At 44.4% G+C, this 57,671-nt stretch carries 49 protein-coding genes, 3 tRNA genes and 1 pseudogene (1 of these 53 only partly in view); 9 read left to right on the forward strand and 44 right to left on the reverse strand.

Annotated features, from left to right (window positions below; all coding sequences use genetic code 11):
- The 3 genes from BLA28_RS09575 to BLA28_RS09585 form a co-directional block, all read right to left on the reverse strand.
- A protein-coding gene (locus tag BLA28_RS09575) for a PEP/pyruvate-binding domain-containing protein (RefSeq protein ID WP_071699080.1) crosses the window boundary here: on the reverse strand, positions 1–1,883 show its 5' portion. 697 nt of this gene lie to the left of the window's left edge; the window shows 1,883 of its 2,580 coding nt (coding positions 1–1,883); the start codon lies at positions 1,881–1,883; the stop codon falls past the left edge of the window.
- Between the two features lie 135 nt (positions 1,884–2,018).
- Positions 2,019–3,197: an iron-containing alcohol dehydrogenase gene (locus BLA28_RS09580; RefSeq protein ID WP_044967353.1), complete on the reverse strand. Its 1,179-nt coding sequence runs from the start codon at positions 3,195–3,197 to the stop codon at positions 2,019–2,021.
- A 20-nt stretch (positions 3,198–3,217) separates the two neighbouring features.
- Entirely contained in the window at positions 3,218–4,069 is an 852-nt protein-coding gene (locus tag BLA28_RS09585; RefSeq protein ID WP_069156847.1) for an aldo/keto reductase, read from the reverse strand.
- 126 nt (positions 4,070–4,195) lie between these two features.
- Between BLA28_RS09585 and BLA28_RS09590 the strand changes: the two genes are divergently transcribed.
- Positions 4,196–4,606 (forward strand): MerR family transcriptional regulator, encoded by a 411-nt coding sequence (locus tag BLA28_RS09590; RefSeq protein ID WP_071699081.1) that lies wholly within the window; start codon positions 4,196–4,198, stop codon positions 4,604–4,606.
- Between the two features lie 68 nt (positions 4,607–4,674).
- Here the strand turns inward: BLA28_RS09590 and BLA28_RS09595 are convergent, their stop codons facing one another.
- The 12 genes from BLA28_RS09595 to BLA28_RS09650 all read right to left on the reverse strand — a co-directional run bounded on the left by BLA28_RS09595 (position 4,675) and on the right by BLA28_RS09650 (position 21,529).
- A complete protein-coding gene (locus tag BLA28_RS09595; RefSeq protein ID WP_069156845.1) occupies positions 4,675–6,093 on the reverse strand; it encodes a sulfatase in 1,419 nt (472 codons plus the stop codon).
- Complete coding sequence (locus tag BLA28_RS33695; protein ID WP_165868640.1) at positions 6,056–6,202, reverse strand: hypothetical protein; 147 nt, start codon at positions 6,200–6,202, stop codon at positions 6,056–6,058. Before BLA28_RS33695 ends, BLA28_RS09595 begins: the two co-directional genes overlap by 38 nt.
- Before the next feature lie 169 nt (positions 6,203–6,371).
- The gene (locus tag BLA28_RS09600; RefSeq protein WP_069156843.1) at positions 6,372–8,396 is read right to left on the reverse strand and encodes a beta-galactosidase; all 2,025 of its coding nucleotides are present in this window, start codon (positions 8,394–8,396) and stop codon (positions 6,372–6,374) included.
- 61 nt (positions 8,397–8,457) lie between these two features.
- On the reverse strand, positions 8,458–9,351 hold the full coding sequence (locus BLA28_RS09605) for a carbohydrate ABC transporter permease (protein ID WP_044969596.1): 894 nt from the start codon (positions 9,349–9,351) through the stop codon (positions 8,458–8,460).
- A 56-nt stretch (positions 9,352–9,407) separates the two neighbouring features.
- The gene (locus BLA28_RS09610) at positions 9,408–10,322 is read right to left on the reverse strand and encodes an ABC transporter permease (RefSeq protein WP_009255541.1); all 915 of its coding nucleotides are present in this window, start codon (positions 10,320–10,322) and stop codon (positions 9,408–9,410) included.
- A gap of 15 nt (positions 10,323–10,337) precedes the next feature.
- Entirely contained in the window at positions 10,338–11,891 is a 1,554-nt protein-coding gene (locus BLA28_RS09615) for an ABC transporter substrate-binding protein (protein ID WP_071699082.1), read from the reverse strand.
- A 155-nt stretch (positions 11,892–12,046) separates the two neighbouring features.
- Positions 12,047–13,330, reverse strand: a complete 1,284-nt coding sequence (locus tag BLA28_RS09620) for a response regulator transcription factor (RefSeq protein WP_069156841.1) — start codon at positions 13,328–13,330, stop codon at positions 12,047–12,049.
- A gap of 4 nt (positions 13,331–13,334) precedes the next feature.
- Positions 13,335–15,005: a sensor histidine kinase gene (locus BLA28_RS09625; protein ID WP_069156840.1), complete on the reverse strand. Its 1,671-nt coding sequence runs from the start codon at positions 15,003–15,005 to the stop codon at positions 13,335–13,337.
- A 380-nt stretch (positions 15,006–15,385) separates the two neighbouring features.
- Positions 15,386–16,471 carry an SGNH/GDSL hydrolase family protein gene (locus tag BLA28_RS33350; protein ID WP_069156838.1) on the reverse strand — a complete coding sequence of 362 codons (1,086 nt, stop codon included), beginning with the start codon at positions 16,469–16,471 and terminating at the stop codon, positions 15,386–15,388.
- Positions 16,472–16,490: 19 nt separating this feature from the next.
- Complete coding sequence (locus BLA28_RS09640; RefSeq protein WP_069156837.1) at positions 16,491–17,906, reverse strand: family 43 glycosylhydrolase; 1,416 nt, start codon at positions 17,904–17,906, stop codon at positions 16,491–16,493.
- A gap of 198 nt (positions 17,907–18,104) precedes the next feature.
- On the reverse strand, positions 18,105–20,132 hold the full coding sequence (locus BLA28_RS09645) for a hypothetical protein (RefSeq protein WP_069156836.1): 2,028 nt from the start codon (positions 20,130–20,132) through the stop codon (positions 18,105–18,107).
- Between the two features lie 5 nt (positions 20,133–20,137).
- On the reverse strand, positions 20,138–21,529 hold the full coding sequence (locus BLA28_RS09650; RefSeq protein WP_069156835.1) for an MFS transporter: 1,392 nt from the start codon (positions 21,527–21,529) through the stop codon (positions 20,138–20,140).
- 137 nt (positions 21,530–21,666) lie between these two features.
- On the opposite strand from BLA28_RS09650, the gene BLA28_RS09655 reads away from it, so the two are divergent.
- Entirely contained in the window at positions 21,667–22,833 is a 1,167-nt protein-coding gene (locus BLA28_RS09655; protein WP_069156834.1) for a helix-turn-helix transcriptional regulator, read from the forward strand.
- Positions 22,834–22,878: 45 nt separating this feature from the next.
- Here BLA28_RS09655 and BLA28_RS09660 read toward each other — a convergent pair whose 3' ends face one another.
- Positions 22,879–23,769: an alpha/beta hydrolase gene (locus tag BLA28_RS09660; protein ID WP_169897227.1), complete on the reverse strand. Its 891-nt coding sequence runs from the start codon at positions 23,767–23,769 to the stop codon at positions 22,879–22,881.
- Between the two features lie 329 nt (positions 23,770–24,098).
- Between BLA28_RS09660 and BLA28_RS09665 the strand changes: the two genes are divergently transcribed.
- Positions 24,099–24,923 carry a nitroreductase family protein gene (locus BLA28_RS09665; protein ID WP_069156832.1) on the forward strand — a complete coding sequence of 275 codons (825 nt, stop codon included), beginning with the start codon at positions 24,099–24,101 and terminating at the stop codon, positions 24,921–24,923.
- Positions 24,924–25,007: 84 nt separating this feature from the next.
- Here the strand turns inward: BLA28_RS09665 and BLA28_RS09670 are convergent, their stop codons facing one another.
- The 3 genes from BLA28_RS09670 to BLA28_RS09680 form a co-directional block, all read right to left on the reverse strand.
- Entirely contained in the window at positions 25,008–26,858 is a 1,851-nt protein-coding gene (locus BLA28_RS09670) for a tetratricopeptide repeat protein (protein ID WP_141702902.1), read from the reverse strand.
- Between the two features lie 15 nt (positions 26,859–26,873).
- Positions 26,874–27,209 (reverse strand): hypothetical protein, encoded by a 336-nt coding sequence (locus BLA28_RS09675; protein WP_069157349.1) that lies wholly within the window; start codon positions 27,207–27,209, stop codon positions 26,874–26,876.
- A gap of 204 nt (positions 27,210–27,413) precedes the next feature.
- Positions 27,414–28,316, reverse strand: a complete 903-nt coding sequence (locus BLA28_RS09680; protein ID WP_069156830.1) for a LysR family transcriptional regulator — start codon at positions 28,314–28,316, stop codon at positions 27,414–27,416.
- Positions 28,317–28,449: 133 nt separating this feature from the next.
- Here BLA28_RS09680 and BLA28_RS09685 point away from each other — a divergent pair, with 133 nt between their 5' ends.
- Positions 28,450–28,797, forward strand: a complete 348-nt coding sequence (locus BLA28_RS09685) for a cupin domain-containing protein (protein WP_069156829.1) — start codon at positions 28,450–28,452, stop codon at positions 28,795–28,797.
- A gap of 212 nt (positions 28,798–29,009) precedes the next feature.
- Here BLA28_RS09685 and BLA28_RS09690 read toward each other — a convergent pair whose 3' ends face one another.
- The 14 genes and pseudogenes from BLA28_RS09690 to BLA28_RS09765 all read right to left on the reverse strand — a co-directional run bounded on the left by BLA28_RS09690 (position 29,010) and on the right by BLA28_RS09765 (position 42,596).
- On the reverse strand, positions 29,010–29,984 hold the full coding sequence (locus BLA28_RS09690) for a helix-turn-helix transcriptional regulator (protein ID WP_069156828.1): 975 nt from the start codon (positions 29,982–29,984) through the stop codon (positions 29,010–29,012).
- A 181-nt stretch (positions 29,985–30,165) separates the two neighbouring features.
- The gene (gene pckA / locus BLA28_RS09695; RefSeq protein ID WP_009255570.1) at positions 30,166–31,770 is read right to left on the reverse strand and encodes a phosphoenolpyruvate carboxykinase (ATP); all 1,605 of its coding nucleotides are present in this window, start codon (positions 31,768–31,770) and stop codon (positions 30,166–30,168) included.
- Positions 31,771–32,007: 237 nt separating this feature from the next.
- A pseudogene (locus BLA28_RS34650) lies at positions 32,008–32,653 on the reverse strand (hypothetical protein); the annotation flags it as partial.
- Between the two features lie 547 nt (positions 32,654–33,200).
- A complete protein-coding gene (locus tag BLA28_RS09715; protein ID WP_069156824.1) occupies positions 33,201–34,853 on the reverse strand; it encodes a glycosyltransferase family 4 protein in 1,653 nt (550 codons plus the stop codon).
- The gene (locus BLA28_RS09720; protein WP_069156823.1) at positions 34,850–35,089 is read right to left on the reverse strand and encodes a phosphopantetheine-binding protein; all 240 of its coding nucleotides are present in this window, start codon (positions 35,087–35,089) and stop codon (positions 34,850–34,852) included. Before BLA28_RS09720 ends, BLA28_RS09715 begins: the two co-directional genes overlap by 4 nt.
- A complete protein-coding gene (locus tag BLA28_RS09725; RefSeq protein WP_069156822.1) occupies positions 35,089–36,444 on the reverse strand; it encodes an AMP-binding protein in 1,356 nt (451 codons plus the stop codon). Before BLA28_RS09725 ends, BLA28_RS09720 begins: the two co-directional genes overlap by 1 nt.
- A 3-nt stretch (positions 36,445–36,447) precedes the next feature.
- A complete protein-coding gene (locus BLA28_RS09730) occupies positions 36,448–36,990 on the reverse strand; it encodes a GNAT family N-acetyltransferase (protein ID WP_069156821.1) in 543 nt (180 codons plus the stop codon).
- Positions 36,991–37,415: 425 nt separating this feature from the next.
- Positions 37,416–38,426, reverse strand: a complete 1,011-nt coding sequence (locus tag BLA28_RS09735) for a radical SAM protein (protein WP_071699083.1) — start codon at positions 38,424–38,426, stop codon at positions 37,416–37,418.
- Positions 38,427–38,494: 68 nt separating this feature from the next.
- On the reverse strand, positions 38,495–38,791 hold the full coding sequence (locus BLA28_RS09740; RefSeq protein ID WP_069156819.1) for a hypothetical protein: 297 nt from the start codon (positions 38,789–38,791) through the stop codon (positions 38,495–38,497).
- A 57-nt stretch (positions 38,792–38,848) separates the two neighbouring features.
- On the reverse strand, positions 38,849–39,802 hold the full coding sequence (locus BLA28_RS09745) for a radical SAM protein (protein WP_071699084.1): 954 nt from the start codon (positions 39,800–39,802) through the stop codon (positions 38,849–38,851).
- Positions 39,803–39,804: 2 nt separating this feature from the next.
- Positions 39,805–41,166 (reverse strand): radical SAM/SPASM domain-containing protein, encoded by a 1,362-nt coding sequence (locus BLA28_RS09750; RefSeq protein WP_069156817.1) that lies wholly within the window; start codon positions 41,164–41,166, stop codon positions 39,805–39,807.
- Positions 41,166–41,441 carry a hypothetical protein gene (locus BLA28_RS09755; protein ID WP_069156816.1) on the reverse strand — a complete coding sequence of 92 codons (276 nt, stop codon included), beginning with the start codon at positions 41,439–41,441 and terminating at the stop codon, positions 41,166–41,168. Before BLA28_RS09755 ends, BLA28_RS09750 begins: the two co-directional genes overlap by 1 nt.
- 5 nt (positions 41,442–41,446) lie before the next feature.
- Entirely contained in the window at positions 41,447–42,352 is a 906-nt protein-coding gene (locus tag BLA28_RS09760) for a protein kinase domain-containing protein (RefSeq protein ID WP_069156815.1), read from the reverse strand.
- A gap of 46 nt (positions 42,353–42,398) precedes the next feature.
- Entirely contained in the window at positions 42,399–42,596 is a 198-nt protein-coding gene (locus tag BLA28_RS09765; RefSeq protein WP_069156814.1) for a hypothetical protein, read from the reverse strand.
- Positions 42,597–43,140: 544 nt separating this feature from the next.
- On the opposite strand from BLA28_RS09765, the gene BLA28_RS33355 reads away from it, so the two are divergent.
- Positions 43,141–43,374, forward strand: coding sequence for a hypothetical protein (locus tag BLA28_RS33355; RefSeq protein WP_069156812.1), 234 nt, complete (start codon positions 43,141–43,143; stop codon positions 43,372–43,374).
- A gap of 660 nt (positions 43,375–44,034) precedes the next feature.
- On the opposite strand, the gene rlmD is transcribed toward BLA28_RS33355, so the two are convergent.
- From rlmD to BLA28_RS09805, 6 genes are all read right to left on the reverse strand, one after another.
- Entirely contained in the window at positions 44,035–45,513 is a 1,479-nt protein-coding gene (rlmD, locus tag BLA28_RS09780) for a 23S rRNA (uracil(1939)-C(5))-methyltransferase RlmD (RefSeq protein WP_081329920.1), read from the reverse strand.
- Positions 45,514–45,595: 82 nt separating this feature from the next.
- Complete coding sequence (locus tag BLA28_RS09785; RefSeq protein ID WP_044967199.1) at positions 45,596–45,916, reverse strand: hypothetical protein; 321 nt, start codon at positions 45,914–45,916, stop codon at positions 45,596–45,598.
- A 134-nt stretch (positions 45,917–46,050) separates the two neighbouring features.
- Positions 46,051–48,387: a DNA helicase PcrA gene (pcrA, locus tag BLA28_RS09790; RefSeq protein WP_009255573.1), complete on the reverse strand. Its 2,337-nt coding sequence runs from the start codon at positions 48,385–48,387 to the stop codon at positions 46,051–46,053.
- 89 nt (positions 48,388–48,476) lie between these two features.
- Positions 48,477–49,097 (reverse strand): hypothetical protein, encoded by a 621-nt coding sequence (locus tag BLA28_RS09795; protein ID WP_009255574.1) that lies wholly within the window; start codon positions 49,095–49,097, stop codon positions 48,477–48,479.
- Between the two features lie 364 nt (positions 49,098–49,461).
- Positions 49,462–51,069, reverse strand: a complete 1,608-nt coding sequence (locus tag BLA28_RS09800) for an O-antigen ligase family protein (protein ID WP_069156811.1) — start codon at positions 51,067–51,069, stop codon at positions 49,462–49,464.
- A 43-nt stretch (positions 51,070–51,112) separates the two neighbouring features.
- The gene (locus BLA28_RS09805; protein WP_069156810.1) at positions 51,113–51,961 is read right to left on the reverse strand and encodes an Rpn family recombination-promoting nuclease/putative transposase; all 849 of its coding nucleotides are present in this window, start codon (positions 51,959–51,961) and stop codon (positions 51,113–51,115) included.
- Positions 51,962–52,309: 348 nt separating this feature from the next.
- Here BLA28_RS09805 and BLA28_RS09810 point away from each other — a divergent pair, with 348 nt between their 5' ends.
- The gene (locus BLA28_RS09810) at positions 52,310–53,329 is read left to right on the forward strand and encodes an ABC transporter substrate-binding protein (protein ID WP_009255577.1); all 1,020 of its coding nucleotides are present in this window, start codon (positions 52,310–52,312) and stop codon (positions 53,327–53,329) included.
- Between the two features lie 126 nt (positions 53,330–53,455).
- On the opposite strand, the gene BLA28_RS09815 is transcribed toward BLA28_RS09810, so the two are convergent.
- Together BLA28_RS09815 and BLA28_RS09820 are read right to left on the reverse strand one after the other, a co-directional pair.
- On the reverse strand, positions 53,456–54,175 hold the full coding sequence (locus BLA28_RS09815; RefSeq protein WP_242880590.1) for a hypothetical protein: 720 nt from the start codon (positions 54,173–54,175) through the stop codon (positions 53,456–53,458).
- 91 nt (positions 54,176–54,266) lie between these two features.
- Positions 54,267–54,339 (reverse strand) — tRNA-Ala (locus BLA28_RS09820).
- Positions 54,340–54,569: 230 nt separating this feature from the next.
- On the opposite strand from BLA28_RS09820, the gene BLA28_RS09825 reads away from it, so the two are divergent.
- Entirely contained in the window at positions 54,570–55,637 is a 1,068-nt protein-coding gene (locus tag BLA28_RS09825) for a hypothetical protein (protein ID WP_071699085.1), read from the forward strand.
- Between the two features lie 63 nt (positions 55,638–55,700).
- On the opposite strand, the gene BLA28_RS09830 is transcribed toward BLA28_RS09825, so the two are convergent.
- The 3 genes from BLA28_RS09830 to BLA28_RS09840 all read right to left on the reverse strand — a co-directional run bounded on the left by BLA28_RS09830 (position 55,701) and on the right by BLA28_RS09840 (position 56,604).
- A tRNA-Ala gene (locus BLA28_RS09830) sits at positions 55,701–55,773 on the reverse strand.
- A gap of 20 nt (positions 55,774–55,793) precedes the next feature.
- Positions 55,794–55,866, reverse strand: a tRNA-Val gene (locus BLA28_RS09835).
- Between the two features lie 54 nt (positions 55,867–55,920).
- Positions 55,921–56,604 carry a DUF1836 domain-containing protein gene (locus BLA28_RS09840; RefSeq protein WP_009255581.1) on the reverse strand — a complete coding sequence of 228 codons (684 nt, stop codon included), beginning with the start codon at positions 56,602–56,604 and terminating at the stop codon, positions 55,921–55,923.
- Positions 56,605–56,857: 253 nt separating this feature from the next.
- On the opposite strand from BLA28_RS09840, the gene BLA28_RS09845 reads away from it, so the two are divergent.
- Together BLA28_RS09845 and BLA28_RS09850 are read left to right on the forward strand one after the other, a co-directional pair.
- A complete protein-coding gene (locus BLA28_RS09845) occupies positions 56,858–57,151 on the forward strand; it encodes a YerC/YecD family TrpR-related protein (protein ID WP_016360275.1) in 294 nt (97 codons plus the stop codon).
- Positions 57,152–57,296: 145 nt separating this feature from the next.
- The gene (locus tag BLA28_RS09850) at positions 57,297–57,497 is read left to right on the forward strand and encodes a cold-shock protein (RefSeq protein WP_009255583.1); all 201 of its coding nucleotides are present in this window, start codon (positions 57,297–57,299) and stop codon (positions 57,495–57,497) included.
- The last annotated feature ends 174 nt before the right edge of the window (positions 57,498–57,671 follow it).

A 57,671-nucleotide genomic window follows, 5' to 3' on the forward strand; every position in this document is an offset into this window, starting at 1 on the left:
TATACCTGCTGCAGTTTGCGGAGCAGGGCCTTCATCAGCTCTGTAAATGTCTCCTTTTCCAGCAGCTTCTGGCAGCTGACAAACCATACGTTTCTTGGTCTGCCGCTGTCATACAGTCGCTGTTCCGCTTCATAATCATGCTCAAGGAGCAGTCTTTTCAGCCATTCGGGGATATCCGGCAGCACCTGTTCCAAATCCTTTTCCGCCAGTGTATTTTTCTCCAGATCCAGCACGTCTATCTTATGCTGGGAAAAGCGGTGTTTTTCCGCTGTATTCCGCGCCATGGTTATTGTGGGGCGATCCAGGTTCACGAGGCGGGGGTAATCATTTTCCGTCCGATCCACAGCCTTTGTGCCCAGCCCCATTACCAGCCGGAGCATGCCTTCATCCGGGCGGATATCCTTCTGCAGCTTATAGGTGCTGTAGCTGTATCCCACTCCCGCGGCGCAGGGCATATATAAATTTCCATAATAGGAGCCCGATACTCTCTGGACCAGGACCGCCATCTGTTCGTCCTTTCCCTCCAGCCCGCGCTGTCTCCGGTATTCCAGGGCCGAAATATCCATTGTGCTGGCGTATACCTGCCGTACCGCATTTTCGAACATGGCAAGCCTTTCCTCCGGCATGCCCCTGTTGGCACAGAACACGGATTCATATTTTCCTGCAAAGGCATTGCCGAACCCGTCTTCCAGAAAGCTGGAAGAACGCACAATAATGGGGGTCTGCCCGAAATAGTCCAGCATTGTGCGGAACTGTTCCCGGATATTGGAGGGGAAGCTCCCCTTAAGCAGCCCTTCCCGGAGCCGGCCGGCCTCACTGAAATACCCGTCATCCGTGCGCTGCGCAATCCGCATATCCCAGCACCCGTTTGCCACAATATACGTATAAAAAACGTCCGATCCGATATAAAAGGAATCGTGAGGTTCATAATAACCCTGATATGCAGGCAGCTCCTTCTCCGCAATTTTTCTTGCCAGCAGCATTCCGCAGGCCTTGCCTCCAATGGCCCCGCTGCCGATCATACGATCCCGCAGGGCAAAATAATCCGTACCCGTGAAATATTTTTTAATCAGTTCCTGCATTTTCTCGTCCCGGGTCATCGTGCTCTCTATAATCTGCGCCTCCGTTTCCTCTGAAAAACGGCCTTCCCTATACTGCATCTTCGCCATGGTAAAAAAACGGTCATGGCTGTCCGCATTCAGATCCTGGAGTGTTGTCTCTTTTTCCTGGCGCAGGACGTAATAGCGTCCGATTCCCATTCCGTCCGTCACCGCCTCAAACCGCTGCTTTTCGCTGTTCCATACATGGGGAAGAAACATATTTCCCGAATACCGGTTCCAGACCTTCAGGGGATGCAGGTACAGACTGTCTCTATCTGCGTATACATCCAGAAAAAGCTGCGTCGTATCCCTGATCCGCGCCACCGCATCAAAGGAATGCCTTCCCCGTATCAGAGGGAAGAAGGCCACCGTATCCAGCTGAAACAGATAGGGACAGGTCACACGGAAAAAATTCCCCATCATCAGATCCGTATACCAGACCGACTGCAGCTGGGAAAGGCAGTCAAATACATAAAAGGCCTCTCTTCCTTCCTCCCTTATTCTCTCGTGAATCCCCACCGTAAAGCTTTCAAACCCCTGTTCCGGCTGAAATTCATAGATTCTCAGCCCTTCGCAGGGTTCCAGCACAGCTTCATGCTGCGCAAACCTGATATAAATAAGCTTTTTCCCGTCCTTCAGCGCCTGTGCTGCAAACGAACGTGCGAAAAAAAAGTATTCCTCCAGGTCGGAAACCTGAAACACAACATTATCTCCAAGCCGGATAAAATCCAGCGCTTCATCCATTCCTGCAATTCCGCTCAATATCTTGTCAAATGCCGCCATATCCATACTCCTTTATTTTGCGTATTTCATGTTAAGAAAAAAAGACGCAGAAACCGATATGATATCGACTCCTGCGTCTGTAATTTATCTTAAAGCAATGGCTGTCATTAGTCAAGAACAACGTCCTGCTTCCGCCTATTTCACCAGCTTATAGATTGCCAGTACATCCTGCCAGTACAGCTTCTTAAAGCCGCCGAGAGGGGATTCCTCACCGAAAGCCGCCCCAGTCGCCTTCTTTGCCATTTCCTCCAGCCTGTCCTCTCCGATGCCAAGCTCTGCGAGTGTGCCGGGCAGCCCCATCCTCTTAAAGAATGTCCGCAGCCGGGCAATTCCTTCCTGAACGATGGCATCGGGATCCCGGTAGCTGCCTTCCACACCCATCACATTGACAGCAAACTGGACGAACATATTGATATTATCTTTATATACATACTGCATCCAGCCGGGCGTCAGAACGGCGAGGCCTGCGCCGTGCGCCACATCATAAATGGCGGAAAGCTCATGCTCCATGCCGTGACATGCCCAGTCCTGCTCACGTCCCATGCCTACCAGGCCGTTATGGGCCACGGTCCCTGAGAAGCCGAGCTCTGCCCAGGCATCATAATTCTGCGGATCATCCAGCGCGATCGGCGCATTCTTCATCAATGTTTTCAGAGTAACCTCGCACAGCCCGTCCGTGAGATCCGTATGGGTTGTGTTGGTGAAGTAACGCTCGAACACATGGCTCATCATATCCGCAACACCGTTTGCCAGCTGATTTTTAGGAAGGGTGAAAAATAGTTCCGGATCCATAACGCTGAGCAGCGGCCGGATAAGAGGGCTGCCGTAACCGAACTTAAGCTGCTTTTCTTCATTGGTGATAACGGAATCCCCGCTGGATTCACTTCCCGCCGCAGGAATCGTGAGGACTGTGGCTACGGGCAGAGCCTTTTCAACGGGTTTTCCCTGTTCGTAAACCTCCCAGATATCCCCGTCGTAATAAACGCCCATGGCAATAGCTTTTGCAGAGTCAATGGTACTTCCTCCGCCTACCGCAAGAATGAGATCCACGTTTTCCTTTTTGCACAGTGCGATCCCTTCATGCACAAGGGAAAGCCTGGGATTGGGCTTAACGCCTCCCAGCTCCGCAAAGGAAATACCGCTTTCCTTCAAGGATGCGGTTACCGTATCATACAGGCCGCTCTTCTTTATGCTTCCGCTTCCATAATGAAGCAGAACCTTGGATGCATGGGGCTTCAGAAGTTCCCCGATTCGTTTTTCCTCACCTTTTCCGAACAAAATCCGTGCGGGTGTGTAAAGATCAAAATTCAGCATGTAAATATCCTCCTGATATATTAAAATGTTGTTGTGTCAGGGTCTGATGAATAGCCGACGCAGCCCTTCAGATCCGCGATCAGCTGCACATCGGCCGCTTCCAGTTCAAAATCGAATACCTGCGTATTTTCTTTTATACGGGAAGGCGTCACCGACTTGGGAAGCGGCAGATACCCTCTCTGCAGGCTCCAGCGGATACAGATCTGGGCAATGGACTTACCGTATTTCTCCGCCAGCGCCTTCATTTCCGGTACCTCGAAGATTTTGCCGACACCCAGCGGACTGTATGCCTCCAACTGGATATTATGGGAACGGCAGTAATCCACAACTTCGTCCTGGGTTTCTCCGGGACATAGCCTGATCTGGTTTACCATAGGAGCCACTGTCGCGGTTTTCATCAACTCTTCGATATGATGGGGCCGGAAATTACTGATTCCGATGGCGCGGATGCGGCCGGCCTTATACAATTCTTCAAACGCCTTCCATGTACCGGCATTCGCCTCCTGCCAGTGATCACGGAATGCTATGGGATTGGGCCAGTGGATCAGATAAAGATCAAGATAATCCATATCCAGCTTTTTCATTGTCTCCTCAAAGGCGGCAAGAGTTCTCTCATAGCCATGCTCGCTGTTGGTTAATTTAGATGTAATGAAAAGTTCCTTCCTGTCAATGCCGCTTTTCTTTACGGCAAGCCCCACACTCTCTTCATTGCCGTATCCCTGCGCGGTATCAATGTGACGGTATCCCGCTTCAATCGCGCTGAGAACAGACGATACACAGACATCCCCGTCCGGGGTCTGCCAGGTTCCGAATCCGATGCACGGGATTTCCACCCCATTGGACAGCTTGTAGCAATCGGTCAGTGAATTCATATCTTTCCTCCCTTTCTGTTGCTTGACATATCAGTTAAAAGTCCTGTATGATGATCATAAACCTTAGTGTTAACGCTAAGTCAAGACTTTTTTCATTCACGCGATAAATTACCAGGAGGTATCCCTATGGGTTATACAGTAAAAAAAGTGGCGGAAAAAACAAAACTGAGTCCGAATGCTCTGAGGTATTATGAAAAAGAAGGCCTGCTGCCGAATGTAGGCCGTACAAAAGGCGGAATCCGCCTCTATTCCGATGAGGATCTGGAATGGATCGGATTGATCTGCTGCCTGAAAAATACAGGCATGTCCATAAAACAAATACGGGATTTTGTCACCCTGAGCCTGCAGGGGCCTGAGACGCTCAAGGACAGATGTGAAATGCTCGTGGAACACAAGCGGGAGGTAGAGGAGCATATCGAAGAAATGAACCGCTATCTGGAAAAAGTCACCTGTAAAATTTCATACTTTACACAGCAGTATGAAGATTACCTCACCCAAAATGCGGAGGAAGCGAAAGGTGACTGCGTAAAGGAATGACGGGCATTTTTCAATACCCGTCATTCCTTCGTTCGTACATTTCATTTACCCAGCTTTCCCGCCGGCCTTTACGCCTCGACGGAATTCCACTCTTTCTCATAATCCTCATTTCTTTGCGGCATGACCGCACCCGTACTCTGTCTCCAGTCATGAAGCATTTTCTTCAGCCGGGAAGCGATTTCCGGCTCTTCTTCGGACACATCCCTGCTTTCACTGATATCCTGTTCCAAATTAAAAAGCACGGTTTTCCCATCCTCGTAAAATTCAATTAATTTGTATTTCCCCAGCCGTACGCTTCCTCCCGGAGTTCCCCCCTGGTTTCCATAATGGGGATAATGCCAGAAAACAGGACGTTCCGGTATTTCTTTTCCCTGTAAAAGCGGCAGGATACTGACGCCGTCGCAGGCCTGTCCCTCCTCCGGCGCCAAACCGGCCACGTCCAGCAAGGTAGGATAAAAATCAGGCGTGGTGATCGGTACGGCGCACGAACTTCCCGCCGCAACATGTCCGGGCCACCAAACCCAAGCAGGCACCAGGGTTCCGCCTTCATACATCCAGCCTTTTCCTTCCGCCGCCGGGAAATTGCAGGTAGGGCTTCCCTCGGAGGTACTTAACCCTCCATTATCAGAGGTGAATATAACAATAGTATCTCTTCCATGCCCTTCCTGCTCCAGGGCATTCCTTAAACGTCCTATATTCCAGTCAAGATTCCAAATCATAGCCGCATAATTGGGATCTGACTGGACTATTCTTCTTTTTACACATTGATCCTTTTTATTTATCGTATGAAAATGTTCCCCTTCTATCAGCGCTTCTGTCCGATCCAGGCGCATGCGGGATGCTTTTTCCTGAAATTTAAGGATATCATCGGGCTTGGCCTGTATCGGATTATGCACCGCATAATGGCAGAAGTTCAGAAAAAACGGTTTGTCATCCGGAGCTTTCCTTATCAGATCAATCGCTTCATCGGTCAGCCGATCCGTCAGATACTCTCCCTCCGGCCCATCCTCCAATGTGGGGATATGATAAGGGCTGAAATAACCGTACGAAGGATGTCCCCATTCGCACCCGCCTATATTTACATCAAACCCAAAGTTCTCAGGAAGGTAATTTCCTCCCCCCAAATGCCACTTGCCCACATGCCAGGTCTGATAGCCTGCATTTCTCAATCTTTCCGCCACCGTTATAGTATTTTCCGGCATATGCTTCAAATAGGGAGCGTCAATTAATTTCCCTCTCAGAGGATGAAAGGTGCCGCTTTCATCAATCCAATCCGTAACTCCTATCCTCGCGGGATACTGCCCCGACAAAAAGCTTGCCCTCGACGGTGAGCATACCGGACAGGCCGCATATGCACAATCGAACCGCATCCCTTCCCTGCACATTTGATCAATATTGGGTGTCTCATAGAATGTACTTCCTGAACATCCCAAATCACGCCATCCCATGTCATCCATAAAAATGAAAACTATATTTGGCTGCTGCATAACCGATTTCCTCCTCTGAATCCATATCCTCTGCATCCATAAATATCAGGTTCCTGTAAAACCGTACTGCCGGATAACCTCCAAAAACTCCGGCCCTCATAAAATTCATTGTACCCCCATTCCGGGCCGCCCGTCCAGATAAACTGCATTCCTGTTTCTGAAATAAATAAAAACAGGTACAGAATCAACAAACAGCTGCACCATGCGGCAGATTCATTGATTCCGTACCTGTTTTCTTTCTATGTCCGAAGCATGAACTTCAAGCACATCCATACGTCCTATTTACATACAATCAATTCCCCGTCAAAAGGAGCCAGCACAAGCCTTTCTGTGAAGCTTTCGCCTTTAAGTACCCCCTTCCCCGGCTGTTCCAGCATTACTTCCTTCACCTTTGACGTCGTGTTCACATACAGCGTTTCCTCTTCGGAAATCTTACGCACCACCACTCCCTCTGGCGCGTCAATTCCGGGACTAATCCCTTCTTCTTCCGCTATCTGCCCATACAGCCAGTCCAGAAGCGGTTCGCTGGTTTCCGCCGAAGTATAATAGGCCTTTCCTTTTCCGTACCGGTTCACGGATACTGCACAGGAACCGTCCTCCTCTTCATAACAGGCATAAGCCTGTGCAGCGGACAGCTCCAGCAGCTCCCAGTACGAAACCTCGCAGATAACCTGCTGTGTTCCCCTGCCGTCTTCCGTTCCCTCTGTCACGCATTTTCTGACGCAGAGGTTTTTCATCGGTGTCTTTTCCCCTTTTGCAGGCGGATGCACCATGGTGCGTTCAAAACCGGCGACACGCAGGCCGAATACATCGGATAAAAGGCCCGGCTGGAAGGTATCAAATACCGAATTGTTTTCATTCACCTTCGCCGAATATGCCGTCATTATGGCAATGCCGCCCTCTTTCACAAAATTTCTGACATTCCGGGCCATCTCTTCCGTCATGATCGCGTGGCCGGGAATCACAAGGATTTTATAGTTCCCGGACATATTCCGTAAATCCACAAAGTTACAGTCCAGATTTCTGTAATGGAATACCTTGAAGGCATCCATAATCTGCCTTTTATAGGGGGTCCTGTAATAGTAGGTCCCGTATTCATAGACCGGCAGGTTTTCATAACAATAGGCCAGGGCGATCTCCGGCTGAGGAAGATAAGGGAAGCCATACTCCTCAAGGACATGATAATCCGATGCTATCTGTGCAAATTCATGATATTTTCTGCCGCAGGTTCCGTCGTGATCCACCAGGCCAAAGAAAAACTGCTCTTCTCCGCCCAGCATGCTTCTCCAGGTCCATGCCAGGACCATCTGTGTCCGGTAAGCAAGGCACAGGAGCGCGTACATCCGGAGGATTCCCGCTTTCCCCGCATAGCATCCGAAATTTCCAGTCTGGAACTCGATACACCACATGGGCTTATTCAGTTCCGCCAGTCTGTGTTCATTGATCATCAGTGCATATATAAATGGATCTTCATCCTCCGGATCGAGATCCGGGTAAAATCCCACGCCGGGGTAATCCACAAATTCCCGGCAGCCCTTAAGATAATCGAATCCCAGCGTATCTCCCTCGGACACATGATTGCTGGAATGCATCATTCCGGGAGCTTCCTGCTCCACCACATCCTTCAGCTTTATCATAAATTTCAGGACGCCGTCCCCGAAAAATCTTCTCATCTCCAGATAGGCTTCCGGAGCGCCCTTTGATGTCTCGTTGCAGGGAAGCACCACATCCTCAAAGGAATTCAGGCGTCTGCTCCATCTCTGTGTGTTCCATGCCTTATTCAGGGAATCTATATCCTTATATTTTTCCTTCAGCCAGACCTGGAATCTCTTACAGGCCGCGTCCGAATAAGAGATAAACCCGGCACCCTGCTCGTTGCATAAGCCAAACGCCATCATGGCCGGGTGATCTTTATAGTGCCTCACCATTTCCCTGGCAAAACGAAGTGCATAAAACTGGTAATCCGGATCATCCACATCCTCCATATAGCGCGTTACCGCCGCCTGTCTGTTCCCTCCCGGGGTAAATATATCACAGCCCGGGCACAGCTTATGTACCCATACCGGCGCCGGCCTCACGGAAACATCCAGGAAGACCTTGATCCCGGTCTCATAGAAGCCATCCATTACCTCATCGAACCATTGGAAATTATAAACGCCGTCCTGCGGCTCATAGCTGTCCCAGCAAAGGTGTCCCAGCCGTACTACCTGAAAGCCGGCTTCCTTCATCAGCGCAATATCTTTCTTCCAGCGCTCCGGCGTCCAGTCATGGGGATGGTAATTCGTTCCCACATATAATGCCATTTCTTTTTCCTCCTGTATTATGCTTGTTTTCTGTAATCGGTCCTTTCTTTTCCGGACCCGCCTAGCCTTTCACCGCCCCGATCGCAATCCCTTTCACAAAATATTTCTGGACAAAGGGATAGATAACCAGGATGGGCAGAATCCCCACCAGCGCAATAGCCATTCTAACCGAAGCCTGGGGGACGCTGGCCGCTATATTGGACGTATTTATCTGGGAATTCGGGTTATTGGATAAATATTCAATATTTTTCAGCATATTATTGAGCATCTGCTGTACACTGAACAGTTTGGCATCCGTCACATAATACAGTCCGTTAGTCCAGTCGTTCCAATAGGCCACACCGATGAATAATCCGACCGTCGCCACAATGGGTTTGGCCAGCGGCAGCACCACTTTCCGGAATATTTTGAATTCTCCCGCTCCGTCTATCCTTGCCGCCTCCAGCAGGGAAATGGGAACATTGCTCTGCAAAAAGGTGCGGACCAGAATCACATTAAAGGCATTCATCAGAAGTCCCGGTATTATCAGCGCCCAAAACGTATTTTTAATATGAAGGTAACGGGTATACATGATGTATGTGGGTACCAGCCCTCCGTTAAACAGCATGGTAAAAAAGAGAAAAAAGGCAAAAAAGGTTTTCCCCGGAAACTCGGGCTGTGAAAGGGCATAGGCATAAAGGACGGTCAGGCAAAGGCCCGCTGTGGTGCCTGCTGCCGTAACCAGTATGGTTATCCCGTAGGCCCTGAAAATCTGGGCTCTTTCATTCCAGATATACTGATATGCCTCCAGACTGAATTCCTTCGGGAAAAAGGAATATCCGTACAGGGTGATAACCGTATTGCTTGTAAGGGATGACATAACCAGAAGAATAAACGGAATGACCATAACCAAAGCTACCAGTGCCATTACCACATTTGCCCCTATTTGAAATCTTAATTCATTTTTACTTTTCATTTTCACTCCATTTTCCTTTTAAAGAAGCGGAATAACCGGTATTCCGCCTCTTCCTGTCAGAACAACGCATTCTCCCTGCTATATTTTTTGGTAATATAGTTAGCTGTCATAACCAGAAGGAAACCTACCAGGGACTGATAGACACAGGCCGCTGAAGACATGCTCACATCCCCCATATTAATCAGCCCGCGGTACACATAAGTATCAATGGTATTCGTGGCATCAATCAACGCTCCTGAATTCATCGGCACCTGATAAAACAAACCGAAGTCGGAATAGAAAATTCGTCCGATACTCATCAGCGTAAGAGTAATCATGGTCGGTTTGAGCAGAGGAAGAGTGATATGCCTGATCTCTTTCCATCTGGACGCCCCGTCTATGGAAGCCGCTTCATACAGTTCCTGATCAATTCCCAGGATGGAGGCCAGATAGATAATAGAAGAATATCCGGCCCCTTTCCAGCAGTTGACAAAAATCAGAATGAATGGCCAGTACTTCGGTTCCGAATAAAAGGCTATCGGTTCCATGCCCAGACCTTTCAGAAAGCCGTTAATAAAGCCTGTCTGCCCGCTTAAAAAAGCATAGGATAAATAGCTGACGATTACCATAGATATCAGATAAGGCAGCAGTATCAAAGTCTGGTATACCTTCACACACCTTTTATTCCTGATTTCACTCAGAATAATCGCAATCGCCACTGCTGCAACTAAATTGACCACAATAAATGCACAGTTATATCCCAGCGTATTTCGTGTAATCCGGAATGCATCCGGTGTTTTAAACAAATATTCAAAATTGGACAATCCCACCCAGTCGCTTTTCAATATTCCCTTGGTAAAATTCAGATCCTTAAAAGCAATTATCACGCCGAACATGGGAATATAATTATTGATAAGCAGATACAAAAATCCCGGAAGAAGCATGAGATAGAATGGGATATATTTTCTGAAACGTCTTTTTTTTACTGACACCTTCCGTTCCTTCCTTTACTTTTCTGCTATCCAGGCATCCGCCTGCGCCTGCATCTCATCAACGATTTTCTGAATGCCCGCAGCCTTCAGTTCCTCATTAAATTTAGCCACCGTCGTATCCGGATCATTCAGGCCGGCTTCCGCAATCCCCTGATATTTGTCAATGACATTGGAAATGGCTACGATTTCATTTTTTACTTTGGAGCTGTCAAAGATAAAGCCGTAAAGAGGGGAAATTTCAGCGGTATCATTATATTTCTGATACTCTTCCCACACGTTTTCCGGATCGGTCTCCCACGCATATCCGATTGCCGCGTTTCCGGTAATCCAGGATTCATTGGTCCAGCCTACCGTACTGCTTGTCACGCCTTCCGGATAGCCTGCGATACCATTTTCATTCACCACGTAATCTTTATTTTCAATACCAAAACGGAACAGATTCTGCACCTTGGGATTGGAATAAAGAATATCCAGGAAAGCGAGTGCTTTTTCCGGAGCTTCACAGGCCACCGGCAGAGACCACTGGCTGAAATCCACGCCCTGTGTTGTAAGGATTCTGTCCGTAAGAGGAATCGTAACCATATCCATACCGGTATTCATAGTCTCCTGCGTGGTCGTTCCGGGATGGGAATTTCCGATATATCCAAAGCAGTTCCCCGCTTTGATCAGATCCTGTCTCACATCCGTAATGGTGGTGGAATCCGGGATGAAATATCCTTTTTTATTCCACTCAAATGCCTTTTGGGCCAGCTCCATATACTCATCCGTTTCATAGGTATTGACAATATCAATATGTCCGTCGTTATCATTCATGTAAACGCCCACACCTGACTGAATGATATCGAAAACCCCTTTATTTATATTGGCAAGAGGGCCTCTCTTTGGTTCTGAGCTGACCAGAAGGGACATTTCGGGATGAAGTTCCTTTACCTTTTTAAGAAGCTCCTCCACGTCATCCAGTGTTTTTATCTGTGCGGCGTCCATCCCGGTTTCTTCCAGAATATCCTTTCTGCACACAAGTCCTGCCTGCGCCGCCAAATCGCGGAAGGTAGGAACACCGTACAGCTCATCTCCCACATAACATGCATCGATGTATTTCCCCATCGCATCCTGCATGTCTTTTCCGTAAGTATCCATCATCCCTGTTATGGGAATCAGCTGCCCTTTATTGACATAATCCTTTGTTCCGGAATAGGAAAAGAACAAATCCATTTTCTCACCGCTGGAAAGCATCAGATTGGTCTGATCCGTATAGGTTCCCCATTCCAGTACATTCAGACGGATAACCGCATCCATGGTCTTGCTCACTTCTTCATTAATCGCAGCTTCCACCTCTGCCAGGCTGGCCGGTGCCGAACTTATGCCGGGAAAGGTCACCAGAATTTCTGTCATTTCCCCATCCTTTAATACGGGATCCCCGGCTTCCGCGTTTTCCTGAACTGCCGTGCTCTCTGATGCTTCATTCGTTCCTTCCGCCGGAGCCGTTTCCGTGCCTGCGCTGTTTCCGCATGCCCCTAATACCAAAGCCGCACTGAGCGCCAAAGCTGTAATACTTACTCTCTTTTTCATGATATCCCTCCTGCCCGCTCTCACGAGCCGCAAATCTCAGTTACACCATAAGTTACTTACAAAGGCCTTTGTTTGATTATAGTATAACGGCCGGCCAATTCTGTCACAAGAACAAAACCGACCGGCCGTGTAACGATTCCGACTTCTTCCCTTACTCACGTGCAGCGCCCGCTCTCGCTCAGGCTGCTGCGGTATTCCGCCGGGGTGATCCCCGTACATTTCTTAAAGATCTTGGAAAAATAAGGAGGGGATTCATAACCTACCAGGCCGCCTATTTCACTGATCGATTTCTGCATATCCGCAAGATATTCCTTGGCTTTCAGTATGCGGAAATGCTGTACGTATTCCATGAGCGTATACCCGGTCGCACATTTGAAGCTCCTGTTCAGGTAATCCTGATTCATATGCACCAGTTCCTCCACATCCTTCCGGTTAATGGATTCGTTATAATGCTGCTCCAGATACTCGCGGAGGCTGCGGATGAGTTCATTCCCCGCACCGCTCCTGCCGTTTCCGGACAGTGCCTCTTCCATTATGCTGCCCGTCCACTGATCCCCATAATAAATCCTCTGCCCCTTCCGGAAGTACTGCCGGGACACCTCCTTCAGCATCCGGTACCGCTGCGCCGCTTCCTCCAGCCGCAGCTCCTTCGTATAGTAGGCATACAGCTCATATTTCAGATATCTCGACACCTTTCCCAGAAAAACCCGGGACATTTCCTCAATATCCTCCTTCTGTTTCCCTTTCTTCACCAGCCATATCATATCCCCGTTATACTCCAGCATAACGGTCTCCGGAAACAGCTCCTCCGCAATATTTTCCAATGCGAAATAAAAAACCGATCCTTTATCCGCCTTGCTTTCCTTCCCCGTTAAAGGCAGCAGAACGAGATTGTCCAGTTCCAGATCTTCTTTCTGCATTCCTCTGCGGACAATTTCTTTATCCATATAATCGGCAAAGGGAAGAATCTCTTCCGAAAGCAGGTCACGATAGAAAATTTTCTCCGTTTTTCCGCGGTTTTCCTCATAGTATTCTCCATATCTTCTCTGTTCTTCCCGTTTCTGTTCCTCCCTGATATTCTGCACGGCCTCTTCCACCACCGCTTTCAGTTCTTTGAAAACTATCGGTTTGAGAAGGAATTTGAATACCCCGATGGAAATAGCGTCTTTGGCATAGTTAAAGTCAGGGAAACCCGTCAGTATGATATTCACGATATCCGGATACTCCTCCTGCACCCATGTAAGGAACGAAATCCCGTTCTCCTGGGGCATTTCTATATCACTGATTATTATCTGTATCGATTCCTGCGTTACAATCCGTTTCGCCTCCTGGGCATTGTAGGCTGTAAAGACCTCGTTTATTCCAAGATCCTCCCAGCAGACCGCTTTTTTCAGGATCTGAATCACAGCCACTTCATCATCCACCAGTAAAATATTCACCCTGCTATTCCTCCCTTCTTTCCGGAATCCGGATATATATTGCCGCCCCCTGTTCCCGGTTCCTTATTTTGATTCCGGCCCTTCCATGATATAAAAGCTTCAGCCTGTTTTTGATATTCACAATACCTATATGCTGCCCATTTTCTTCGATATCTTCCCCCGCTTCCAGCTTACGCAGCATTTCCTGCCGGAATCCCACGCCGGTGTCCGAGATTAGAAAAACAAGGCTCCCCGGATATTTTCTGACGGTAATATGAAGGGTAAGCCTGGGAACCAGGGTGATATTATGCTTGATTCCATTTTCTATAAAGGTCTGGAGCAGCAGCGGAGGAACCCACTCCTCTTTTCGGTCCGCATCGCATTCCAAAGAAAAATCTAGGCATTCCGGATAACGCATCTGCTGGATTTTAATATAATCCTCCACACAGCCAATTTCCTGCTCCAGCCTCACAAAATCCTTTTTGGTGCTGAGCAGGTAGCGGAAATATCTGGACATATATACCGCCAGCTCCTGTATTCCTTTATAATCCCGTATTTCAGCCAGTCCATAGATCAGGTTCAGGATATTGGTATATAAATGCGGCTGGATCTGGACACGCAGATAACTGCTCTGGATGCGCTGTTTATCCAGCATGTTCTCGTAGACATCAATTTTCAGCTTCATTATCTGTTCCGCCATATGGTTAAAGGTTTCATACAGCACCTTGATTTCATTATTGCGCGGATATTCTCTCAGGCGAACCTCCGTCCTGCCTTCACTGAAGGCTTCCATGGCGTCTTTCAGGCTGTTCAGAGGATTGAAAACCACCTTTCTCTGAAACTGGATAACCCCCAGGATAATGATGCAGCCGATAAGGATGGCGCATACCGTCAGCATCCACAGATAATCCCGCTCACTGTAAAGCCTGTTCTGGGACACGATGGCTCCCAGGCTGTAATCGGTCTGCACGAGATCGTTCTTGAACAGGATCTCTGAGGAATAATCCATATCCTTCCCCATCCTTGTCACGACATTCCCTTCTCTGTCCAGAACCGCAACAGCCTCGGCGGCCTTACTGCCGCTCATCATATCCTCCAGTATAATATTACACTCCACATAGGCCCCCACATATCCGTTAAACATGCGGTATACCTGTAAAAAGTAATATTTTCCTCCGCTTTCCATAAGACTCCAGCTATTATTGTTGCGGATTCCTCCCGCATCGATATAATCCTTTACGGTCTTTTCATTTTCCAGGTTTTCCACATAATTCCCCGAATGTCCGGTGGCACGGAGAAATATTCCTCTTTCCGGAACATACGAAAAAATACACATCTGATTTCCATGCATACTTACAATATCAATCAGCTTGTCCAGCAATTCTATTTTGCTTGTTTCCACCAGAAGACTGTCGTTTGACTCGCATATATTATAGAAGGCTTCCCCGCCTTCATAGCTTATTATGGAAAGCATGGAATTATTGATGGTTTTCAGCTTATCCGCCCAGAATCCGCTGTACAGTTCCAGGGAATTCTGGTACATTTCTTCCGCCCGCTGCCGGTACTGTTTGAGCACATAAAAATTGGACATCTCCATAAGGAATATAATTACCATTAATGCAATCAGAATAGAAAGAAGCACTTTCGTGTAGATCGACTTTCTGTAATCCAATGTGAGCCTTTTAAAAATACCCATAACTCTCCCTCTTTTCCTTATAAAGCATTATCCATTTCATATGCACCCCGCAATACATCCGAAATATCCCTTTTTAATTTTATTTTATTATAATTGAATAAGACAAGGTTAAAAACGACTTCTTCTGTAACAATCCCGACCAGATTATTCTGCCCATAACCAGTCCTTCTCAGTATCTGATTATACAGGAATGGCATAATAAATTCCCTGAAATAAATAAAAAAAGAGATGACAGCGGTGATATAGCACTCCCGAAACAAATCCGGCAAATAACCAAATCCATTTCAGAGGCGTCATAACGACCGCAAATCATCTCTTTTTCAATATCATTATTTCATTTTTCGGGAACCGCAGCATTTCTGCCGGAACCACACCTGTTATCAGGGCTTTAAGACCGTATCCAGCACCTGGGCCTGAATCCTGGCCAGATAATCATTCGGATGGTTCAGGAGGTTTCCCGTCAGATCGATATATCTTTTTCTTTTCATCACTTCCCGCTGCACACCCTGTACATCCGCAAGTACCACGCCCTGTCCGCACAAAAGCCGCAGGCTTCTGGCATACTCATGCTGATGGGCACAGAAATAATGGGGTTCTGTTTCCGACAGAGGATTCGGCAGGCTGGTGGCAATCAGGACAAATTCCGTTTCCGGCGCCTTCTCACGGATACGCTCCATCAGACGCTTTGTCTTTTTCCGGTATTCTTCCCCCGCACATCTGTCGTTCATGCCGAAGCCCAGCAGAACCAGATCCGGCTGATAAGAAGCGGCTCTTTTCCATGCATTCTCTATCGCCCACTCGGTATCCACTCCTCCTACGGAGGTGTTTATAAATTCAATGGGCACGCCGTAAAAATCCTGCAGGCTTTCCATCAAAAGCTCAGACCACTGAGGCTGCTTCGGCTCCAGGCCATACAGTCCGCTGCAGTCACAGCCGCAGGAAATGCTGTCGCCATACAGGACAATCCGTACCTTTTCTTTTTGTTTCCATTTCCCATACAGGCGGGGAAGACGGGCGATCCGGGAAACCGGGCGGTATCCTGTCCACTTTTCTTTTGTCTCATAGGTAACTGCCGCCTGCCAGCGGGTAATCATTTCCGGATTGCCTATGGCATTCAGGTTCAGGAACTTCCCATCCGTCGTTGCTACCGGCCCGAAATCCAGTTCCATGGCGTTGCTTTTCTGCCCTTCTTTTGCTTCTTCGAAGGAATCATAATAGAAACTGTTCCATCCGGTATGGGGCATACGGCTGTCCTGCGTGAGAACCAGCCGCCCGTCCTCCACATAACAATCTCTTCCTAAATCAAAGGTACAGGACTTATCATAGCTTTCTATCGCAATCACTTTTTCCGGTTCCAGAAGGAAAGGGGCGCTGCAAGGCTCCCCGTCCCCCACCATGGCAAAGGTTTCCCTGAAAACCTGCCCGCCTTCCCATACCGGTCTCAATAACATATTTTTATCTGTCATTTCGTCCGTCCCTTTCTTCTCATTCCAGACAGAAGGAAGCCAGACTCGCGCCGCCATCTCCCTGATAAACAAAGTACAGAGCCTGCACGCCGTCCGGAATGGCAATTGCTGCACCGTATTCCTTCCACTCGTTGGAAAATTCCACAGGAATCCAGCCCAGTACCGGGCCGTCCCATGCTGTTTTTACTCCAAAAGCCCCTTTACAGTAACCGCGCACTCTTATGGATACCCGGCTTATTCCCTTGCATGCAAAATACTTAAAGCCTGCATGGGCTCCGTCCCTCATGTTGGCGATATATCCGGTTTCCTCATCACCGTCCCTGCCGTCCTGGGTGATCTTGGGGAAACGGCAGTCCATCCATTCTCCCGGTGCTCCCGTCGTAAACGCTTCGTCTCCTGTAAACAGATGGCAGGCAAGATATGCCGGGTACTCCCCTTTACCTTCCAAAGGACCTCCGTTGGCTCCGCAGGAGGTTATTTCCGCCTGAACAATACTTCCGTCTTCACGGAAAGAAATCGGTTCGATGCAGCCCTGCCTGCTGAAATTAGTCCCGTCCGTATGCCTGTGATAGAAAATATACCATTTTCCCCGGATTTCCACGATACTGCCATGATTATTCCCGCCATAGCTCATAGGCTTTTCAGCCGGCTTATAGGTATCAATATGACAGTCATTGTTGCTGACAATCACGCCCCCATACACAAAATCCTTCATAGGAGACTTACTGGTGGCATAGCACAGCTCAACCATGGCAACTGAAGAATAAATAAAATAATAGGTGTCACCTTTTTTCCGGATGGACGAGGCTTCAAAAAATTCATGGCCTTCAAAGCTGCTTCCCTTGCTGTACGGCTGGCTGGGCGCAATATTTACCGGGCCTTCCTTTATAGTGAGCATATCCGGGCCGAGCACTGTTCCCATAGGGCCGCTTCTGGATTTGTCGCCAATCGCACAGAAGCCCGTATACAGATATGTATTCTCTCCTTCTGTCATCACGCCCGGATCAAACTGTGGTTCATCCCCTTCTTTTTCTCCCAGACGTGTGCCGTCCGCATAATGGACATATCCGTAGAATTCATATTCGCCTGCCGGCGTATCGCACACCGCCACGGATACCACAGGTACCTTATCCAGGACATAATAGAGATAGTATCTGCCGTCCGGCCCCACCGTCACGTCCGGTGCATACAGACACATATAGCCGTCCGGATTCAGCGGATCCTGCGTTTTCCGGTAAATCACTCCTTCATAACGCCAATCCCCCAAATCATCCGCCGGAGCGGACCAGCATACATAATCATTCAGACAGTATGCATGGCCGCGGAAACGGTCATGGGAGCCGTAAATATAGACTCTGTCATTAAATACATAAGGTTCTCCGTCAGGGATATATTCCCAGGACGGAAGATAAGGATTATATGCTTGTTTTTTCATACTTTTGCTGTACCTTCCCTTCCGAAGCCCGGCTGACAAACGGACAGACACAGGCCTTTTTTATTTCTTATTTTTTCATATACCTTTGGGGAAAGCAATGACTTATCCTTATGAAAAAATTGATTTATTATCATATTGTGACGGAATGATAATAAATCAATTTTTTCTGCTTCCTGGAGAACTCCTGTAATTCTTCCCTTATTTCACCACTACCCGTACCCTGTCCAGATTCCGGCACTGTACGAATATATCGTCCAGCTTTCCATCCCTGCTGCTCTGGACCTTCAGCACAGGAAAATAGATCCCCGGCTTTTCAAACACATGCGTCGTTTTTACATATGCGATACGTCCGTCCTCTTCTTTTACCAAATCTTCATATTTGCTGAAATCATCCGTCCTTTCGTAATCCCATGCTGCCGCCGTCACCCTTCCTGCCATAGGCGGCACTTCAATTCTGGCGGTAAAGGAAACCGGCTCACCGGCTTTTACGATAATGCTTTTTTCCCCATTCGCCCTTGCATCCACTACAGGCTGAAGGCCGCCACGCTCTCCGGCTGTTTCCGGCACCTTTATCTGTCCGTCTTCCAGACGGTAGCTGGTGGTGGGCAGCGGAGCGATCCCTTTTTCACACCAGTCCGCCAAATCCAGCAGGGCCTGATGAAGAATCCCCAGATAATCTACCTGATGCTGTTTGTCATCCAGATAACCAGCCCTGTCATCATGAATACAGTGGTCATTATAATACAGACGGAACCAGTTCTCCTCATCCCCGTCCTTTGCCTTTCTCACCGCGTTCCGGTACCAGTCTCCGTGCCATGCCAGAGCGCTTTCATCCAAAATGCTGCAGACCGCAATCACTTTTCCGTTGATCCGTCCGTCTGGCACACTCCCGCCTCCATTCTGCGCGATCAAAGGCGCGATCAGCACAGGCAGCTGGGGATAAAGAGGTTTTCCGTCCTCATCACGGTACTGGTCATATACCCGGTAGCTCGCATCGGGAACCTGATGGCGCTGAAGAGTCTGCATCGCCAGATAATCGCTGTTATCGATCATTATCTGATCCCCTTCCGCCAGACCTGCCAGGGAATCCGTTCCATTACTGCCGTCATAGGCACTGCTCACGTTAAGAAGCTCTCCCTCAATTTTATCAATCGGACATTCCTTTCCCTTTGCCCTGCCGCTCATGACACGGATGCGGCTGTGATAAAGACAGGCGTCTTCAGCAGGAAGCTCCGACAGCCGGATTACCGGAGTTTCATTGTTGCCGATTAACGTATTCAGCCAGCTGTTATCCACACTGTTATATATCTCTTCTGCCGATTTCTTTTCTTTATAAATCAGTTCTTTCACCGTAGTGACAAACCGGACCCTGTCCTTTGCCTCCATACTGTCCGGATCCGAACCCGCAAAGCCGGGCTTTGTCCAGAAATCCGTGAAATACTGGGGATATATCTGATATATCATGGGAGCGAGAACCATCAGGGCGCCGTCTCCCATAAAGGGCCAGCTGAACCATCCCCTTTCAGGGAAGCCCATTCTCGAGGCTTCCCTCAGCACTTCCTGCTGCTGTGGGGTCAATCCTTCGTAAATATCCCCGCTTCCGCCTGATTCCATGGCGTCCACTATTTTTTCCAGTCCTTTTTTGCCCAATACACGCATCACCCGTACTCTCGGGCAGAACACATTCGGAGTCGCCATAGGGTTCGCCAGCACATAGGGTACGCCGCCATCCCACACACCTTCCGTCATTTCCATACAGCTCATGGTTTTAAAGCTGCCGCCGCTTCCCCCGAAAATATACCCGTACGGCCGATGCTCATAACCGTAGATTCTCTGAGCCGTTTTACGGCCGAACTGCGCGCCGTTGGCGCTGGACCTATAGAGCCGTTCTCCTCCCGTCAGCGTAAAGCCACCCTGATTCGTGACCACATAGTAAGCCCCGTGGGACAGGGCAAAACTGATTTTGTCGTCTTCCCCCGTCAGAGACTCGCTCATATGCTCATCCTCCGGCGCAGGCGAAACATATTGAAAAAAACGTCCTTCATACTTTTCCTTTTCCGGGAAATACAGGCAGAACTTCACCTGTGTTCCCCCTTCCTCCGTTCCGAGAAAGCCCCCATGCACAAAATAATGTCTGACCGGCTTCTCTCTCCATTCTTCCACGTCAATATAGGGGCGGGAGAAATAAGGATCCTCCTCCGGAACATACAATTTTTTCTCCTGCATTGTTATTATCCCTCCTGCTGTCCTGCAGCCTTTTCTGCTATTGTTTTGCGTCGTTCTTCATTATCTGTTTTTATCTGCGGCATCAGTTTATCCAGCTTGTAAAGCAGAAGGCTTATGGCTACCGCTACCCATAAAACCGCGGGAACTATGCTGAATAAAGAACGTATCATCATGATGGCGCTGTCCGGGATTAAAGACATATCTCCCACATAGCCGGACACCGACAACAATACTCCAAGAACACCCGCGCCAATAGATGAACCTATTTTGGTTGCAAAACCGGTCACACATCCCAGGGTCCCTTCCATACGCTGCATTCCCTTCCATTCATTGAAGCTGGCGCATTCAATAATCAGCAGATTAATCAGCATGGAAATCGGAACGCTTCCCACTCCATAGCAGACCGCGGCAATCCCCAGAAGGACCATGTTCCCTCCTGCAAAGAAGTTAATTATATATCCGAGCGCACTGACAAAGCAGCCCACAAACATCAGCTTTGCAGTGGAAAATCTTTTTATAACAGCCGGGAAAATAATGACTGTCGGTATTCCAATCATCTGTATCGCGCTGATAATTCCCATCTTTGATACATCCCTGGCAACATAGGTGAAATAATAAACATTCACCCCCATGTTCATTACGAAATTAGACACAAACATAATCAGAGCCACAATATAGATGTACGGATTCCTGGTAAGCACTTTTTTCACATCGCGGAAATTGACTTTTTCTTTCTCTCCATTCTCATCAACCACATCCACATCTACTGTTTCCTTTACAAAAAAGAAACGCATCAGCCCGATTATGGTCAGCGGTATGGCAAACATGGCTATCAGCATGCTCCACCCGGAAGCGCTTGTTGCAAATCTGGACATACAGATAGGAAATGCAATATTAAATGCAACCGTCCCCAGCATGCTTATGATGCTGCCATAGGAATTGATTGTCACAAACTGCTCCTCATACCGGAAGGCCCTCACCATATACACCGTATTATTCGCATTCAGAAATGTGTAAAAAATACTATTTACCAAAGCATACATACACAGAATCCATGCGCTTTTGACAACCGTGCTCCATTGGGGAGAACAGGAAAACATCAGCCATGTGCAAAACCAGACACCCACAATGCACAATTCATACGGCCGTCCCCGTCCCCATTTCGTATTGGTTTTATCCACAAGATAGCCTGCGATAATATCCGTAAACCCGTCCAGCAGCTTGCTGACCACGAGAAGCGTTCCCACCAGCGCAGGATTCATCTTCAGCGTATCCGTACAGTATACGGACAAAAAACCGATTGCCATCAGGGCACAGCCCTGGGATATCGCCCGGCTCTGCCATGCGAGCATACGCCCCGCTCCCACTGCCTTAGGATTCTTTTCCCTTTTCCCCATAATTCCCTTACCTCCTGTCAGTTGTTACTTCCTGTTAACAATGATTTATATTGGCATCATAGACTATTTTTTATGTTATTTATATCAATATATTTGTTTTTATGTTATTATATTTACAAAAGTTTTCAGGAGGCTTTATGGATCTGGATTATTTTCTCGATCAATATTATCAGGCGACACATATACCGGTCAGTTTTTTTCAGGACAGGGCACTTGTGAGCAAATCTTCTTTATCCCTGCAGGATTTCAACCTTCCCCTTATTCTGCTCAACGGCCTGTCTGATCCGCTTCCGGAATTATGGTACAGCTATACCTCAGAGTATCTCTATTTTGGAGGATTTACCATAGAAGAAGAAAATGGTATTCTTTTTGTCGGTCCTGTACTGCCTTCCGAGTGCCTTCCCCGTCAGGCGGAAACCATACTCCGAAGGCTCGGACGCTCTGCGAAGGACTCGGCTTCCCTGCGGGCCTATTTTGCCGGGAATATATCCTGTGATCTTTCCGCCTTACTGGCTCATCTGCGTTTTCTTCAATATGCCTTCAACAGAAAAAAAGAAGCCGATATTGCCAGGCTTCCTTTTACATGGAATATTCCTTATCCTGTTTTGGAGGATATACCCATTGAATTAAGGCAGTCCATAGACCCTGCCGATTCATGGGGAGAACGTACTCTGATTTCCTACCTGCGCTATGGCCGGCTGGATGATATGGAAAGGCTGCTGGATGAAGAATTTGTACATTCAGAGAACTGGAACACGATTCCAATCGAATATATGCGCAGCTATGTACTCAGCGCCAATGTAATGGCATCCAGGACCGCCTGTCAGTCAGGTGTTGATTTTAATCTTGCCAATGGCATTGCGTCCCATTATCTGGATAAAATTCTCCAGGTCAGGACAAAATCGGAATTATCTTATTTATTTTATGACTTTTTCCGGGACTATACCCGGCGCGTAGCCCGTATACAGCAGCTCAGCTCCCCTTCCAAAACCGTACGGCTGATTAACCAGTACATCCAGGCCCATTTATATGAAAAAATAACCCCGACCATCATTGCGGAGAACCTGCACGGAAACTGTTCCTATCTGTGCACGCACTTTCGAAAGGAAACAGGAAGAACCATTTCTGTTTTTATCCAGGAATGCAAGATTAAAGAAGCGGAACGTCTTCTGAGTTATAAAGATTTTTCGATCGTAACGATCGGGGAAATGCTTGGTTTTTCATCACAAAGCTATTTCTGCAGTGTATTTAAAAAGATTACCGGCAAGACACCAAAGGAATACAGAGCGGAATCATTTTCCTGATTCCGCTCTGTATCCGGCCTTATCGATATCATATTCCAATGAATCTCAGAATCCCTGTTCTTCAAGGCATTCCGCCGCCAAAGGCGCCCAGCGTGATGTATGCTTAAACAAAGGGGTTTCATCCTCTCCGTTATACAGCGCGCCTCCGTGAGGCCCTTCGCCAAAAGTATGCAGTTCATAAGGAACGCCCCTTCCTGCCAGCTCATAGCAAAAAAGCAATGCATGCCGGGGATCATCCTTGTGCGTCTGAAAAACAAACATAGGCGGACAGTCCGAATGAATATTTCTGACGGGATCATACTTACACCGCTCTGCCTGCTCCTTAAAGTCAAAAGCAAACATACCGGAATCCTGTATACCGCTGTCAGACATAGCTCCATAAAGGATTAAGGCGGCATCCGGCCTTGAGGAAACACGTTCCGCAGCATCCTCTGCCTGCGGATTTCCATACGAAAACTGTGTGGCTGCATAAGCGGAAAGCATGCCGCCGGCCGAAAATCCGCCGATTGCAATCTTATCCGGACATATCCCCAGCTCATCCGCATGCAGACGCAGGTACCGGATCGCCGCCAGTCCGTCCTCACCGGCGCTGATCCTCACATCCAGCTTGTCACTATCCTTCTGCTTTGCGGGATCCACATGGTAATCGAGAATGGCCACATTAATACCCGCCCTGTAAAAATACTCTGCCACTGGTTTTGCTTCATTTGAAGATTTGAACAGAAAGGCGCCCCCGGCGCACACAACAAAAATCCCTCTCCTTTTCCCCTCATGAACCGGTTTAAGCGCCAGACGGGATGTAAAGCCCATATCCGTACGAAGCTCTGTAATCACCCATCCTTCTTCCTTTATTTTTTCCATCATATCAGCCCATTTTGCCGTTTTCACTTCAGTCAGCGACGTCCAGTCCTGATCCACATAATCCGGTTTATCCATTTTTCCGCCCATACCTTTCCTTTTTCTGTCATCATACTGATTCTATTATCTGTCCTACAGACAGAATAAGCAACTTCTTTCCAACACTTCCGGCTTCCTTTTACGGCTGCCGAAGATACGAAGTGCGGAGCAGATGCGGGCAGTAACAGATGTAATACGGAAAGCCGCATACTATCAAAAATGTGATTTACTATTTATAAAATATATGGTACGTTTTATTAACAAGGCTCTTTATCAGCCGTTAAATAGGACTGTATCTGTATGCCCCGGAGGGAAATCGTATATAGGAGTGAATTACAGCGGTAAAACGTACATGGAAGGGAGTTGCAATGGAACAATTTGATGCTCTGATCAAAAAGGACGATTCAGGCAGACTGACAATCGTCGAAGTTCCGTTCGATGCAAGAACGGTATTCAATAAACCTAAAGGAACCATTTATGTAAGCGGTACAATCAATAACATTGCGTACCGAAGTAAATTACTGTCCCGGGGAGGTGGTAAATTTATTATGGTTTTGGATAAAGCCATGCAGAAGTCCATCGGGTTTGACGGGCAGGCAATGACTGCGAATATCACGATGTCTGCCGAAAATCTGCAGCCTGTCCGTGACGTTCCTGAGAAGCCTGCAGATATCACGTGTGGCATGGATGTGCTTACTGCGATAAAAACACGGCAGAGTATACGAAAATTCTCCTCCAAACCAGTCAGCCAGGATATGGTAAATACGGTTCTTTGTGCAGGTATGTGTGCCCCAACCGCTAAAAATAAGCGTCCGTATCATTTTATTGTAATAAGGGACAGACATATACTGTCAGACCTGGCCCGGCATAATCCCAATGCTGCCATGCTGGAATTCTCCGCGGGAGCGATTGTCATCTGCGGTGATAAAAACAGGGAGGGATTAAAAGAGTTCCTGTATGCAGACTGCGCCGCTGCCACACAAAACATGCTGCTCAGTATTCATGGCTTAGGGCTTGGAGGCGTTTGGTGCGGTGTGGCATCCAATTCTGAATGGCGGAAACTTCTGATTGAGCAGTTAACACTTCCCAATAAACTGGAACCCGTTTCTGTGATTGGTTTTGGGTGGCCTGATGAGGGAAAGGAATTAAATTCCCGATGGGATACGGCAATGGTTCATTATGAAAAGTGGTAGCAGGCATAATCAATTATAATAATAGGACAGTGGTTATTAACGCCGTCCTATTATTATGGTATATAAAGTTCCCATAAAATAACTTTACCTGCTCAAATGGATTATATCAGCCTTTCCTTTTATCCCTTCGCCTGTAACACTCCAAAATTTAACTGTCGCACTGTTTTCACCAGTTTTAGTAACCACGATTATATCCTTAAATCCGAATGCATCTATATTAAATACAAGTTGAACAGAAGATTTCGATATTTTGGCCGCACTGCCTACACGGCCGGATTCTCTCGTGAAAGTCCCGTCAAGCATCATGGAATCATCCGTAATCTTCGTAAAGGTAACATTCTTCCAATAGCTTCCATCTCCTGACCAGTTTCCGTTCAGCCATGATGTTAACTCCCCTAAACTGACAGAACTTTCTGCTGCCGCAGCTTTTTTCTCAGCTTCCTGCTGTTCTTGTATCTTCTTTATTTTATCCAGATATTCCGCACTGTCTTTATAATCTTTTATAGAATTAAACTCTTTAAAAGCTTCTGCATAATTTTTTGAAGACCAATATTCCAGTCCTGCCTTATATTTTAAATCATAGCACTTAACGCTCAATTCCTTTACTGATTCATTATTCGGATCCATTCCTGACAATATTTCCAGTGCCGAATCCCAGCTTCCATTTTCATAATATTCATATGCCTGTTTATAAGCATCAGTTAATTCAATATGTTCCGCTAAAAGCTCAGCAAGACATTTTTCTGAATTCCTGTACTCCCCTAACTCCATAAACAATTCCCTGGCTGACTCAGCATGAACCTCTGTTTTACTGTACAGACAGGCGATTTGATATTTGCATTCCAATAATTTTTCTTCACAGTCCATATCATCCGCCAGGCTGTTATAGATATCCTGTGCATCCAAGTAATCCTGTACGGTTTCAGCGTTTTCCAGCATAAACCCAGCCATATCAAATTTTGTTTTTTGAATCATATCTTCGCACGCTTTTCTGTCTTTTATGGAGTCCATCAATGACAGCGCTTCTTCATACTCTTCCGTACTTTCCGCGTTTTCCTTTATTCTCAATGCCTTCCGATATATGGTTTCAACCGTCTGCTGAGGGCTGTCCTTGAAGTCTCCCAGGGCGGAAAATCCCTCTATTGCTGCGTCATATTGCCCGGATTCCATCTGTTTTACTGCTTCCGCATAATGCATATTGGGGATTACTATTTTTACTGCAAGCACACCAGCCGCCAAACAGATAATAAACGCACCAGACAGTCCTGCAACAATTTTATTCTTTTTATTTCTTTCTGACTTTTGCTGTGCCTGCCGTTCCCGCATTTTTTCATCCAGATATTTTTCAGAACTGATCTCTGCCAGCTTACGCTTTTCAGCCCGACATTTTATACACTCACCGGCTGTGCCAGGATTCATGGTACCGCATGCACAATACCAATATCCATCGCTTATATAAGGTCTGACAATGCCTTCCGTCTGAAAGCCCGAAAACATTAATTCTTTTTTAAACTGTTCCGCATATATTCCAAAGGAATTGATATCCTGAGGGCCTTTTATTCCGATAAGTCTATATTCCTCTGTATTTAATGTTTCATTTTCATATATAACATTCGTTACCGTAAAAACAAAGGTTCTTACATTCTCATCATTCAGGATAATCGGTTCTCTGTCCCCGAATACTTCTCCCGGTTTTACGCTCAAATCGTTAAAAGTATGTTCCAATGCATCCACACATTTTTTTGTCCAATCCAGGCAGTCAATTCTTACTATGACCGCCCTGATTGTTCTTATATCCACACTGGCAAACTGCAGCTGCAATACATTTTTTCCTGTCGATGTGTCTCTTAACAACGCTCCCTTATTGAACATTACAGGAGAGCCGGATATCCACTGTTTCTCCCGCAGATATACAATATTTTGGTATCTGCCCATATCATATTCCTCCAATCACAGCGGCGGGAGTTCCTCTTGCTGCTTACTGCTGCCTTCCAACCATATTTTCTTATTATTTTCTTCTATTACAGCAAGTAAAAAACCAGCTGCCATACATACAATTCCTGAAATAAGGAAGCCTGCGGCCAATACAAAGTAGGCTGCTGCATATGTTCCATTAATAATATAGTTATAGGCATCTCCTCCGACATAAGCATTTTTATTCAGCATGCTGTAATCGGAATTATAATAATTTGTTATTTTATCATATCCTTTATATGTCATAACCCCAAATAAAATAATAAATACTGCCGCCAAACAAAATAAAACCTTTCCAAAATACTTTTTCATTTTTCCTCCCATTCCCGCATTTCTGCGCATTGCCAATCTGTCAGCCTTTCCTCCCCGTTAAGCCGCCAGAGTCAACAGCCAATGGAGATTAAACCATATCAAGACCATCTATATTTCCGGCTTCTTTTAAATCGCCGGTACCTCCAGTATAGATCAGAGAAAAAGATTTTCCAATACCTGATACCATTTTCTGTTACCGGAATATCACACCGTTTTCTTACCTGGGAATGGGGCAAAAAATTGTTCCGACATATAAATAAAATCTTTCATATTATTAGACAGCCATTTATCTTTATGGTAAATCAGCTGTATGGAAATATCACAATTCGGACTGTATGGAATTTTAACCAACCGTCCGCTTTCCAGTTCCTCTTTTACCGTAAATTCAGGAAGCACACATAACCCCAGGCCGCTCATCGCACTTTCCTTAATAACCTGAATGCTGCTTGTCTCAAGTACGATATGCGGAAAAACGGAATGTTCCGTCATTTCCCGTTCAAACATCCCCCGGTAGCAGCAGCCATGACCGGTAAAAATGAAAGGTATTCCGGAAAAATCCCGGATTTCCACTCTTTCTTTCTGAGTAAGGAAATGGCCCGGAGGCGCAAAAATACATATCGGTTCTTCCATCTCCATCACCGTGACAATTGACGGATCCGAGATATGCTTATCAATAGTAAAAGCGATATCTATGGAATGATTGGCAAGCAAGGCTGAAAATTCCGAAGAATCCGCAATATCCAAATGTAAATCCGTATCAGGGTGAGATTCTTTATATTGCTTAATAATTCCAGGCAGTATATAAATTCCTATCGATTCCGAAGCGCCAATCATCAGGCGTCCGCCGTTTTTTGTGTCAGCATACATATTCTCTATATTCAGTGACATTTCAGTCAGCCTCTGTGCATAAGGAACCAACTGCTCCCCCTCCGGTGTCAACGAAACAGATTTCCCGATTCTTTCAAACAGCCGTACATGTAAATCTTCCTCCAATCTTTGAATTTGTGCTGAAACACTCGATTGGGCATAGTCTAAATATTGGGCTGTTTTTGTAAAATTTTTTAATCTGCTCAATACTAAAAATGTATTTAAGTGTTTAAGTTCCATTTTATTTCCTCTCACCGTCTCTCAGCACGATATCTATCGCAAAATCCGATTGATACAATCCAAACTATCAATTATTCAGATTCTTTATTTTATGTTATCATTAGCTATAAAAATTAGCAAGGGAGATATTCTTATGTTGACTAAAGTAAATGTGGTAAGCGAAGTAAACGCACTCGGGCAGCTGTTTGTTTATAAAAAAATTGCTCGGCTGAACGAACATGTCTTAAGCGTTGTACAGGTTGAAAATCGGACATTAGACTTTCATGTCCATGACCTTTCGGATGAACTGTTTTATGTAATCGAGGGAAGTTTTGAACTGGAAACAAAGGAAGGTCTTACAAAGGTTAATCAGGGAGAATTTATTATTGTTCCGCGCAATACCTCCCACAGACCCGTTGTGGGAAAGCTGACAAAGTTTTTGATGATTGAACTGGAAGGAACCCTCAATAAAGAAAATAGCGGAGATTTGTATGAAGATTAGAAAGGATATTATTCATGCATGGAAGTCTGTTCTGTAATTCCAATAAATAGCCAGAACGAACACCGGGAAAAATAAACTCAAGAAACCGGTATAATACAACAGAATGGCACCATAGCTCTATCCATAAGGCTATGGCGCCAACTAAATGTCATATAGACAATATTATAACATTAGAGTATCTGTTAAATCATATATCATACCGGATCTACCACCTATTCCATTTGCCTGCGCACAGGCCTCACATACTTCCAGAACCGCTCCGGATCGTGATAAAAGTACAATATCCTGCCCGGGGAAGTATCATAAGAATAACCGGTGCCGGTAAAGTCAAAGGCCGCCATTGCTTCTTCAATCTTTTCTTCCACACTGCGATTTTCCTGCTCATAATCAAACGGTCCATGTTCAAAGACAAGATACTCCGCTTCCGGAACATCAAGCATGATCATTTGGGGCGGTACGTCTCCATTATAATCGGCAGGTAGACGTACGCCATAACACTCCGTACGCGGAATCCCCCAGTCGCAGAGCCGGCCCTCGGGGTCAAACATATATGCCATAATCTGGCCGCTGCTGCTGTTGGATTCAATTCCGCCATCGTCATCCAATTTGCCCTTGATGCTGTCGAGCAGTCCGCATATGGTATCACAGTCCTGCCCCGGAATAAGACTCTGTTTTTGCCAGAAATCCCAATACCCATTGCTTTCATAATTTTTAATATGCAAAAATTTGTGCGCAGGGATAGTTACAAAATAAACCTTAATTTCATCTGTTGATTTCATCATGCCAATCTCTCCAAATCCTAATAAGTAGCGGTCGAAGGTGTTGATTTTTGTACGAAGGACGACAGGCCTGGGCTCTTTTCGATATTCACTCGGTGTTACACCATATGTTCTCTTAAAGGCTCTGGTAAAAGCTTCATGTGATGAAAAGCCATAATCAAAAGCAATATCAAGAAAACTTTTTTCACTGTCCCGCACCTCTTTCAGCGCAAAGGCCAATCTTCTGAGCCGAAGATAATCTCTGAACTGCATACCTGATATTTCCCTGAATTTTCTTGTTGTATAAAATTCGGAATAACCCAGTCTGCGGGAAAGGGACTGCAGTGTCAATGCTTCATCATTATAGTTTTTAATACACTTGTCAATTTCATCAATGAAAATTTGAATTTGCTTCTGCCACTCGTACAATGCTGTTTACCTCGTTTCGACCACCCTGTATTCATTATAGAGAAACGGAAAAGCTGCCGCTTGATTTCACTTGCTAAAAAAGGAACCGGAATATACGGCCAAACGGCTGTATATTCCGGTTCTTCTTTCAATCACAATATATTATCTCACTGACACGCAGTTAAGAAAATAATTTTGTTAATTAAATCTGAGGGCCTGCAGAAACTAATGCTTTTCCTGCTTCATTACCTTCATATTTTGCAAAGTTCTTCACAAAACGCTGTGCCAGATCTTTTGCTTTGGTCTCCCAGTCAGCAACATCTGCATAGGTATCGCGAGGATCAAGGATCTTAGGATCTACGCCGGGAAGTTCTGTAGGGATTTCAAAATCAAAGTAAGGCAGCTTCTTTGTAGGAGCTTTTGCAATGGAACCATCAAGGATTGCATCGATGATACCACGTGTGTCACGGATAGAAATTCTCTTTCCGGAACCATTCCATCCTGTGTTAACAAGATATGCCTTTGCACCGCTCATCTGCATTCTCTTAACAAGCTCCTCTGCATACTTGGTAGGATGCAGTTCCAGGAAAGCCTGTCCGAAGCAAGCGGAGAAGGTAGGTGTAGGCTCTGTGATTCCACGCTCTGTACCAGCCAGTTTTGCAGTAAATCCGGACAGGAAATAATACTGTGTCTGTTCGGGAGTCAAAATGGATACAGGAGGAAGAACGCCGAATGCATCTGCAGACAGGAAGATAACATCCTTAGCTGCCGGAGCTGTTGATACAGGGCGAACGATGTTTTCAATATGGTTGATCGGATAAGATACACGAGTATTCTCGGTTACGCTCTTATCATCGAAATCAATCTTTCCGTCAGCATCAACTGTAACATTCTCAAGAAGAGCGTCACGTCTGATTGCTTTGTAGATATCAGGCTCGGATTCTTTATCAAGGTTGATAACCTTAGCATAGCATCCGCCTTCAAAGTTAAACACACCCTTGTCATCCCAGCCGTGCTCATCATCACCGATAAGAAGACGCTTAGGATCTGTTGACAGTGTGGTCTTTCCTGTTCCTGAAAGTCCGAAGAAAATCGCAGTATTCTCACCGTTCATATCGGTGTTTGCAGAACAGTGCATGGAAGCGATACCCTTCAGCGGCAGGTAATAGTTCATCATAGAGAACATACCCTTCTTCATTTCTCCGCCGTACCAGGTATTTACGATAACCTGCTCACGGCTGGTGATATTGAACATTACAGCCGTCTCAGAGTTCAGACCTAATTCTTTGTAGTTCTCAACTTTTGCCTTGGAAGCGTTGTATACAACGAAATCCGGCTCAAAGTTTTCCAGTTCTTCAGCTGTAGGCTGGATGAACATGTTGGTAACAAAATGTGCCTGCCATGCAACTTCAACGATGAAACGAATTGCCATACGGGTATCTTTATTAGCTCCGCAGAACGCATCTACAACGAAAAGTCTTTTGTCGGACAGCTCTTTCAGAGCGATATCCTTAACTGTGCTCCATGCTTCCTGGCTTGCCGGATGATTATCATTCTTATACTCATCAGAAGTCCACCATACGGTATCCTTCGAATTCTCATCCATGACAATGTATTTATCTTTAGGGGAACGTCCTGTGTAAATACCTGTCATAACATTAACAGCACCAAGTTCGCTTACCTGACCTTTTTCAAAGCCCTCGAGACCCGGTTTTGTCTCTTCTTCAAACATACAGTCATAGGAAGGGTTATGTACTATTTCTTTAACCCCGGTGATACCATATTGACTTAAATCAATATTTGCCATCTCTTGATAACCTCTCTTTCTTTTTGTCGATTCCAGTTTATTGTCTCACTTTAGTAATAATAAGTCAATATCCATCCTTTCAAAATTCGCATCAAACTTTTGAATAAATATATCAATTTTTCCCTGAATAACCGCGGTTTCCGGCATTTGCCGATAATGGGCCTCCGGCTGCGATTCCGGAGATAATTCATGAGCCCGGCTGTCTCCGTATTTCCCAAATTATTGTTCTCATATAACACTGAACCTATGCTTCCTCTCCATGGTCAGCACCGACTGGTTCCCGTACTTCCTCAGTTCCAGTTCCCCGGCTCTGTTGATCACGAAAAAACCGCCAAGCACCTGTCCCACATAGAACAGCACATCGCGGTAAGTCTCAATATCATTATCAGAATAAATGGACAGGTTCTCTGACCCGTTCGGCATCGCCTCGATCGTCGCCCTGTCCTGAGCCAAGGTTACATCACAAGCCGTACTGCAAAGTACCATGAAATCATAGGCATTACCGATGGATTCCAGGGAAGTAAAAGCCTTCTCAAATCGAACCATATAATCATAAGCCTTGATCTCCGGTCACTTCGCTTTCCTGTTCGCCTCAGCTACTTCAAAGATCCCCATCGGGATTGTTTCATAGGAACCGCCTGCAATCTGTAGATGATAAAACAACTCTACGATTGCATCTTCCAGCGTGTACCGATCAATATCCGAAAAAAGAGAAATCCCCATTTCCGCAGCACTGGCTTGTGATATATCCGCTTCCTTTGACCATATCTTTCTAATCAAAGTTGTAAACCGTCCCGGCAGTCGTCGTGATCCTACCCGTCCAGTAATATTTCCTGGTATTCGCCTTCACTGTATTTAGAAAGGCATTAGTGACAGGATACAAATGACCGCCTCCGGCTTATGTTTGCTCGCATATTCCCAGGGCTGTAAACCGTGATCATGCCCGGATGTATGCATATCTCATGAATTGTCCGGCCATTGTATATCGCATGCGCAAAACTATTTGCCAAATTGATTTGATTGCTGGCCTATCAATTTGCTTTGTTGTCGCATTCGACTTTCCCTTTTCCCCTTCAATCAAAACTCTTTTATTGTGAAGGAAACCTCCCAAAGAAATCCAGAGCGGTCTCGGAAACTCTTTAAAGCTCGGGTTTTCGCTCTTTTTTACTTTTCTCTCACATGCTTCCCTCCCAATTCCGGTAACAGTTCAGGCCGCCATAGGAATTTCTACATTTAATACACCAGTCATCTTATGGCTGGTACGCCGTTCATCAAGGCAGTAATCCCTTGAAGAATATTTTTATATTAGGAGCAATGATGCTGTGCCTCCCTGTCTACTATTCCAGCCTCTCTTAGTTGCAAAGATACCAAAAGCGAATCATGAAACAGGAAGGAGACGGCAGATAGAGCACTTTTCTCATGCTAGTATTCTACACAGGTCGTATCATATCATATTTATACAAATACATGATTTCTCTTTTTACTTGTGACTCCCCAAAATCCGAATACTTATTAATAACATCGCTCATACTCACGCTGCCAACTTCTAACATATATTTCATAATATATTCTGGCAATATAGCTTCCTCTACTGTCTGATTAAATATTGGATATTGCAAAAGTTCCTTCACAGAAGTAGTTTTCCCATACTCTGTTGCTTCAAAAATTTTTTCCTCCTTCAACATTTGTGTTGGATAATATTGAAAATCATTACAATAATCAATCATTGGAATATTCATATATTGGAAATCGCCATTTGAAACACTTGCACTTTCATATAAATCACACCATAGAGCCTCTGTCTGCTTCACGGTATTCTGAAGACTAAAATGTTCAACGGCTCTTCTTCTTGATGCCTCAGAAAAAGCCTGGCGCAAATGCGGTTTGTCAATCAATAGCTGTAACTTCTCATAATAGTCCGTACAGTCTACTGCTACACTTCTTACCTGCAGATGGCACTGGAGCATCCTTCTTCTGTTTACATTTGATGGCAGATAATCAGCTGTAGCAATATCTTCCATACAATTAGTCCATGAAGTTTTAATAAGAAACCCCGTTTCTTTTCCAACCGTATCACGATATCCATCCCAATCGCTGACAACCTGCGGAACACCACAAGCCATTGCCTCTACCGGCGTCAGTCCGAATGTTTCTTGAATATTATCTATGGGCGATGTAAATACATCACATGCGGAATATAGTTCAGACCGTTTTTCTATTTCATGATTGAATATTATACTTACATATTTTTCTATTCCAATATGCTGTGCCTCTGAATACATTTTTCCCGCATAATCTGTTCCTACATCCTGGCTGCCGGCCAATATAAGTCTCAGTTTTTTATCTTTATTGTTAAGCAGCAATTTATGAAACACATGCAACAACGGGAATAAATCCGCTTTAAAAAGATCCGAGAACCGACCAAACCATAAGATTATAAATTCATCCGTCTCAAATCCAAATTTTTTCCTGCATCGAATTTTATCGAGCGGTTTAAAATTTGATATATCCACACCAAGAGGTATCTTCTCCAAACGTATTTGATGCTTAATTGGCGATGAAACAGATAGTGTTCTGTTCACAATATCTTCCAGTCTATGAAACATATTTTCAATCGTTTTCCGTACAGATTCGGACGTACATATAACAGCATCATACGGTTTAAATGGAAGCAATAACATAGGATAAAAAAAATCCATTATAAGATGTTGCTCTGCTATTCCGTGTAAAGTAAACGTAACAGGTATATCTGATTTCATAGCTTGTCTCATAGAAATAAGAGGTATTGCATCCTCTTTCACACTATGCAATATATCCATCTTTGGGAGTCTCGATACTCCACGAAAAAGTAAATCATATTCACTGATCAAATGAATGCGTTCAGAATCTACCTTCTCATGCCTTAACATATTCTCTAATGCTGCCTGTTGTATCTGCCATGGTTCATAGAGGCAATATATCTGGTTCTCAGCAGAATAATAAAAAAAACTATTCACTAAATCAGATGCGGCTATATTATAACCTGTTATAAGCTCACCTTTAGCTATGGGATGAAAAGTATTCCCTGTCAGACAGATGTTCATAGAATCTCTCCCGTTATATTCTGAATCTTTTTATATAAATCCTCCACTGTATTAACCTGCATAAAAATGTTTGGATCAATACTACAGCCCAATTCATCCTCCAGTTCTACCAGCAAAAGCATAAATGAAAATGAATTCATATGTAAATCATCTTTCAAAGAATGTCCTTTTTCAATCTTAATATCTTCCACATCATCAACTTTGCTTATAATAGAAATAAGTCTTTCCAGCTTCATCACTTTCGTACCACCTTTTCCATAGAATTTCGTGTTAATTTTTCAGTTTGAATCGTTAAAATAAATGGATATAATGCCTCCTCTTTCATAACAGCGGTCACTTTTTCTTTTATTCCATTATTAAAATCAGATGATACGATGATAAGCTCCGGCATCGCGTATTTTCCTGAAAAATTTGTACGGAGTAAAGTTTCCTCTATACCCGGCAGTCCATTTAACCTGCTTTCAATTATTTCAGGAACACATTTAGTGCCGTTTCCAAATATAAGCATGTTATCCTTACGTCCTACAACAACTAAATTTCCATTTTTATCAAAATAGCCCATATCTCCGGTATAAAAATAACCATCTACGACTTTCTGTTTTGTCATTTCTTCGTTTTCAAAATACCCAAGCATTACCGTTGAACCAGAAACTAATATTTCTCCATCCTTAATTTTTACATCGACACATGGTATTGGTTTTCCAACTGTTCCAAAAGCAATATCCGTATCCGGCGTAACAGCCACGCAAGGAGAACATTCTGTAAGTCCATACGCAATACAGGGTAAAATGCCAAAAGCTTTCAAGCTGTATGCAGTTTGAATATTCATGGGGGCCCCGGCACATAATATTTTCTTTAGACATCCTCCCGTACTCCGGATATCCTGAGTACTTTTCAGTCTCGAACACAATGTATCCGCCAGTGCTGGAGGCATATTAATACAATGTGGCTTAAAATATTTCATAGCTTGAAAGAAATATACATTTGATTCAGGCGCATACAGACAACATCCCTGATGAAGAGGGCCAATTAAATCTGCCACTATACCAAAAAGATGCCAATACGGAAGAATGTGAATAAGACGTTCTCCCTTCCAGTAGTGGTAAATCTTCATACTATACTGGGCATCATATAACAGATTTCTCTGGCTAAGTATACATCCTTTGTTTTTTGCTGATGTACCAGAGCTAAATGCAATCGTACACGGCTCATTCGGATCAGTATTTATCAATTCATTTTCAGAGATTGGAACATTGTTCATGATCTCTTTTAGTCTTTTATCATCCACAATATAAGCAGGTTGCATATTATCCGGTATTAAATGATTTTCCGGCAACAGGCACACAATATGTTTTGTAATCACCGCTGCAATATAGATAACTGCAAATAGATACTGATCATTCAGCCCCAGCACAATATATTTGCTCCCAAGTTTCAAAAAATAACCTGCAGACTTCATTATGTCATTATAAAAATGATCATATGTACACTTCCCATTCGAGTCTTCCCAAAAAAGTAAGTCCGAAAATTTTTCTTTAGCCCCTTTTAGCATGTCTAAAAAAGTATTATAAAAAATAACTTCATACTCCATAGCTTACCTCTGATCTGAAAAAAATCTTTCATATTTTTCCATATAAAACTCTCGTGTCATAGACAACAAAATTAGATCATAATACTTGCCATTATAAAAGCGGTATTCTTTCCATATTCCCATTCTTTCAAATCCACATTGAAGTAAACTCATTAAACTTGGCGTATTATATTCATACACGTCACAATTAATTCTACGCATAGGATAATGGTAGAAAATATAATGCATCATCTGCAGACCTGCAACCGCTCCAATTCCACCGACACGCCATTGCGGAGCAATGTATATACCAATTTTGCAATGACCGTCCCTCATATGGTGTTCATAGCTATATACAAAGCCAATCAACTCATTATTATCCTCAATCACAAAAAATTCTTTATAATAAGACCTCAACTGATTTTCCAACCAGTTTTCAAACTCCCGAACGCTATTAGCAGATGTATAGGTTAAAAACATTCTTTGTTCCTCTACATCACTCATATACAGAAACATAGAGTCAAAATGTTTTCGGTTATCATACCGTACAAATTTTAACCTCTTCATTTATTACTCCTTTTCATACCTGATTTCGGGATAATAACAATTACATCCCTGATAACAAATAGTATCGTAATGATATGGCATACACATTTTCCCCAAGTATTCTGTACGGGTTTTACACTTCTTTACAATATGAATGTTCTCATTCAAATCCTTTACATCATTAAACATACTTTTACAGCCGACCGCACCATATAGACAAACCTGTCTTTTTTTCGTTTATCCAACGGAGAATAGCATAATCATTTACTACTACTTCTTTTAAAACATCCCGATTTTCCAGTTCTTATCAGGAAAAGGCACAAAATACAAATCACAAAAATACGGACCCACATACACATACTTTTCCTGTATTAAATTATTACTTTTATTTTCTTTTATATATTCTATTATATCACACATACTGTATGCGGATTATTCTTTCATCGTTATTCGCCATGCTTTCCCACAATATATCCACGCAACTCTCTCAGTTCTGCCAACCGATATGCATAGCAGCCACAACTGCATAATCCTGCCTGATATTCTTTACATCCATCACATTTTTTATTTGGCAGAACATGATATGCCAAAGCATCTATTTCCATCATAAAATGTCTCCGGATTTCATCTGTATTTCTAAAATTCAAAAGATTCACTTTATATAAATCACTTAATCCAAAACATCTTACCACCTGCAAATCCGGCAGAATATCAATGGAAGGTGTACAGATAGGATTCGTAAATAAATTGCTGCGATTTAAAACTTTCTTATATTTCTGGTAATTATTTTTATCTTCCTCACCAAACATACAAGCTGGCAGATAATTACAGTCAAAATTAGGAGCTACATTAATTTTGACAACATTATCAACAAACCTTCTGACCAGTCCTTCCATCCTGTGAAAATAGTCAAGCGGATCTATCTTCCTTCCTTCTTCCATATTAGGAACCGCAACTGAAACACGTACTTTTGTAAAACGAAATCTCTCCAGCACTTCCAACAGGTATTCATAATCCATTTGAGTGTCATATAAATTAATTCCTACTCCCACCTGTTCTCTCATATACTGATGATTCACCATTTCATCCATGTTGTCAATTATCCTGTCGAAAGCATCTCTTCCAATATTTTCCGGAGAGTTTAAGTTAATCAATATTTGAAACCTTGCATTTCTTAATTCATTAATAAATTGGTCAAGCAATATTCCATTTGTGAAAAGACAAGCTGACCTGAATGGACTATCAATAATCGCAGCCAGAATCTTATCCAATTCCGGGTGTGTGGTGGGTTCCCCTCCAATCAAACCAATTCTCTCTTTTGGATTGTACGACAGGAACTTCATACACTTCATAAAGTTTTCAAACGACATTATATCTTTCTGTTTATTTACAAATTCATTTGCGAAACAATAGCTACAATGCAAATTACATTGTTTTGTTATCATTAAGTTTGCCATTTTTTCTACCTCTTATTTTTCAAAGCAGGCCAATGAATCTTCTTTTCATTAGCCTGCCAGGGGTAAAATTACTTACCGCCGGAATAATTACTCCAGCCACCATTAGACCAATTACTTGAATAGTTGTTCCAGCCACTATTAGACCAACTACCTGAATAATTGTTCCAACCGTTATTCATCCAACCACTTGAATAATTATTCCAGCCACTATTTATCCAGTTGCTTGAATAGTTACTCCATCCATTGTTCATCCAACTTGCTTCGAGTGTCTGATGCGTCAAATTCACAATACAGTCACCAATCATCTCCTCGCTCACTTCCAATGGCATTCCTAATTTTTCTGAAAATACACTTAACCGGTCCATTTTCTCACCTCCTGTGTGTAAATTCTATTTAAAAGCCTGATGGCCTAAATAGCATTGCTATTCTATTTTCTGAGGCTTAAGTGCTCTTACTGCATTTTCTCCAAAATATTGATATGCACTATTCCAGACACCAGGGCAAAAATCCGAGACACAACAACTTCCGCATTCTTTAAAGTATACATCACAGTCGTTAACAATTTCCTCACTGCTCGATACCTCTCCATCACTTTGCTTCGGCGCACTATATTTTGAAAGTTTTCCTCTTGAAACCTTTGTGAAAAATCCCCAGTAATACGGATCCACACAGCAAAGCGGCAAATCAGCAACTGTAACCTGCGGGAATCCTCCGAATTGCTGACGTATTGACAATACTATATCTAATGCTTTTTCCAGATATTGTCCTATTTCTTTATATGCAATAGCAACTTCGGCAATTTCATCCCTATTCATACCGCAGAAATCCATTCCACACAACGTAAGCGAAGCAAAGGGTCCATATTCACGATGAACAAAATCTACAAACTCCGGCAGACGTTTATAATTCCATTTACTGATTACCTGTTTAACTGTAAAAGGAATACGTAAGGGTATTAAATTTTTTAATCCTTTTACCGTCCGGCAATAACTGCCCTTTACACCCGTTACCCGATCATGCAATTCCGGCTGATCACTGTGGATTGCAGTTGTAATATTAAAATAACTCGGATCTATGTTATCAAAATATTTATGCACATTGCTTTCTTTATGTAAAATATCTCCATTCGAAAGAATGGTAACACAAAGCTTTTTTGAAACACAATACTCAAGAATATCATGAAATCCAGGATGTAAAATAGGTTCACCTCCTGACAACGTAATATACTCAATACCATTATTCTGAATACCGGTTTCAATAGCTTCTATCATCTGTTCTGTGGGTGCGGCTTTGGCTTTACCCTCTTTTTTCCCACATGGGCAAAAATAACAGCGGTGGTTGCAATTATACCCTACTGCCAAATACATTGAATTCATCTTCATATCTCTCCATTCGTCAAATATTGTGCAAATTCGGGATCTCGAAGCAAGACTGATACTAATTTGGGATACAATGCTTTATTAAAAGCACATTCTGTTTTGTCTAATCCCTGTGGAGTACCAGTGTTATACTTCACCGCCGCCTTACAGCCTCCCCGACAGAAATACCACCATGGACATCCAGCACATTCCTTCAAATTTTTTTCTTTAAAATATTCATGATTATTTTTCACTGCATTATTAACCATACAAATATAATCACTATCATCAACATTACCAGTGCAATAATCATTATAGTCACTTAACTCACAGGGGTATACTTTCCCGATGGAATCAATGGAAAGCATCCGATATCCACCATGGCACCCATAAGCATTGCATATATTATTATTAGGTCGGTGCATGAGATTAAGCATACGCTGCGCAATATTTTGTTCTACCAAAGGAATACGCTTTTTATATAATTCAAAAAGACATGACAGTAATTCATCTATATATCCGTCAAATTCATCTAAATCTGGCGCCAGATCCAGATTTCGACTATTCTTCCGCATCATATTTAATTTTATACTATTTAATGATAATCCAACAAAATACTCAATTATTTCAGGAAGATATTTGATCGTATACTTTGTAACAACAGTAATAGTGCCGAACCCCTGATAACCCGCCGAACGGAGATTTGTAATACCACGTTCCACTTTTTCTAATGATCCTTGGCCCCCAATAAATGGTCTCTGTAAATTATGTACTTTCTCATTACCATCAATGCTGATTCCTAATTCGATATGATTCTCGAACAACATTTTCGCAACATCTTCTGTTATTAAAGTTGCATTGGTTTCCATGACAATCTGCGGAAAAAGATTAGCTTCCTCAAATCGTTTTCGAATTTGAATAATCAATGACAGACAAATCAATGGTTCTCCGCCCCAGGCCTGTATACTTAATTTTAATGAAGGGTTGTTTTTCCAATATTCAATCAAAGAATCACAAATTTTATTAATCATTTCTGGTGTCATCTCCGGATAATCATCTGCAAATTCCCGAAAACAATATTTACATGCCAGATTACATTTCTTTGTCAGATCTATTAAGAAAAACTCCGGACGTACCATCTCAGAACACATTGAAACATCCCGGCTTTTATCAAAGCTTGCTAATCCTCTCTGTACCATCAAAAATGTTAATTCATCTGTAAGAGTATGTTTTTCAATTTTTTCCAGCAGTTCCTGCTCCATGCCAAGAACAGTTCCCACCTCCGGTCTGATCACCATACATTCAGTATTTTCAACAAAAGCAATCATATCATAGATCTTAAGTTTCCCTTTCTGATAGCCACTTATATATTTACTCTTCATTACTCCAGCACCCCCATACGAAGCCAGTTATTGACCGTTTTCTGAGCTTCTTCTGCTGACATATTCTGCTTAAAATACGCTAACAATACCTGTTCACCAACCCCCATATACAATAATTCAAGCAATTCCTGTGCCCATGCAGGCTTACAATTAATTTTAATAATACAATTAAATAATGTCTGTCGAATTAACAATTTATCATTGTCAATCATAATATCCGTATATGGTGACAGATAAAACTTTCCATTTTGATGTTCTGAATAAATTCTAAACATATTGTTCACCTCAAAAGTTCTAACAATTTTCTGGAGAATTCTATTGCACTTATATCACGTCTTGTTATATCTGGACATAAAACCATTTTAAGGAGATTCACAAATTTTGATTGCCTTTCCTTGGACCAATTCTCTATAAACGGCATCAGTAAAGATAATGTTTTACATTCATTATAAGATACACCACAAATTTTTTTAAAAAGCATGGCTGCCAAACTATATACATCACTGTTCACCCCTACATCCCTGCCACGCCCTTCCAATAATTCCGGTGGTGCCGTTTCACTTGAACAATAGAACTTGCTTTTCTTTCTGGCAAAAGATAATCGAACCATACTATCAAAATCAACAAGCTGAATATGTTCTTCACTTTCTGTAGCATTTATCACAAAATTTGATGCTTTCACATCCATCACCAGCCATCCGGTTCGATGAATTCTATAAACAATCTCTGCAATTTTACTGCATCTGATTATTAATTCTTCCAAGCTCTCACCTGCATAACATGACCAGTCTTTTCCACTTATATTTTCATATAAAGCGTACAAAGTTCCATTAGTACGAAACAAACCAACATTTTGCGACACACAATCATTAACAGCCAGATTTCTTTGCAGTAACCGGTTTTTATATATAGATAATAAAAATTGCAGTTTCACTCGCTGCCATTTAAATTTGTCAATAATTCTCAAGCGATATAAAACTGCACCAGTACTATCACGCTTGATCACTCTCTGTTCACTCAATCCCTCTGGAAATAGTTCTTTTAGTATATATGATCTGTCTCTATATTCAACCTTATAAACAAAAGCATTCGTTCCATACGCTAAAAGTTCTTTAATTTTAATCTGTTCATTCTTTATAGATAGACTGTGTATCTCATATGCACATAAATTCATATCCGTTCTCATATTAAAAACATCCTCATTATGGATAATATAATACCAAAATTTTATATTATTGCATAGCATTCCATGCCATTTTACCACTGATCCAGTTGTTTCTTGCAAACTGACTGATGAGCTTTATAATGATAAAATCATTCTTTCCTTTTTCACAGTCTATAATCATGGAATGTAGCCTATCCCGCCTTTCTTGCTTGATCCCTGTAATTTCTTCATCATAAATAAAGATCTGCAAATTCTCATTCGTCATTGGATTCAGCCTACTCTTCGCAGTGAGTTCTTTGAGTCTGCAGGCTAATCAGTTGATCATCACTTACCGTATATACCCTGCCTGACCATATCCAGGGGTGCAGCTTAGCTCCTTTGCAGGGTCTTGCCCTATGAAAATTATTCCTGCCGACTACTAGCTCATTCTTTATTTTAAGCCTTACTGACCTGTTATTATTCCTGTACCAGCACCTCTCGGTGGACGTTTTCCCGGTTCATTCCTGATATTTCCCTGTCCCGCCTCCAGCACCAGCCAGCCCTTTGGTTAAAATGGGCCTTTTTATGGATTCTGACGGTATCCCCCTGACTATGTGTCTTACATCCGGATCCGATAACGAACAGACGACAGCCATTCCGTCAGAGAAAAAACTTGCCGCCATGTTAAACGGGAAAAAGCTTATTTACTGTACGGATGCAGAGATTGGTTCCCACAATATTAGAAATTTTAATTCTATGGGGGGACATCTGTCTTTAATGACTGTGATTACCGCCTGTTATCCTCAGATCAGGAAATAAACATTGCGGATATGAAAGCCTTCGATAAAAATGCACCTGAAAATAAAAAACGGTATCAAGATAAGACTTATAAAATAATCCCTGCTGACAAGGCAATGGATTTAGGTTTTCATGAAGAAAAGGGGTTAAAGAACGGAAGGGCACGGAAAGTAAAATCAAAAGCTGTTGTCCATCAGAAAGTTATCGTTACATTCTCAATGAAAATGATGGAATACCAGCGTTTTATAAGAAATCGTCAGATATAACTTGTTAAAAATCTGTTACATAACCTTGACCCTGAGACTTACAAAAAGAGACCGAATGATATAACCGGATTTATTAAAAGGGCTTCATCTGTAAAATCAGGTGAGAAGGTGAAGGATTTATACCTTTTAAATCAGGAAGTGATTAATGAAGAAGAAAAATACGATGGTTACTATGCTGTTGCAACAAATCTTGATGATCCCGCTAAAGATATCATTACGCACTTCATGATATAGCACACGGCATTGCTGATTTACAGACTTCTTGAGAAAAACCGGATATAAACGAAACCCATTTTACAGTAGAAAACATCGTAGAAACCCTCATAAGTATGGAAGTCGCGAACTTGGAGGATATCTGCTATATGTCTACCTACACCTGTTCCCAGGTATCGAGGTTACAAATGGCGTAGGTAAGCCATTGGTAGCCTCTTGATTTTTTTGAAATGAAAGAAACGGGATAATACAGGATTGTAAACAATAAAACAGACAATTAGAAATATATATAAATTAAATTTTAAGCCGTCTGCCATCTGAATTTTTTCATTTCATCTGTCTTTATCCTATATCATCTGTGGAATGGCCAAAAAACAAGTCCAAAAAAGCTCATTTATCGCTTCATTTACAGCCTCATTTTTCTTCAAAGCCACAACATCTTGTGGTTTAGTCCCTGTTTTTATCTTGGCAACCACAAAACGTCAACTGTATCACCACCTCCACGTTCCCGGTCCAAGGGAACTGGTCCACCGCCACCGCCTTCTCCACCACATACCCATTGCCCAGCAGCACTTCCAAATCCCTCGCCAGGCTGGTAGGCTTACAGGAAATATACACCATCCTGTCCACTCCATACTTGATAATCTTCTGAAGAGCCCTGGGATGAATTCCGTCTCTGGGCGGATCCAGTATAATAAAATCAGGCTTCTCCTCAATTTCATCCAGAACCTTCAGCACATCTCCTGCAATGAATTCACAGTTATCCAGCCCGTTCAGCATGGCGTTCTTCTTTGCAGCCTCCACCGCTTCCTCCACGATTTCCACGCCGATCACCTTCTTCGCAACGGGTGCCATAAGCTGGGCGATGGTTCCTGTTCCGCTGTATAAATCATAAACCACGCAGTCTTCCTTATCCAGATTGCCGATATATTCCCTGGCCGTCTGATATAATACCTCCGCTCCATAACTGTTTGTCTGGAAAAAGGAAAAAACGGATACCTTGAATTTCAAGCCCAGCAATTCCTCATAGAAATAATCTTGTCCATACAGAACAGAAGTACGGTCACTTTTTACCACATCAGCCACCGAATCATTTTCAATATGAAGGATCCCTGCTATTTTTCCCTGTAAGGGGAGAGCCAGCAGCATATCCCGGAAAGGAGCCAGATCTCTTTCTTCCTGGGTTGTAGTCACAAGGGCAATCAGGATTTCACCCGTATGGGAAGCCTTTCTTACCAACAGATGACGCAGATACCCCACATGAGTGAGCCTGTGGAAAAAGGGAGCCTTTTCTTCTGTAAAATAAGCCAGCGTTCCCTGCAGGATCTGTCTGTAATCCTCATCCACTATGCGGCAGTCCTTCACGGAAACAATATCATAAAAGCTCCCTCTCTTGTGCATTCCCAAAGCCAGGGGGCCGTCCTTTACCTCATCTCCGAAGGAAAATTCCATTTTATTCCGGTATCCAAACTGTACAGGACTGGCTTTGATGGGTTCAAATTCCCATGGCTGTTCCTGCCTGAAAAGCACACTGTCCAATAATTCTTTCACCTGTTTTTCTTTCAGGCCGAGCTGTTTTTCATAAGGCAGGGCCAGGTATGTACAGCCGCCGCAGTTTCCGAAATGGGGGCAGGGAGCCTGAATCTCGTCGGGTGAAGGCGCAAGAACCTGCAGTACCCTTCCTTCCCCTTTTCCCTTCCTTACCTTTGTTATCATAAGGGATAAATGCTGTCCGGGGAGTACATTTTTCACCGTACAGAATTCTTCCTTTTCTTCCGCCTGTATACAGCTTCTTTCCTCCGTGCCATTTTCCCTCATACTGCTCTTTGCTTCCGCATCGGCAGACGCAGGCATCAGCTTCACATTCCCCTTATTCGGGAACTTAACATCCATTACAATCCCTTCTCTGATCTGTCCTTTTTTCATATCGCCCTCTCATTTATTAGATCTGTTAATTAAAAGACCTGAAAAACGGGATGCCTCAGCATCCCGTCTTCTGTTGATACTTTTATTCTTCACTTGTTTCATCATCGGATGTCGTATCGTCATCGGATGCCTTGGCATTGTCTTCTGTTGTATCGGCGCCTTCTTCATCCTCATCTTCAAAAAATTCATCGTCGAAATCATCATCGAAATCGTCATCAAAATCTTCCAGATAATCAGGCGTAAGATAACGGTACACCGCATAAGCAATTCCTGCTACTGCCGCAATTGCACCAATTATTGCAAGAATCCAGAGCACTGTATTGCCGCTGTCTTTCTTTTCTTCTTTTTTGCCAAGGAGTTCGTTTACTTTCATCATTTCTAATACCTCATCCAGCTTTCCCATGCAAACCATCCTTTCTTCCCTGCTACTAGTATGCTTAAATACTGTTCTTATCATACCACTTTTTACATTTCTTTACTATTAATTTTTCATGAAATTACTATGAATTAACATTTCAGGAAATAACAGCCAGCCGTTTATATCTTTTTCAATTTAGCAAAGGCCGCATACATGATCTTCTGTCCGGCGCCGTCAAAATTGACAGTCACCTGATAATCCCTGGGGCCATCCACAATACGCAGAACCGAGCCTTCCCCATACTTGATATGGCGGACTCTGTCTCCCACACCATATTCCAGGCTGGCCTGTTTGGCGCCTGCGCCTTTGCTTAAGCCGTTCACCCCTGCAAGACTTCCCAGGCCCTGGGCAATAAACGGTTTATTTTCCTCAGCCGTCCGCTTCGGCTTCACCACAGCCTTCGGCCTCCAGTCTCCTGATTGGGCTCCGCCGCCGTAATTGCCCCCATAAGGAGCCGTCTGGAATCTGGCTTTGCTTTCAGGATTCTCCCTGTATTCCTCAAAATCCACTTTCTTTTTAAAGACAGGAGGCTTATTATCCAGCAGTTCATCCGGGACTTCCCTCACAAAGCGGCTCACGGGATTATACTGGGTCTCTCCCCGAAGCATTCTCTGTTTTGCACAGGTAATGGTGAGATCCTCCTTCGCCCTGGTTATCCCCACATAGGCCAGCCTGCGCTCCTCTTCCACAGCGGAAGGATCATCTGACGTAATGGTCATATAGCTGGGGAACACACCATCCTCCATACCGGCCAGATATACATGAGGAAATTCCAGGCCTTTTGCGGAATGGATAGTCATGAGCAGCACACGGTTATCATCGGCGTCCACACCGTCTATATCGGCAACCAGCGCCACTTCCTCCAAAAACTCACTTAAAGAGGGCTCGTCATGACTCTCCTCATAAGCAACTACTTTACTCACCAGTTCATCTATATTCCGGATCCGATCCTCGGCATCCTCATCATCGGACTCTTCCAGCTCCTTCACATATCCGGTCGTTTCCATCACATCATTTATCAGTTCTTCCAGGCTGTAATATTCCAGCTTACTTCTGAAGGACTGAATCATAGTCACAAAAGGCTTCAGTTTTACGGCACTCTTACCGATACTCATGATCTGATCCGCTTCCCGAAGAGCATCATAAAAGCTGATTCCCCGTGCATCGGCATATTCCTGCACCCGGAGAATGGTCGTTGCGCCGATTCCTCTTTTGGGTACATTGATGATGCGCCTTACCGCCAGATCATCCCTGCCGTTGTCAATTGTTTTCAGATAGGCCAGTATATCCTTGATTTCCCGGCGGGAATAAAAGTTCACGCCTCCCACCACATCATAAGGTATGCCTTCCATTATAAAGCGTTCCTCCAGCATACGGGACTGGGCATTGGTACGGTACAAAACCGCGCAGTCCTTGTATTCCGCCTTGCCATATTTTTTCTTTTTCCCGATCTCACCGGCAATGAATTCTGCTTCCTCATAGGCCGTGTCAAACTGGCGGAAATGGATCTGATCCCCTTCTCCCTTATCTGTCCAAAGGGCCTTGTCCTTTCGTTCCACATTATTGCGGATGACAGTGTTGGCCGCATCCAGAATAGTCTGTGTGGAACGATAATTCTGCTCCAGCTTGATGACCTCCGCTTCCGGAAATACCTTTTCAAAATCCAGGATATTGCTGATATTTGCCCCCCTGAATTTATAAATGGACTGATCATCATCCCCCACCACGCAGAGATTTCTGTATTTGCCCGCCAGCAGGCGCACCAATTCAAACTGTGCTGTGTTCGTATCCTGATACTCGTCCACCATGATGTAACGGAAACGCTCCTGGTAATAATCCAGCACATCCGGGCAAATCCGGAACAGTTCCACTGTTTTTCCGATCAGATCATCAAAATCAAGGGCATTATTTTTGCGCAGAACCCCCTGGTATTCCTTGTATACGGAGGCCACCTTCTGCTTTCCGTAATCCCCCATTGCCTTCAGCTCATATTCCTCCGGAGAAATCAAATCATTTTTAGCCGAGGAAATGGCGGAAAGCAGAGCGCGTTCTTTATATTGTTTGGTATCGATTTCCAGACGCTTGCACACATCCTTCATGATATTTTTGGAATCATCGGTATCATAAATAGTAAAATTATTGCCGAAACCCAGCCGCTCTATGTATCTGCGCAGAATCCGCACACAGGTGGAATGGAACGTGGATACCCATATGCTTTCCGAACCGAAGCCCACAATATCATCCACTCTTTCCCTCATTTCACCCGCGGCCTTATTGGTAAAGGTAATTGCCAGGATATTCCAGGGATTCACGTTTTTATTTTCTATCAGGTAAGCGACACGGTGAGTCAGCACACGGGTCTTACCGCTTCCCGCACCTGCAAGGATCAGTACGGGGCCGTCCGTATGGAAAACAGCCTCCTGCTGCCTGTCATTCAAGGAATCATAAATGCTCATTTTTCTTCTCCAATCTCAGTCCTTCCGTAAACTCATGTTCTTTATTATATAGGAACATGCATTCGATGTCGATAGGGAAAAAGAAAAACTCAGTAGACCAGGGCAAGAACGCCGAAATTACTGGTAGCTACGGTTACCGTCCTGGGATCGGCGTCTAAATCAGGCAGGACTTCCACCACACCGTTGGCTATACTGATTACCTGAAAATTATTCCAGGCCTGAAACTGATCGGGCACTCCTATGGTAAGGACTACAGGAGCCAGGGTACGGGGAACTACTGTTGTTCTGCCGCCCGTGGTCTGGGTAAGCTGGATATCCAGCATGGCTAACAGATTTCTTCCGTTCAGGGCAGCTGTTGTCAACACCGCCTGTTTGGCCTGAGGGCCCGTTTTTCCCTCTGTGACGGAGAAGTATACGGAGGCTCCGCCCTTAATCTGGGCATCAGAAAGGCCTGCCGCTTTCTTTACCATCCCTTCCGGAGAAAGAACTATCACCCCTTTTACCGTATCCGCATAGAAATAGGTAGGAACGGTGGAATTTAATTTAATACCGGTGCTCATCTGCACCACATTGGGCTTGGTGGGTGCCGGAGCATTTCCGCTGGCGGAATTGCCGCTGGCAGAATTGGAAGCTCCCGCCGTAATGGGAATAATGACTGTCAGCAGTACGGCAGCTGCCAGATATGTTATCCACTTCTTAGTTTTGTTCATAACACCTCTCCCTTTCTTGTCTGCAAGGATTCACATGGGCTTCTCTGTTTTCATTTTAGCCGATTGCTTCTCTTTATACAAGTCTTCCGAACGGTTCGTGTGCAGATAAAAGTTCTGAGTGAGCAGCGCTGTCTGCCGGGCTCCCCTTCCGGTTCTTTCCGGCGGCCTGCTGCTCGGTAAGGATTCCTGTAAGGGCCGTATAAACACGCCGGTCCTTAGGTTGCGTACTTTGCAACCTTAGTACCGCTGCGTGTTTGTCCGAGCGGAAGCAAAAACGACTAAAAGTCGTTTGCCCTGTAAGGAACCTTACCGAGCAGCAGGCCGCCGGAAAGAACCGGAAGGGGAGCCCGGCAGACAGCGCTGTTCACTCAGAACTTTTATCTGCACACGAACCGTTCCAGGCAAGTCCCAATATCAGAAACAGGAGCGGCGTGCTTGTTATCTGCTGGAAACTGACCATGTTATGTATTGTATAGGTAACAAGGACTGCTGCACCGATCCTTGAAGAAAGATTCCCTTTCTTTAAAAACCGCCGCGCCATGCCTGCCAGGAATCCCACATAGGTAAAAAGGCCCGCTAATCCGGTGTTCATGAGAATTGTCATCCATTCATTATGGCAGTTTGTCAAAACCGCTTCCCGATACGCTGTACTAAGGAGAGGATTGTTTCCCTGTTCCGTATATAAAAAGACTCTCAGACAGTCCGGCCCGACTCCTAACAGCTTTCGTACCGTGGATTCCCTGAGCCAGATATCCATGCACTCTTTCCAGATTCCTCCTCTTCCGTTTCCCCATTGTTCATTGAAAACCAGAAGAAAGGGGAAATGTGATTTCAGTTCATCCGATCCCCAAAGCCCTGCGGCCGTAAATAATACCGCAGCCAACAATAAGATCCCCCCCAATATAAGGAATCCTTTTTTCATGCGGGCAAGCAGCCGGAGACATTTTTCCGGCTCCGCTTTACTGCTCCATAGTCTCCAAAGCCCTCTGCACACTAGCGCCGCCAGAAAAACCGGCACCATGATTGTCATATGGATGAGTGAGAGGCTTCTGCTGTCATAAAGAATTCTCTGCGGAAAGCAATCCCGGAACAGAGCCCCTATCAGCCAGGCCCCGGCCGCTGTCAGAAAAACGTCCCAGAAAGCATCCATATCCTCGGTATCTCTGCAGGATATCAGGAACAGAAAGCTGAGGGCAGTCCCCATTACCAACAGCCCGCTGTCGCTTCCCTGTATTGCCGCGCAAAGAAATGCAGCGGCTGTAAACAGCCCGGCAGCTATTTTTCCCCTCTGTTTTCCCGCCTGTTTCCGGCAGCCGGAACGCAGGCTTCCCCAGAACAGTACCGTACCTGCCGGCATCATAACCGACAGATAACCGCACAGCCAGTTTGTATTTCCAATAGTGGAAAGAGTATTTTCCGTCCTTCCCCGGAAAGCAACGGGCCATATGCCGAACCGGTTCAGCACAGCCAGCACACAAATGAACCCGCAGACAGTCAGTATAACCGCCAACGCCTCTTTTTCTGCTTCCCACACATACGCATAATAAAAATAAAGAATCAAAAAACTGAGCTGGGAAAAAAGTCCCATATACCAGCCCTCTGCTCCAAACAATCCTTCTCTTTTATAGGGAGAAAGCAGAAAGGACAAAATATTGCATAAACCATACAAAAGCAGAAAAATTTCCGGAAGCAGTAAGAATTTATTCCTTCCAATATCCGATTTTCCCAGCCTTTCCCCCTGCTTGGCCGCCTTTATCCCTTTACCAATAATTAAAAAAAGCATTATCGGCAGAAAAAGGAATCCTATGTTCCGGTAGAGTATGAATTTTCCTGAGCTGAGTCCATAATAGCCATCATACATATACAATGGAACCATGCAGGCCACCATGAACAAATAAATGGCCGATATCCCATGGATTATTCCTTTTCCTGCCGTTTCGCCTCTTTTTTCCTGACTGTTCTCTTTTATCATCTTCCGTAAGCAATTCCTTTTTCTTCTGCAGCCGGCATATTCGTCATTTCCAGAAACGTCCCAAATACGCTTCCGCTTCCTGCTCCGTCAGCTCAAACCGCTGCTGCAGTTTGGCCTGTACCTGCTCTCTGCTTTTTCCATCCTCCTGCATGTCTGCAATCAGCATGGAAATGATTTTATCCTTTTCCTCCTGCCGTCCCTGGGCACGTCCCTGCTGCCAGACATAATCCTCCCTGGCCGCCTTATCTCTTATGTATTTCATATGCTCCTCGTATCGGGCCCGCAGCCGTTCACTCAGACTCATTCGCTTCACCTCACGTATCGCCTCCCGAAGACCTGCCTTTTCCGTTTTTATCATTTCCAAATCCTCCTCACTTTCTGCATTGAACAGCCGTATCCAATCGTCTGCCGCTTCATTTCCCATGAGTTTTTTCTTCAATTCAATCGTATGGATCTCGAATACATCAGAGAAACGGTTTCCCTTTTCATCCTGCAGAAAATATATACTATGATATTCAGGGCGATCCGTCAGATTGAAATCCAGTATGCTGATTCCTATACACCGTTTCAGTCTGGAATAATTCTCTCCAACCTTCAAATCCGATGTAAACAGCTTTGACAGATAAAAAATCTGCCGCCTGTCCCAGCTGGAACTGGCTTTAAGCTGTATTTCAATATTAATTCTGGTATCATCATTGAGCTCCAGCAGGATATCCAGAATCCCCAGTTTCTGCTTTTTATACCGTTTCCTCAAAAAAGGGTTCAGCAGACGGGCAGTACGGATTTCCTCTTCCGGTATTCCCAGAATGTCACTGAGAAAAGCCTTCCGCACAATTTCATTACGAAACAGTTCCTTCATACAGTAGTCGTATTTTGGTGATATTATTTTCAATAACACGCTCCTTCCCGATACAAAAGAGCGTGCAGAATCACCATCTACAATTATTATACCCACTCTCCGTGTATCCCACAATCTTTTTTTCTGACTGGCTTATGCTCCCGGCGAGATGCCGGATGAATGCCATGAGGCATGAATGAAAATGATAATAAGAACCGGGAATCACGAAATATCCCCGATAAATAAACTATAACAAATAAACAGCTGTCTGGCAAGCAAAAAATATTCTGCAAAAGAATTCAGCGGCTCCGCTGATTCACAACACTTGGGAACCTTTCTTAAAAAGTGCACATTCCGAGCCGTCTTTTCATACAATATATCATCAAACCTATGGAGGGATTTATGAAAAAAAGAATTCTCGCATTTACATTAGTGCTTGCCATGACTCTTTTCTGCTTTGCAGGCTGCGGCAAGAAACAGGAGGCCGTAAAGGATACCCCGGATAAAACAATGACCGATGTCACATTGAATGAGGTTGCTCATTCGATTTTTTATGCGCCGATGTACGTGGCTATTGAAGAAGGGTATTTTGCAGAGGAAGGCATCAACCTGACGCTGGTTACCGGCTTCGGAGCCGATAAAACCATGACCGCCGTACTTACGAACGAAGCCGATATCGGCTTTATGGGCTCTGAAGCCTCCATCTATACTTATCTGGGCGGCACGGAAGATTATGTTGTAAACTTTGCCCAGCTGACCCAGCGTGCCGGGAATTTCCTGGTAGCCAGGGAACCTATTGATAATTTTTCCTGGGATATGCTGAAAAACTGTACGGTTCTTGGAGGAAGGGCAGGCGGAATGCCCGAGATGGTCTTCGAGTATATTTTGAGAAAGAATGGCATTGATCCGATGGCTGATCTGGATATTGACCAGAGTATCGATTTTGGTTCCACCGCAGCCGCTTTTTCAGGCGGGCAGGGCGATTTCACCGTTGAATTCGAGCCGCATGCCACCGCTCTGGAGCAAAAAGGCGACGGATATGTAGTAGCCTCATTAGGCGAGGATTCCGGCTATGTTCCCTATACCGCTTTTTCCGCAAAGAAAAGCTATATTGAAGCGCATCCCGATGTTGTTCAGGCGTTTACCAACGCCCTTCAGAAGGGTATGGACTATGTGCAGTCACATACTCCTGAGGAAATCGCCGATGTGATTCAGCCTCAGTTTGAAGAAACCGATAAAGAAACCATTACCACTATTGTTACCAGATATTACGATCAGACCTCCTGGAAGGATAATCTGATTTTTGAAGAAGACGCATTCACTCTCCTTCAGAACATTCTGGAAGAATCCGGTGAATTGTCTCAGAGAGTTCCTTACGCGGATCTGGTTAATACCGAATACGCACAGAACGCCGCAAAATAATAGCGCAAAGGCTGATACACAGGGTTTGATTCATATATCCCTGCGTATCAGCCTTTTTTGACAATGTACTCTTATTCTTTTTTATTAAGCCCAGCGGATCGTCTGCCTGTAACCGTGTCCTGTCCATCACTGAAGATACGGATGTGTATAGGGCGCGGGTTCCGGTCCGCAGTAAAGGCCATAGGCATCACAGATCCAATACGTACCGTTCACATTTACACGGCACCATTGATGAGAATACTGATTCTCATTTACATGCTCATACGGGATTCCAAGAATATTCAGGCACAGGCCTGTTGCCCTTGTACACCCGGCACAGGATGCCGTATGTAAAATAAAATATCCATATGGATCATTATAATGGGGCGCTGACATGGAATAAACCATTCCGCCGTCCACCATGGCGCGAAGCGACTTTGCAATGCCGATAAGCTGTTCTTCCCTGGGAAGCCCCGCTAAGGGTGTTGCAACCGCCAGTGCCGCATTATAAGCCTGTGCGAGTTCCCCGTCCGTCGCCTTTTTCCGAAGGCTGGATAAATTTGCAAGCTTCGCCATGGGAACGGGTTCAAAACCTTTTGTCTGATTAAGGTTTTCTTCATTGAACACCTCTATTTCAGCTCCCGGTTCAGCCGATGCATTCGGCAGCCGCCCTTCGTTCTTACCATACAGCAGATAGTGGTTTAAAAGCGCAGCAGCATCCGTTCCGACAGCGGCGGCAACATCCGGATAGGCAGCCGCGTAATAAATGGGATCAAACAATCCCGCGGCGTTTACCGGAATTTCTGCAGCGGCGGAAAGCAGAAATACGGTACAGAATACAGACAAGACAAACAGGACTTTCTTCATACTTTTCACGTGCACACCTCCTTACATATAACTGTTTTACAATAAATTACATACCAACAAAAAAAGTACCGCATAAGCGATACTTTTCCAATGGAGCATACGGGGCTCGAACCCGTGACCTCCACGCTGCCAGCGTGGCGCGCTCCCAGCTGCGCTAATGCCCCGTCCGTGTATTATCATATCAAAACTTCTCCCACTTGGCAAGAAAAATTTTGTCAGGTTTTCTGTTTTTTTCAAAACCAGATTTTCCTTCTTTTCCATAACATAAATTCCCATTCCGCCGGAGAACCATAAGAATCGGCCAAAGCCTGCATATGGTCATGGCTATATTCCCTGTAATATGTTAAAATAGGACAAATCACCCCATCCTGTTAACAGATGAAAGGATCCTTATATGAAATACCTGAAAACCCGGATAAATAAAATCATAATCGCTGTACTATTCTGTATCCTGCCCGCAGGCGGCCTCACTGCCTGCAAAGGCCCGGCTGCTCCCCCTGCCGAGACAGACACACAGATACTGTCTGAAAGCACCGCAGCCGAAACGTCCGGCACACAGGAAAATTCTTCTCCTGAATACCCAGCCCTGACTCCTGAGCGGGAAAACACCCCTTCCTCCGACGCCTCCAGCGAAAACCTGCCTTATGACTCGGAAACCATCATAGAGGAGCAGAGCTTTTCCGGTGTGGACTTGGGAGACTACAGGGATGTCCGTTTCACGACCAGCCTGGTTACCCGTGACGGCCAGTCTCATATCCGATACTCTCTCGTCTCAGGTGAAGAGACCGTCTATACCTTCCCTGATGCCTATGCGTCCTGGCATTTTGAAGATACCATCAATTTTATTACCTTTCATGACATCAATGGAGACGGCAAAAAAGACGTCATCACAAGCGAACAATACACTACCGGAGCCGGCAGTGAAGACGCCCGGCCCTTTTCCATGGTCCGTATTTACCTGAACCAGGGTAAGGAATTTCTCTTTGCCGAAGGTCTTTCCATCTCTATCGGCAACAGCCTGGAGGTTTCCGACGGAGATGCCTATACCGCAGAAAATGTTCTTTCCGTATTGTCCGAGCCGGTCTACTGTAACTTTGACGGGACGGACGGCTGGACCAAAGGCGAGATAGAAAGCTTCGCCTTCCTGGTAAAGGAAGATGTCCTGACCGACGACAGAGAATCCCTTTCGCGGAAAGTCCGGTATCCTCTGCACATCGTCCGCGACGGTTCCGAACGGCAGATTAACTCCCCGGAAGAATTCCTGGAAAATTACGACCTCATTCTGAATCTGCAGGTGATCTATGATGTGGAAGGCTCTGAAACCGAAGGGCTTTTCTGGAATCAGAACGGGGTTATGCTTGGAACCGGAGCCGTATGGTTCGGAAAAACGGAAGACGGAACGGTTAAAATCACTGCAATCCCGGCAGAAGTGCAGTACTGTAATCCGCTGAATGTGGATTAAACAGCCTGAAAGGCATAAAAAATCTGCCTTCTATTTTAAATAAAAGGCAGATCTGTCTGTCAGTGGACCCGAAGGGATTCGAACCCTCGGTCTCTGCGTTGCGAACGCAGCGCTTTCCCAGCTAAGCTACGAGCCCTGAATCATTTCCGAAAAAAATGGAGGCAACGAGGCTCGAACTCGTGACCTTTCGCGTGTGAGGCGAACGCTCTCCCGGCTGAGCTATGTCTCCATGGGTATTATTGTACCACTTTTTTCGAAATTGGCAAGTATCTGTTTTACAAAATTATTCTTTTTTTTGCTCAGGATTCCCGGAAGCCCCATTTTCCGCGGTTTCCTTCGCTGCCTTCGGCTGACCTTTTTTCCCCTTTGGCATAATTTGGGTACCGCACAGATCCAGCAGCTTCTCAATCAGCAGTTTTTTCACATACACATCAAAACTCAGCATGCATATGAAGGAAAAGAACTGTAAGAACTGTCTTTCCTCTTCTTCCGCCTCCTGAAAGGTATCGCCTGCTTTTTTAAACTTTTCCACCAGGTCCTTCTTCATCACCTCAACCTGTTCCTTTTCCAGGCTGAAAACCTCATTGTAAATATCCTCAAGGCTGAGCTCCGTATTTCCTTTAAAATACAGATCCGTAATAGGCTGAAGGATTGTCTGTATGTCATTAATAGACATAACGCCCTTGTAATAATAGATAAAGATGAGTATGAGCACATGCTCCTTAGAGTATTTCTTCTTCACCGGCGGCGGAAGCAGATTGTTCTTCGCATAATTATTAATCATGGTCTTGGTCAGAATCTTATCTTCCTCCGGATTTCTGGTGCTGTTTTTCAGCTTGCTGTCCATCAGCGTGGTAACCTGATCCATGTATAAATCAATATTGGGAATATCCTCAGGCTTGATATAATCGATTCTGTCAAGGCTTTCAAGGATACTGTTCAATAGGTCTTCTGTAGAAATGGTCATCTTCCGCTCCTGTCCTGCTCCCTTTCTAAGGGCAGCCCTGCCTGCTGCTTCCTTCTGCTACCCGGAACCAGACTTTTCCGTACATCTGATTTTTATTATATAGTATCGAAAACTACATGACAAGTCTTATCTTTATCATACAGACATTTTTCTTTACTTTAAGACTTTAGTATGTTAAAATCGCAATATATGAATGGCAGACTATTTTTCTCTGCCATATGGATCGAAACAGAATCAATGCGGAGGTAATAAAATGAACAAAAAAATAAAAACAGACGCGGTGGATCACCTTTTTGAGGCCATACTGAGTCTGGAAAGCAGGGAGGAATGCTACAGCTTCTTTGAGGATCTGTGCACTGTCAATGAACTCCTCTCCCTGTCTCAGCGTTTTGAGGTGGCGGCAATGCTGCGGGACCATAAAACCTATCTTGATATTGCCGAAAAAACGGGTGCTTCCACCGCTACCATAAGCCGTGTGAACCGCTCGTTAAATTACGGAAATGACGGCTATGAGATGGTTTTTTCACGTATGAACAAGGATTCCTGATATTATAAAATATTGGTAATTTTTTTCAAATAAGAAATGTTATAACGTAAAATTCCACTTTACATTTGACTACTCTTGTGATATTCTGACTATGTTGCAGGGCAACATAACTAATTCTTATTTATTTATGCGGAGGTATCCTAGAATGAACAAAGGTACAGTAAAGTGGTTTAACAACCAAAAGGGTTACGGTTTCATTTCTGATGAAGCAGGACAGGACGTATTCGTACACTACTCCGGATTGAACATGGATGGTTTCAAATCTCTGGATGAAGGCGCTGCTGTTGAATACGATGTTATTCAGGGAGAAAAAGGCCCTCAGGCTGTTAACGTAGTCAAATTATAAGATTTCACTGTAAATCTTGCCAAGAACCATCACAATGTGCCTTTTTTATTCAAATATATCGGTATCACAGTTCATATCGTTTTTTATTTGAGATTAAGCTGTACAGTTGTAATGGATTCCACGAATGGAGTTGCAAAACATCCATTAAAAAAGGAGCTCACGAATGGATTGATA

This window comes from Eisenbergiella tayi, assembly GCF_001881565.1.
In the GTDB taxonomy this organism is placed as follows: Bacteria; Bacillota; Clostridia; order Lachnospirales; family Lachnospiraceae; genus Eisenbergiella; species Eisenbergiella tayi.

Excerpts from the sequence above, each read along its gene's own strand:
- BLA28_RS09725 (WP_069156822.1), bottom strand. The coding sequence starts at position 36,444 with ATGGAGTATGAAGTTATTTTTTATAATACTTTTTTAGACATGCTAAAA.
- BLA28_RS09815 (WP_242880590.1), bottom strand. The coding sequence starts at position 54,175 with ATGAAGAAAGTCCTGTTTGTCTTGTCTGTATTCTGTACCGTATTTCTG.
- BLA28_RS09640 (WP_069156837.1), bottom strand. The coding sequence starts at position 17,906 with ATGAAAAAACAAGCATATAATCCTTATCTTCCGTCCTGGGAATATATC.
- BLA28_RS09580 (WP_044967353.1), bottom strand. The coding sequence starts at position 3,197 with ATGCTGAATTTTGATCTTTACACACCCGCACGGATTTTGTTCGGAAAA.
- BLA28_RS09615 (WP_071699082.1), bottom strand. The coding sequence starts at position 11,891 with ATGAAAAAGAGAGTAAGTATTACAGCTTTGGCGCTCAGTGCGGCTTTG.
- pcrA (WP_009255573.1), bottom strand. The coding sequence starts at position 48,387 with ATGAGCATTTATGATTCCTTGAATGACAGGCAGCAGGAGGCTGTTTTC.
- rlmD (WP_081329920.1), bottom strand. The coding sequence starts at position 45,513 with ATGAAAAAAGGACAGATCAGAGAAGGGATTGTAATGGATGTTAAGTTC.
- BLA28_RS33355 (WP_069156812.1), top strand. The coding sequence starts at position 43,141 with ATGAAAGCCTTCGATAAAAATGCACCTGAAAATAAAAAACGGTATCAA.
- BLA28_RS09795 (WP_009255574.1), bottom strand. The coding sequence starts at position 49,097 with ATGAACAAAACTAAGAAGTGGATAACATATCTGGCAGCTGCCGTACTG.
- BLA28_RS09670 (WP_141702902.1), bottom strand. The coding sequence starts at position 26,858 with ATGGGCAGATACCAAAATATTGTATATCTGCGGGAGAAACAGTGGATA.
- BLA28_RS09645 (WP_069156836.1), bottom strand. The coding sequence starts at position 20,132 with ATGCAGGAGAAAAAATTGTATGTTCCGGAGGAGGATCCTTATTTCTCC.
- BLA28_RS09730 (WP_069156821.1), bottom strand. The coding sequence starts at position 36,990 with ATGAAGAGGTTAAAATTTGTACGGTATGATAACCGAAAACATTTTGAC.
- BLA28_RS09680 (WP_069156830.1), bottom strand. The coding sequence starts at position 28,316 with ATGGAACTTAAACACTTAAATACATTTTTAGTATTGAGCAGATTAAAA.
- BLA28_RS09810 (WP_009255577.1), top strand. The coding sequence starts at position 52,310 with ATGAAAAAAAGAATTCTCGCATTTACATTAGTGCTTGCCATGACTCTT.
- BLA28_RS09665 (WP_069156832.1), top strand. The coding sequence starts at position 24,099 with ATGGAACAATTTGATGCTCTGATCAAAAAGGACGATTCAGGCAGACTG.
- BLA28_RS09715 (WP_069156824.1), bottom strand. The coding sequence starts at position 34,853 with ATGAACATCTGTCTGACAGGGAATACTTTTCATCCCATAGCTAAAGGT.
- BLA28_RS09720 (WP_069156823.1), bottom strand. The coding sequence starts at position 35,089 with ATGAAGCTGGAAAGACTTATTTCTATTATAAGCAAAGTTGATGATGTG.
- BLA28_RS09595 (WP_069156845.1), bottom strand. The coding sequence starts at position 6,093 with ATGCAGCAGCCAAATATAGTTTTCATTTTTATGGATGACATGGGATGG.
- BLA28_RS09760 (WP_069156815.1), bottom strand. The coding sequence starts at position 42,352 with ATGAGAACGGATATGAATTTATGTGCATATGAGATACACAGTCTATCT.
- BLA28_RS09685 (WP_069156829.1), top strand. The coding sequence starts at position 28,450 with ATGTTGACTAAAGTAAATGTGGTAAGCGAAGTAAACGCACTCGGGCAG.
- BLA28_RS09660 (WP_169897227.1), bottom strand. The coding sequence starts at position 23,769 with ATGGATAAACCGGATTATGTGGATCAGGACTGGACGTCGCTGACTGAA.
- BLA28_RS09765 (WP_069156814.1), bottom strand. The coding sequence starts at position 42,596 with ATGACGAATGAGAATTTGCAGATCTTTATTTATGATGAAGAAATTACA.
- BLA28_RS09845 (WP_016360275.1), top strand. The coding sequence starts at position 56,858 with ATGAACAAAAAAATAAAAACAGACGCGGTGGATCACCTTTTTGAGGCC.
- BLA28_RS09750 (WP_069156817.1), bottom strand. The coding sequence starts at position 41,166 with ATGAAGAGTAAATATATAAGTGGCTATCAGAAAGGGAAACTTAAGATC.
- BLA28_RS09800 (WP_069156811.1), bottom strand. The coding sequence starts at position 51,069 with ATGATAAAAGAGAACAGTCAGGAAAAAAGAGGCGAAACGGCAGGAAAA.
- BLA28_RS09755 (WP_069156816.1), bottom strand. The coding sequence starts at position 41,441 with ATGTTTAGAATTTATTCAGAACATCAAAATGGAAAGTTTTATCTGTCA.
- BLA28_RS09625 (WP_069156840.1), bottom strand. The coding sequence starts at position 15,005 with ATGGGTATTTTTAAAAGGCTCACATTGGATTACAGAAAGTCGATCTAC.
- BLA28_RS09825 (WP_071699085.1), top strand. The coding sequence starts at position 54,570 with ATGAAATACCTGAAAACCCGGATAAATAAAATCATAATCGCTGTACTA.
- BLA28_RS09675 (WP_069157349.1), bottom strand. The coding sequence starts at position 27,209 with ATGAAAAAGTATTTTGGAAAGGTTTTATTTTGTTTGGCGGCAGTATTT.
- BLA28_RS09745 (WP_071699084.1), bottom strand. The coding sequence starts at position 39,802 with ATGAATTCAATGTATTTGGCAGTAGGGTATAATTGCAACCACCGCTGT.
- BLA28_RS09735 (WP_071699083.1), bottom strand. The coding sequence starts at position 38,426 with ATGGCAAACTTAATGATAACAAAACAATGTAATTTGCATTGTAGCTAT.
- BLA28_RS09590 (WP_071699081.1), top strand. The coding sequence starts at position 4,196 with ATGGGTTATACAGTAAAAAAAGTGGCGGAAAAAACAAAACTGAGTCCG.
- BLA28_RS09605 (WP_044969596.1), bottom strand. The coding sequence starts at position 9,351 with ATGAAAAGTAAAAATGAATTAAGATTTCAAATAGGGGCAAATGTGGTA.
- BLA28_RS09740 (WP_069156819.1), bottom strand. The coding sequence starts at position 38,791 with ATGGACCGGTTAAGTGTATTTTCAGAAAAATTAGGAATGCCATTGGAA.
- BLA28_RS33350 (WP_069156838.1), bottom strand. The coding sequence starts at position 16,471 with ATGACAGATAAAAATATGTTATTGAGACCGGTATGGGAAGGCGGGCAG.
- BLA28_RS09840 (WP_009255581.1), bottom strand. The coding sequence starts at position 56,604 with ATGACCATTTCTACAGAAGACCTATTGAACAGTATCCTTGAAAGCCTT.
- BLA28_RS09650 (WP_069156835.1), bottom strand. The coding sequence starts at position 21,529 with ATGGGGAAAAGGGAAAAGAATCCTAAGGCAGTGGGAGCGGGGCGTATG.
- BLA28_RS09585 (WP_069156847.1), bottom strand. The coding sequence starts at position 4,069 with ATGAATTCACTGACCGATTGCTACAAGCTGTCCAATGGGGTGGAAATC.
- BLA28_RS09655 (WP_069156834.1), top strand. The coding sequence starts at position 21,667 with ATGGATCTGGATTATTTTCTCGATCAATATTATCAGGCGACACATATA.
- BLA28_RS09785 (WP_044967199.1), bottom strand. The coding sequence starts at position 45,916 with ATGGGAAAGCTGGATGAGGTATTAGAAATGATGAAAGTAAACGAACTC.
- BLA28_RS09600 (WP_069156843.1), bottom strand. The coding sequence starts at position 8,396 with ATGGCATTATATGTGGGAACGAATTACCATCCCCATGACTGGACGCCG.
- BLA28_RS09850 (WP_009255583.1), top strand. The coding sequence starts at position 57,297 with ATGAACAAAGGTACAGTAAAGTGGTTTAACAACCAAAAGGGTTACGGT.
- BLA28_RS33695 (WP_165868640.1), bottom strand. The coding sequence starts at position 6,202 with ATGAATTTTATGAGGGCCGGAGTTTTTGGAGGTTATCCGGCAGTACGG.
- pckA (WP_009255570.1), bottom strand. The coding sequence starts at position 31,770 with ATGGCAAATATTGATTTAAGTCAATATGGTATCACCGGGGTTAAAGAA.